The 54,701-nt window shown below is 68.6% G+C and carries 53 protein-coding genes (1 of these 53 only partly in view); 15 read left to right on the top strand and 38 right to left on the bottom strand.

Annotated elements, in window-relative coordinates; genetic code table 11:
* The first annotated feature begins 53 nt into the window (after positions 1 to 53).
* Genes LWW96_RS05510 through LWW96_RS05500 form a run of 3 tightly spaced genes read left to right on the top strand, consistent with a single transcriptional unit; the run spans position 54 to position 2,688 of the window.
* Complete coding sequence (locus LWW96_RS05510) at positions 54 to 779, top strand: response regulator transcription factor (RefSeq protein WP_291484822.1); 726 nt, start codon at positions 54 to 56, stop codon at positions 777 to 779.
* A complete protein-coding gene (locus LWW96_RS05505) occupies positions 776 to 2,242 on the top strand; it encodes a sensor histidine kinase (protein WP_291484821.1) in 1,467 nt (488 codons plus the stop codon). Before LWW96_RS05510 ends, LWW96_RS05505 begins: the two co-directional genes overlap by 4 nt.
* Positions 2,239 to 2,688, top strand: coding sequence for a S4 domain-containing protein (locus tag LWW96_RS05500; protein ID WP_291484820.1), 450 nt, complete (start codon positions 2,239 to 2,241; stop codon positions 2,686 to 2,688). The genes LWW96_RS05505 and LWW96_RS05500 overlap by 4 nt, the downstream gene beginning before the upstream one ends.
* A 31-nt stretch (positions 2,689 to 2,719) precedes the next feature.
* Here the strand turns inward: LWW96_RS05500 and LWW96_RS05495 are convergent, their stop codons facing one another.
* The 7 genes from LWW96_RS05495 to LWW96_RS05465 form a co-directional block, all read right to left on the bottom strand.
* A complete protein-coding gene (locus LWW96_RS05495) occupies positions 2,720 to 3,400 on the bottom strand; it encodes a hypothetical protein (RefSeq protein ID WP_291484818.1) in 681 nt (226 codons plus the stop codon).
* A 135-nt stretch (positions 3,401 to 3,535) separates the two neighbouring features.
* The gene (locus LWW96_RS05490) at positions 3,536 to 4,480 is read right to left on the bottom strand and encodes an IPTL-CTERM sorting domain-containing protein (RefSeq protein ID WP_291484816.1); all 945 of its coding nucleotides are present in this window, start codon (positions 4,478 to 4,480) and stop codon (positions 3,536 to 3,538) included.
* 83 nt (positions 4,481 to 4,563) lie between these two features.
* Entirely contained in the window at positions 4,564 to 5,538 is a 975-nt protein-coding gene (locus LWW96_RS05485) for an AraC family transcriptional regulator (RefSeq protein WP_291484814.1), read from the bottom strand.
* Between the two features lie 114 nt (positions 5,539 to 5,652).
* Positions 5,653 to 6,633 carry an FAD:protein FMN transferase gene (locus LWW96_RS05480; protein WP_291484811.1) on the bottom strand — a complete coding sequence of 327 codons (981 nt, stop codon included), beginning with the start codon at positions 6,631 to 6,633 and terminating at the stop codon, positions 5,653 to 5,655.
* A complete protein-coding gene (locus LWW96_RS05475) occupies positions 6,614 to 8,800 on the bottom strand; it encodes a PepSY domain-containing protein (RefSeq protein WP_291484809.1) in 2,187 nt (728 codons plus the stop codon). Before LWW96_RS05475 ends, LWW96_RS05480 begins: the two co-directional genes overlap by 20 nt.
* A 9-nt stretch (positions 8,801 to 8,809) precedes the next feature.
* A complete protein-coding gene (locus tag LWW96_RS05470; protein ID WP_291484807.1) occupies positions 8,810 to 9,292 on the bottom strand; it encodes a DUF2271 domain-containing protein in 483 nt (160 codons plus the stop codon).
* Positions 9,293 to 9,360: 68 nt separating this feature from the next.
* Positions 9,361 to 9,756: a PepSY domain-containing protein gene (locus tag LWW96_RS05465; protein ID WP_291484805.1), complete on the bottom strand. Its 396-nt coding sequence runs from the start codon at positions 9,754 to 9,756 to the stop codon at positions 9,361 to 9,363.
* A gap of 158 nt (positions 9,757 to 9,914) precedes the next feature.
* Between LWW96_RS05465 and LWW96_RS05460 the strand changes: the two genes are divergently transcribed.
* Together LWW96_RS05460 and LWW96_RS05455 are read left to right on the top strand one after the other, a co-directional pair.
* Positions 9,915 to 10,604 (top strand): VIT family protein, encoded by a 690-nt coding sequence (locus LWW96_RS05460; protein ID WP_291484803.1) that lies wholly within the window; start codon positions 9,915 to 9,917, stop codon positions 10,602 to 10,604.
* A gap of 212 nt (positions 10,605 to 10,816) precedes the next feature.
* Positions 10,817 to 11,107, top strand: a complete 291-nt coding sequence (locus LWW96_RS05455) for a DUF4148 domain-containing protein (protein ID WP_291484801.1) — start codon at positions 10,817 to 10,819, stop codon at positions 11,105 to 11,107.
* A gap of 196 nt (positions 11,108 to 11,303) precedes the next feature.
* Here LWW96_RS05455 and LWW96_RS05450 read toward each other — a convergent pair whose 3' ends face one another.
* Positions 11,304 to 12,203: a LysR substrate-binding domain-containing protein gene (locus LWW96_RS05450; RefSeq protein ID WP_291484799.1), complete on the bottom strand. Its 900-nt coding sequence runs from the start codon at positions 12,201 to 12,203 to the stop codon at positions 11,304 to 11,306.
* Between the two features lie 195 nt (positions 12,204 to 12,398).
* On the opposite strand from LWW96_RS05450, the gene LWW96_RS05445 reads away from it, so the two are divergent.
* Together LWW96_RS05445 and LWW96_RS05440 are read left to right on the top strand one after the other, a co-directional pair.
* The gene (locus tag LWW96_RS05445; protein WP_291484797.1) at positions 12,399 to 13,580 is read left to right on the top strand and encodes an MFS transporter; all 1,182 of its coding nucleotides are present in this window, start codon (positions 12,399 to 12,401) and stop codon (positions 13,578 to 13,580) included.
* 97 nt (positions 13,581 to 13,677) lie between these two features.
* The gene (locus LWW96_RS05440) at positions 13,678 to 13,869 is read left to right on the top strand and encodes a hypothetical protein (RefSeq protein ID WP_291484795.1); all 192 of its coding nucleotides are present in this window, start codon (positions 13,678 to 13,680) and stop codon (positions 13,867 to 13,869) included.
* 25 nt (positions 13,870 to 13,894) lie between these two features.
* Here LWW96_RS05440 and LWW96_RS05435 read toward each other — a convergent pair whose 3' ends face one another.
* Both LWW96_RS05435 and LWW96_RS05430 read right to left on the bottom strand, forming a co-directional pair.
* The gene (locus LWW96_RS05435; RefSeq protein WP_291484793.1) at positions 13,895 to 14,032 is read right to left on the bottom strand and encodes a hypothetical protein; all 138 of its coding nucleotides are present in this window, start codon (positions 14,030 to 14,032) and stop codon (positions 13,895 to 13,897) included.
* Positions 14,025 to 14,501, bottom strand: coding sequence for a hypothetical protein (locus tag LWW96_RS05430; protein ID WP_291484791.1), 477 nt, complete (start codon positions 14,499 to 14,501; stop codon positions 14,025 to 14,027). The genes LWW96_RS05435 and LWW96_RS05430 overlap by 8 nt, the downstream gene beginning before the upstream one ends.
* A gap of 173 nt (positions 14,502 to 14,674) precedes the next feature.
* On the opposite strand from LWW96_RS05430, the gene LWW96_RS05425 reads away from it, so the two are divergent.
* Positions 14,675 to 15,145 (top strand): DUF2269 domain-containing protein, encoded by a 471-nt coding sequence (locus LWW96_RS05425; RefSeq protein WP_291484986.1) that lies wholly within the window; start codon positions 14,675 to 14,677, stop codon positions 15,143 to 15,145.
* Between the two features lie 29 nt (positions 15,146 to 15,174).
* Here LWW96_RS05425 and LWW96_RS05420 read toward each other — a convergent pair whose 3' ends face one another.
* From LWW96_RS05420 to glgX, 5 genes are all read right to left on the bottom strand, one after another.
* Entirely contained in the window at positions 15,175 to 15,675 is a 501-nt protein-coding gene (locus LWW96_RS05420) for a DUF4142 domain-containing protein (protein ID WP_291484789.1), read from the bottom strand.
* 94 nt (positions 15,676 to 15,769) lie between these two features.
* Complete coding sequence (locus tag LWW96_RS05415) at positions 15,770 to 16,348, bottom strand: DUF1003 domain-containing protein (RefSeq protein WP_291484787.1); 579 nt, start codon at positions 16,346 to 16,348, stop codon at positions 15,770 to 15,772.
* Between the two features lie 125 nt (positions 16,349 to 16,473).
* Positions 16,474 to 21,495 carry a malto-oligosyltrehalose synthase gene (gene treY / locus LWW96_RS05410; RefSeq protein ID WP_291484785.1) on the bottom strand — a complete coding sequence of 1,674 codons (5,022 nt, stop codon included), beginning with the start codon at positions 21,493 to 21,495 and terminating at the stop codon, positions 16,474 to 16,476.
* Positions 21,492 to 23,336: a malto-oligosyltrehalose trehalohydrolase gene (gene treZ / locus LWW96_RS05405; protein WP_291484783.1), complete on the bottom strand. Its 1,845-nt coding sequence runs from the start codon at positions 23,334 to 23,336 to the stop codon at positions 21,492 to 21,494. Before treZ ends, treY begins: the two co-directional genes overlap by 4 nt.
* Positions 23,333 to 25,534, bottom strand: coding sequence for a glycogen debranching protein GlgX (gene glgX, locus LWW96_RS05400; RefSeq protein WP_291484781.1), 2,202 nt, complete (start codon positions 25,532 to 25,534; stop codon positions 23,333 to 23,335). The genes treZ and glgX overlap by 4 nt, the downstream gene beginning before the upstream one ends.
* 305 nt (positions 25,535 to 25,839) lie before the next feature.
* On the opposite strand from glgX, the gene LWW96_RS05395 reads away from it, so the two are divergent.
* On the top strand, positions 25,840 to 27,003 hold the full coding sequence (locus LWW96_RS05395; RefSeq protein ID WP_291484779.1) for a zinc-dependent alcohol dehydrogenase: 1,164 nt from the start codon (positions 25,840 to 25,842) through the stop codon (positions 27,001 to 27,003).
* Between the two features lie 37 nt (positions 27,004 to 27,040).
* Here LWW96_RS05395 and LWW96_RS05390 read toward each other — a convergent pair whose 3' ends face one another.
* The 8 genes from LWW96_RS05390 to LWW96_RS05355 form a co-directional block, all read right to left on the bottom strand.
* Entirely contained in the window at positions 27,041 to 27,625 is a 585-nt protein-coding gene (locus LWW96_RS05390) for an isochorismatase family cysteine hydrolase (protein ID WP_291484777.1), read from the bottom strand.
* Between the two features lie 31 nt (positions 27,626 to 27,656).
* Positions 27,657 to 30,068, bottom strand: coding sequence for a catalase (locus LWW96_RS05385; RefSeq protein ID WP_291484775.1), 2,412 nt, complete (start codon positions 30,066 to 30,068; stop codon positions 27,657 to 27,659).
* Positions 30,069 to 30,146: 78 nt separating this feature from the next.
* Positions 30,147 to 30,617 (bottom strand): YetF domain-containing protein, encoded by a 471-nt coding sequence (locus LWW96_RS05380; protein WP_291484773.1) that lies wholly within the window; start codon positions 30,615 to 30,617, stop codon positions 30,147 to 30,149.
* Positions 30,618 to 30,677: 60 nt separating this feature from the next.
* Positions 30,678 to 31,166, bottom strand: coding sequence for a hemerythrin domain-containing protein (locus LWW96_RS05375; protein ID WP_291484771.1), 489 nt, complete (start codon positions 31,164 to 31,166; stop codon positions 30,678 to 30,680).
* 225 nt (positions 31,167 to 31,391) lie between these two features.
* Positions 31,392 to 31,583, bottom strand: coding sequence for a DUF2892 domain-containing protein (locus LWW96_RS05370; RefSeq protein ID WP_291484769.1), 192 nt, complete (start codon positions 31,581 to 31,583; stop codon positions 31,392 to 31,394).
* Positions 31,584 to 31,662: 79 nt separating this feature from the next.
* A complete protein-coding gene (locus LWW96_RS05365; RefSeq protein WP_291484767.1) occupies positions 31,663 to 32,043 on the bottom strand; it encodes a rhodanese-like domain-containing protein in 381 nt (126 codons plus the stop codon).
* Between the two features lie 28 nt (positions 32,044 to 32,071).
* Positions 32,072 to 32,518 (bottom strand): OsmC family protein, encoded by a 447-nt coding sequence (locus LWW96_RS05360; RefSeq protein WP_291484765.1) that lies wholly within the window; start codon positions 32,516 to 32,518, stop codon positions 32,072 to 32,074.
* Positions 32,519 to 32,555: 37 nt separating this feature from the next.
* Positions 32,556 to 33,416, bottom strand: a complete 861-nt coding sequence (locus tag LWW96_RS05355; protein ID WP_291484763.1) for an MBL fold metallo-hydrolase — start codon at positions 33,414 to 33,416, stop codon at positions 32,556 to 32,558.
* A gap of 91 nt (positions 33,417 to 33,507) precedes the next feature.
* On the opposite strand from LWW96_RS05355, the gene LWW96_RS05350 reads away from it, so the two are divergent.
* Positions 33,508 to 33,855 carry a metalloregulator ArsR/SmtB family transcription factor gene (locus LWW96_RS05350; RefSeq protein ID WP_291484761.1) on the top strand — a complete coding sequence of 116 codons (348 nt, stop codon included), beginning with the start codon at positions 33,508 to 33,510 and terminating at the stop codon, positions 33,853 to 33,855.
* 29 nt (positions 33,856 to 33,884) lie between these two features.
* Here the strand turns inward: LWW96_RS05350 and LWW96_RS05345 are convergent, their stop codons facing one another.
* From LWW96_RS05345 to LWW96_RS05320, 6 genes are all read right to left on the bottom strand, one after another.
* Entirely contained in the window at positions 33,885 to 34,181 is a 297-nt protein-coding gene (locus LWW96_RS05345; protein WP_291484760.1) for a rhodanese-like domain-containing protein, read from the bottom strand.
* 3 nt (positions 34,182 to 34,184) lie between these two features.
* Positions 34,185 to 35,642, bottom strand: a complete 1,458-nt coding sequence (locus LWW96_RS05340) for a TolC family protein (protein WP_291484758.1) — start codon at positions 35,640 to 35,642, stop codon at positions 34,185 to 34,187.
* Between the two features lie 12 nt (positions 35,643 to 35,654).
* Positions 35,655 to 35,864, bottom strand: a complete 210-nt coding sequence (locus tag LWW96_RS05335; protein WP_291484755.1) for a DUF2892 domain-containing protein — start codon at positions 35,862 to 35,864, stop codon at positions 35,655 to 35,657.
* Between the two features lie 72 nt (positions 35,865 to 35,936).
* Positions 35,937 to 37,223 (bottom strand): FAD/NAD(P)-binding oxidoreductase, encoded by a 1,287-nt coding sequence (locus LWW96_RS05330; protein ID WP_291484753.1) that lies wholly within the window; start codon positions 37,221 to 37,223, stop codon positions 35,937 to 35,939.
* Between the two features lie 45 nt (positions 37,224 to 37,268).
* The gene (locus LWW96_RS05325) at positions 37,269 to 40,604 is read right to left on the bottom strand and encodes an efflux RND transporter permease subunit (RefSeq protein WP_291484751.1); all 3,336 of its coding nucleotides are present in this window, start codon (positions 40,602 to 40,604) and stop codon (positions 37,269 to 37,271) included.
* Between the two features lies 1 nt (position 40,605).
* The gene (locus tag LWW96_RS05320) at positions 40,606 to 41,670 is read right to left on the bottom strand and encodes an efflux RND transporter periplasmic adaptor subunit (RefSeq protein ID WP_291484749.1); all 1,065 of its coding nucleotides are present in this window, start codon (positions 41,668 to 41,670) and stop codon (positions 40,606 to 40,608) included.
* A 92-nt stretch (positions 41,671 to 41,762) separates the two neighbouring features.
* Between LWW96_RS05320 and LWW96_RS05315 the strand changes: the two genes are divergently transcribed.
* Positions 41,763 to 42,101 (top strand): metalloregulator ArsR/SmtB family transcription factor, encoded by a 339-nt coding sequence (locus LWW96_RS05315; RefSeq protein ID WP_291484747.1) that lies wholly within the window; start codon positions 41,763 to 41,765, stop codon positions 42,099 to 42,101.
* 39 nt (positions 42,102 to 42,140) lie between these two features.
* Here LWW96_RS05315 and LWW96_RS05310 read toward each other — a convergent pair whose 3' ends face one another.
* Both LWW96_RS05310 and LWW96_RS05305 read right to left on the bottom strand, forming a co-directional pair.
* Positions 42,141 to 42,611, bottom strand: coding sequence for a surface-adhesin E family protein (locus LWW96_RS05310; RefSeq protein ID WP_291484745.1), 471 nt, complete (start codon positions 42,609 to 42,611; stop codon positions 42,141 to 42,143).
* Between the two features lie 25 nt (positions 42,612 to 42,636).
* Positions 42,637 to 43,143 (bottom strand): NAD(P)H-dependent oxidoreductase, encoded by a 507-nt coding sequence (locus LWW96_RS05305; RefSeq protein ID WP_291484743.1) that lies wholly within the window; start codon positions 43,141 to 43,143, stop codon positions 42,637 to 42,639.
* A 145-nt stretch (positions 43,144 to 43,288) separates the two neighbouring features.
* Between LWW96_RS05305 and LWW96_RS05300 the strand changes: the two genes are divergently transcribed.
* Entirely contained in the window at positions 43,289 to 43,501 is a 213-nt protein-coding gene (locus LWW96_RS05300) for a hypothetical protein (protein WP_291484741.1), read from the top strand.
* 22 nt (positions 43,502 to 43,523) lie between these two features.
* On the opposite strand, the gene LWW96_RS05295 is transcribed toward LWW96_RS05300, so the two are convergent.
* Positions 43,524 to 45,455 (bottom strand): sigma-54-dependent Fis family transcriptional regulator, encoded by a 1,932-nt coding sequence (locus LWW96_RS05295; protein WP_291484739.1) that lies wholly within the window; start codon positions 45,453 to 45,455, stop codon positions 43,524 to 43,526.
* Positions 45,456 to 45,760: 305 nt separating this feature from the next.
* Between LWW96_RS05295 and adh the strand changes: the two genes are divergently transcribed.
* From adh to LWW96_RS05280, 3 genes are all read left to right on the top strand, one after another.
* Complete coding sequence (adh, locus tag LWW96_RS05290) at positions 45,761 to 47,284, top strand: aldehyde dehydrogenase (RefSeq protein WP_291484737.1); 1,524 nt, start codon at positions 45,761 to 45,763, stop codon at positions 47,282 to 47,284.
* Positions 47,285 to 47,445: 161 nt separating this feature from the next.
* A complete protein-coding gene (gene yiaY, locus LWW96_RS05285) occupies positions 47,446 to 48,603 on the top strand; it encodes an L-threonine dehydrogenase (RefSeq protein ID WP_291484735.1) in 1,158 nt (385 codons plus the stop codon).
* A 25-nt stretch (positions 48,604 to 48,628) separates the two neighbouring features.
* Positions 48,629 to 49,030, top strand: a complete 402-nt coding sequence (locus tag LWW96_RS05280; protein ID WP_291484734.1) for a DUF779 domain-containing protein — start codon at positions 48,629 to 48,631, stop codon at positions 49,028 to 49,030.
* Between the two features lie 45 nt (positions 49,031 to 49,075).
* Here LWW96_RS05280 and LWW96_RS05275 read toward each other — a convergent pair whose 3' ends face one another.
* The 6 genes from LWW96_RS05275 to boxB all read right to left on the bottom strand — a co-directional run.
* Positions 49,076 to 50,092, bottom strand: a complete 1,017-nt coding sequence (locus LWW96_RS05275) for an SDR family oxidoreductase (protein WP_291484732.1) — start codon at positions 50,090 to 50,092, stop codon at positions 49,076 to 49,078.
* Positions 50,093 to 50,097: 5 nt separating this feature from the next.
* A complete protein-coding gene (locus tag LWW96_RS05270; protein WP_291484730.1) occupies positions 50,098 to 50,250 on the bottom strand; it encodes a hypothetical protein in 153 nt (50 codons plus the stop codon).
* A gap of 126 nt (positions 50,251 to 50,376) precedes the next feature.
* Positions 50,377 to 51,135 carry an alpha/beta fold hydrolase gene (locus tag LWW96_RS05265; RefSeq protein WP_291484728.1) on the bottom strand — a complete coding sequence of 253 codons (759 nt, stop codon included), beginning with the start codon at positions 51,133 to 51,135 and terminating at the stop codon, positions 50,377 to 50,379.
* Positions 51,119 to 52,282 (bottom strand): DUF3182 family protein, encoded by a 1,164-nt coding sequence (locus tag LWW96_RS05260; RefSeq protein WP_291484726.1) that lies wholly within the window; start codon positions 52,280 to 52,282, stop codon positions 51,119 to 51,121. Before LWW96_RS05260 ends, LWW96_RS05265 begins: the two co-directional genes overlap by 17 nt.
* Positions 52,283 to 52,547: 265 nt before the next feature.
* Positions 52,548 to 53,825: a benzoyl-CoA 2,3-epoxidase subunit BoxA gene (gene boxA / locus LWW96_RS05255; RefSeq protein WP_291484724.1), complete on the bottom strand. Its 1,278-nt coding sequence runs from the start codon at positions 53,823 to 53,825 to the stop codon at positions 52,548 to 52,550.
* A 44-nt stretch (positions 53,826 to 53,869) separates the two neighbouring features.
* Positions 53,870 to 54,701: the 3' portion of a benzoyl-CoA 2,3-epoxidase subunit BoxB gene (gene boxB / locus LWW96_RS05250; RefSeq protein WP_291484722.1), read on the bottom strand. 596 nt of this gene lie beyond the right edge of the window; the window shows 832 of its 1,428 coding nt (coding positions 597–1,428); the start codon falls outside the window, past its right edge; it ends in the stop codon at positions 53,870 to 53,872.

Below are 54,701 nucleotides of genomic sequence, written 5' to 3'. Positions count from 1 at the left end.
TAATGCGCGCCCTGCCTGTCAATCGGCTGTCCTTGAACTCAGGGAAAACACCCATGCCAGCCGCCCGGAGAGACGGTGCTAAGGTCCCGCGCATGCAATTGCTCCTCGTAGAAGACGACCCCACCATGCAGGCCACGCTGCACCGCGCGCTGTCGCGCCGGGGCATGGAGGTGACGGCGGTCGGCGACGGCCGCGTGGCGCTCACGCAATGGACCGACCTGCAGCCGGATGCGGTGGTGCTGGACCTCACCCTGCCCAGCCTGGACGGGCTGCAGGTGCTGCAGCAGGCCCGCGCCCGGGGCCTGCGCACGCCCGTGCTCATCCTGACCGCGCGCGGCACCGTGGGCGACCGGGTCCTGGGGCTGAACGCGGGTGCGGACGACTACCTGCCCAAGCCGTTCGACCTGGACGAGCTGGAGGCCCGCCTGCGTGCGCTGGTGCGGCGCAGCGCGGACCCGGCCTCTGGTGTGCCCGCCGCGCCCAGCACCGTGCAGATCGGCGCCATCCGCTACGACAAGGACAGCGGCGCGCTCTACCTGCACGGGGAGGTCATGGAACTCACGCCGCGCGAGCTGGCGCTGATGCACGCCCTGCTCGCCCAGCCCGGCCACGCCGTCAGCAAGGAGCGGCTGTACGAACTGGTGTTTCCCGGCCAGCTGGATGTGCAGTACGAAGCCATCGAGGTGGTGGTCTACCGCCTGCGCAAGAAGCTGGCCGGCACCGGCCTCACGCTGATGACGCTGCGCGGGCTGGGCTACCTGCTGCGGACGGACGCATGACCGGCCAAGCGCCCTCCCCGCGCCACCCTTCGCTGCGCCGGCGGCTGCTGCTGGGCATTCTGCTGCCGGTAGCGCTGTTCATCGGGTTCAACACCTTCAGCCTGTACCGGCAGACCCTGGCATCCCTGAATACGGCGTACGACCGTACGCTGCTGGCGTCCGCCAAGAGCATCAGCGAGCAGCTGGACGTGCAAGGCTACGACGATGCAGCGCAGTTGCGCGCCATCGTGCCCTATTCCGCCCTGGAGGCCTTTGAGGCGGACAACCAGAGCCAGATGTACTACCGCGTGTCCAACCTGCAAGGCGAGCTGGTGTCCGGCTTCGAGGACCTGCCCTTCTGGCGCGGGCAGATTCCCATGCGGCCTCCCTACGCGGCGCTGGTGGACTTTTATGACGAGCGCTTTCGCGACCGGGACGTGCGGGTGGCCGTGCTGCTGCAGCCCGTGGCCAGCTCCACGGGGCGGGCCATGGCCGTGATCCAGGTGGCGGAAACCCTGGAGGTGCGCGAAACGCTGGCCCTGCAGATCCTGCGCAACACGCTGCTGCGCCAGGCCCTGCTGATTGCGGTGATTGCGCTCACCGTGGTCGTGGTCGTGCAGCGGGCCATCCATCCCGTGCGGCAGCTGAGCCTGCAACTGCAGGGGCGCAGGGAGGGCGACCTGAGCCCCATCGCCGCGCCGTCCACCCCGCGCGAGCTGCAGCCGCTGATCTACGCCACCAACGAAGTCATGCAGCGCCTGCGGCACCTGCTGCGGCACCAGAAGCGGTTCGTGCGCGACGCGTCGCACCAGCTGCGCACCCCGCTGGCTGTGCTCAAGACGCAGGTGCAGTCCGCCCTGCGGGGGGACGTGGAGCCCGCGCAGGCCCTGCACGAGATCAGCGACACGGTGGACCGCGCCACCCAGCTGGCCAACCAGATGCTGGCACTGGCCAAGGTGGAACAGCTGCGCCAGCAAAGCACCCCGCCGGCGGCCCGGCTGGACGAGATCCTGCGCGCCGTGGCGCTGGAGATCTCGCCCCTGGTCGCGCAGCGCGACCTGGACTTCGGTATCCACACCGAGCCCGCCCAGGTGGTGGCGCACGAATGGATGCTGCGGGAACTCAGCCGCAACCTGCTGCACAACGCAGTGCGCCACGCCCCGCAAGGCAGCGAGCTCACCGTGGACCTGCGCACCGACACGCACCACCTGGCGCTGACCATCAGCGACCACGGACCGGGCATTGACGACGAGCTGGCGTCGCGGCTGTTCCAGCCCTTCTCGGCCGGCGACGTGCGCACCGGCAGCGGCCTGGGGCTGGCCATCTGCCACGAGATCGTGCAGGCCCTGGGCGGCACCATTGCCCTGGCCAACCGCATGGCTGGCGGCCGGGTCACGGGGCTGGACGCGGTGGTGCGCCTGCCCCTGGCCGCGCCATCGGCTGACAGCACCGACAGCGCCCACGCGGCACAATCGGCGGCATGAACCACAACACGCTGGAGACCATGCGCCTGGACAAATGGCTGTGGTGCGCCCGCTTCTACAAGACACGCAGCCTGGCTGCCGAAGAGATCGCCCGCGGCCGGGTCACCGTCAACGGCCAATTGGCCAAGCCCGCGCGCGACCTGCGCTGCGGCGACACGGTGGCCCTGCGCCAGGGCACCGTGCCGCGCACGGTGGTGGTCCAGGGGCTGAGCGGCGCGCGCGGCCCCGCCCCCGTTGCCCAGCAGCTGTACCAGGAAACGCCCGAGAGCATCGCCGCCCGAGAACAGGCGGCAGAGCAGCGGCGCCTGGCCCCCGAGCCCGCAGCCACCTTGCACGAAGGCCGCCCCACCAAGCGCGACCGGCGCGCCATCGACAAGGTCAGCAACAAGGGCAGCGGCACGAGCAGCCACTGGGGCTCGCGCTGGAGCGCCTCCATCGACGAGTGAGTGCGCCGGCCCGCGGTACGGCGCAGGCGCCTCAAGCCCGGCGCCGCCGCACCGCGCCCAGGCCCGCGAGCGCCACCGACAGCAACACCCCCGACACCCCGCCCAGCGTGGGCACCGGCGTGGCGCCCGGGGCCAGCACGGCCGCGGTGCAAGGCCCCGCATAAGGCTGGGGCGGACTCCAGCGGGACAGCTGCAGCATCTGCACCCCGCCCGAGGCATCGTTGACGCTGCGGTTCTGCGAGGCGTCCGCAAACACGCCGTTGACACTGTTGGCAAACCAGTGGGCCGGCATGGTGTGCGTGACGCCGCTGCTGCTGAACGAGGCGCCCACCGGGTCGCCCGTGATCTCGGAGTACATGCCGGTCAGCACGCCGGCGCCGTCGGTGGTGGCGCTGCCCGCGACCGCCGAGGCCGGCGAGAGGACCAGATCCTGCACGAACCCCACGTTGCGTGCATCGTTCATCCGCCAGATGGTGCATGTGAGGTGCGCCGCAGTCCACACCTGGTCGGCGGCCGAAGTGCCGCCGTTGTCGAACACGAAGGTGACGGTATAGGTCTGGCCGCTCTGGATTTCCGGAAAGTCGGAGGTCGACATCGTCCCGGTGTACGTGGTGGCGAAGGGGGCGGCGACGGCACCGCCCCCCAAGCTGGCGGCGGCACCGGCCAGAAGGACAGCGGCCCAGGCGCCGCGGCGGTTGCGCAGGTGTGGCATGGAGGTTCCCAGGGTAAGAGGTGGAGGAGTGGCGGCGCTGCCCCACGGCACGCGCAGTCGCCGATGGCTCAGAAACGCTATCAAATCAATAGCTGCTTGCGCTTATCAGCAAACGGCTGGAGGCCAATTTGCCTCTTAAGCCGACCTGCGCCGGGATGCGCGCCACCCCAGCGCGCCCGCAGCCAGGGCCAGCAACGCCAGTGCCCCGGAGCCGAGCGTGGGCACCGGCGTGGCCGGCGCGGGCGGCGCACCGTTGCACTCGGCATGCCAGGGCGTCTGCCCGGTGGCAACATCCCAGTCGTTGCTGGGCAGCGGCGTCAGCGGGTTGGGGCAGACGATGGACTGCCCGGTCAGCAGCGAATTGGGCGCAGCGGGCAGCGCGCCCGTGAACTGGTTCAGGTTCACCACCAGGATCTGCAGCCCGGGCGGCAGAGCGGGAATGGTGCCGGTGAGCTGGTTGTCCTGCACCGAGAGGATCTGCAGCGCAGGCATGCCCGTGAGCGGCGGCAGGGTGCCCGTGAGCTGGTTGTCGCGCACCAGAAACCACTCGAGGGCCGGCAGGTTGGTCAAGGGCGGAAGCGGGCCGGAGAACTGATTGAGCACGGCGATGTAGCGCCGCAGATGCTGCAGCCCCGAGGGGTCGGGCAGCGGGCCGCTGAACTGGTTGACGCCCACGCCGAAGAACTCCAGCTGGGCCAGCCCGGCAATGGACGGCACAGGACCGGAGAGGCTGGCATTGGCGAGGCTGATGGTCTTGAGGTCCGGCAGGGCCGCCCAGTCCGGCAGCGGCGTGCCCGGCGGGGTGTTGACCAACCCATTGCCGAGAAACGAGAGGCCGGTGACGGTGGTCTCGCCCACATCGCACTCCACCCCGTACCAGGTGCACTCGGTGCCGGGCGCCCCGCCCCAGCCGGACTGGGTGGTCCAGCCCGGCCCGCCGGTGGCGGCATAAAAATCCAGCAGATACTGGCGCTGGGACGGTGGGATTGCGGCCTGGGCGCAGGCGGCCGCCAGCAGCGCTGGCACGACAAGGCAGGCCCGAAGGCGCCGCAGGAAAGAGGAGCGGAGGGGAATTGGCATGGTGCAGCGATTCTTGAAAAACCGCCGCGCCGCGTCATGGCCCGCAGCGACAATCGCTGTGCCGAATGCGACCTGCCCTGCGCTCAGCCGGAGGACGCGCGCGCCTCGCTGGGCGTCATGGCAAAGCGCCGCCGGAAAGCCCGGCTGAAGGCGGAGAAGTCGTCAAACCCGTTCTCCAGCGCAATGGCCAGCACGCGGCGGTGGCGCTGCGCCGGGTCGGCCAGCGTGGCACGGACCCGCTCCAGCCGCGCGTCCCGCACGTAGTCTGAAAAGCAGGTTCCTTCGCGGGCAAACAGGCGCTGCACCTGGCGCGGCGTGATGTGGTGGGCCCGCGCGATCGCGGCCAGGGTCAGTTCGGGCTGCGTGATGCGGGCCAGGATGTCGCGCTGGATGAGCGCCAGGCGCGGCAGGTCCGCGGCGTCGTGCCCTGAACCCCGAGCATCCGCCGGCGCGGGCCGCAGCAGGCTGGCCACCAGCTCCTGCAGGTGCGAGCGCGCGGCTTCCAGCAAAGGGGCGCCGAGCTGCGGGCCTTCGGCCACCAGCCGGGCGTAGCCCATGGCCAGTGCGGGCTCGGGCCGGCCCGGCGGCAGCGCCATCAGGGGCGCCTCCTCCAGCCGGGGCACCCGCTGCGCCAGGGCTTCGCGGGGTAGCTGCAGGCTGGCCGTCCGGCCACCCCACAGATGGACAAATTCGTGGGCGCGCGCCTTGGAGTGCAGGACAAAGCCGCCCGCCGGTATCTCCAGTTGGCCGTGCGGTGTGCGGATGGCACAGCCGTGCTGCGTGGTGGTCAGCAAAAGGTCGTCCACGCCATCGCCCACGCGCGCGGGCTGGTGGGCGAAATGCGCGGGCGTGTGCTCGCTGAAGGCATAGGCCGCGCCAGCGCCCAGCGGTGCCAGGGTCACCGCAAAGTCCAGCGGCACAGCCCCGTCGCAGGGCCACAGGTCCACGCGCATCAGCGCGCGGCCGAATAGCTCGCGCAGGGCATCGGCCTTGTCGCGCCCCACGTAGTCGCGCGAGGACATCTGGAAGCGCTGGGGCAGGCTGGGCGTTGGCTGCATGGCAGTGGACGGCAAAGGATGCGGGGCGGGCCGCCAGTGTAGGGCCCCGGCCGGCCGCACGCACCCCGGGGCGGCGGTATACCCCTGCCACCAGCACGGGCCGCAGGGCTGGGGTCAGCGGGCGAAACGGCCCAGCCCCACCTGCACCAGGCCATGCGGGCGGCGCACCAGGAACAGCACATCCAGCCCCATGCGCTGGGCCATGGCCAAGCCCTCGTCCGCGCCCCCGACCAGCAGCGCCGTGGCCCAGGCATCTGCCAGCATGCAGGTGCGCGCCAGCACGGTCACGGAAGCCACGGCATTGTTCACCGGAGCACCCCGGCGCACGTCCATGGTGTGGGCGACACGCACCCCGCCCACGTCCAGGTAGCGGCGGTAGTCGCCCGACGTGGCCACGGCCAGGTCTTCCAGCTCGACCACGCCTTGCACGGCGCGGCGCCCCGTCTCGGGCCGCTCCAGCGCCACCGCCCAAGGCGCGCCGCTGGCCTGCCCGCCCACCGCGCGCAACTCGCCGTCGAGCGCCGCCAGTGCGTGCTGCACGCCATGGCAGCGCAGCACCTCGGCCATGCAGTCCACGGCGTAGCCCTTGGCAATGCCGCACAGGTCCACCTGCAAAGCCCCCTGCTTGCGCGCCCGGCCGGCACTTCGGTCCACCTCCAGGCCTGCAGGCGCGCCCGGCACGGTGGACACCTCGCGTGCCGCGCGGATCGCCGCTGCATCGGGCGCATCGCGCTCTGCGCCGAAGCCCCAGGCATTCACCAGGCGCCCGGCGCAGGGGTCAAACGCGCCGCCGCTTTCGCGCTGGACGTTGAGCGCACAGTCCAGGACCTGCAGCATTTCGCCGGGCAGGTCCACCCACGCCCCCACCGGCGCGCGGTTCAGCCGCACCAGGTCGCTGTCCGGCTTCCAGGGCGACATCTGTGCGTCCACTCGCTCTACCGCCGCGGCAAGCTGCAGGCGCAGACCGGGCAGGTCGTGCGGGCCCACTCCGTCGATGGTGGCCGACCAGCGCGTGCCCATGGTCGGCCCGTGCAGGACGGCGCGCGGTGCGGGCGTGGGTGTGAGCGTCTGCGGGCTAGAAGATGTCTTCGGCATAGCGTTCTTGTGCCTTGAGTTCGGCCACGCTCAGCTGCAGCGGCGCCAGCACGGCGTCCAGCGCCTCGGCCACCCCGCGCGCCATGGCCCGGCTGCCGCACACGCGCACGACAGCGCCTTTCGCCACGATGCCGCGCACCCGTTCGGCATCCCGGCGCAGGGCGTCCTGCACATAGCCGCCGCCCTCAGGCACACGGGAGAAAACCGTCTGCAAGCTGGCCAAGCGGCCGTCGGCCAGCCAGCCCTGGATTTCGGGGCCAAAGTAGAAGTCCCGCGCCGGATCGCGCCCGCCAAAGAACAGGTGCATGGGCCGCCGGCGGTCGTTGCGGCGGATGAAGCCGGCCAGCGGTGCAACCCCCGTGCCCGCGCCCACCAGCAACACCGGCCGCCGCGAGCGCGGCAACGCAAAGCCCGGGTTGTGCCGGACAAAGGCCGTGATGCTGCCGCCCACCGGCAAGCCCAGCAGGTGGGTGGAACACCGGCCGCCAGGCATCTGGCGCACACAGAGTTCCAGGAACCCGTCTTCCGCACCCGAGGCCAGCGAGTAGTAGCGCGGCACGGCAGAGCCCGGCGGCACAATGCCCAGCAGATCGCCGGCCGCAAACCGGCCCAGGCCGCCCCCGGCCGGCGGCGCAAAGCGCAGGACGGCCGTGGCCTGGTCCGGCGCCGCCCCGGCGTAGTCCTGCCGCGCCACCAGCGCAAGCGCCACCGTGGGCGGCAGGCGCGGCACATGCTCCAGCGCCAGCGGCTCGCCCAGCGCCTGCCCCAGGGCCGCGCCCCAGCGGGCAAACTGCTGGCCCGATTGCTGGTGGATGCACTCCAGCGGCAGCAGCGACGGCCACCCGCGCGCGCGCAGGGCCTGGTCCAGCGCCTGGGCATAGGCGCAGAACGCCGGGAACTGCCGGTCGCCAAAGCCCAGCACGGTCACCGGCACTCTGGCGGACGGCAGCGTGGCGATGCGGTCCAGCGCATGGCTGGCATGCGCGGGCGCCTGGCCTTCGCCGTAGGTTGCGGCCAGCACAAACACCTGCCGCGTGGCGGTGGTGGTGCAGAAGTTCTCCAGCCCGCTGGCATGCACGCGATGGCCGCGCTGCCGCAACGCATCGTGCAGGGTCTGGGCGAAACCCCAGGTGCTGCCCCCTTCGCTCGCCACGAAAAGCAGCACGTCGGCCTGCGCCAGCGGCGCGTTGCCCGTGATGCGCGGCGCCTGCCAGCGCGCCTGCCACCAGATGACCACGCCCGACAGCCAGAACACCAGCACGCTGGCACCCGCCAGCCCAAGCACCGCCGCCCAGGGCCAGGCGGCTTCACCCGTGTGCAGCACCCGGGCCAAGTGGTCCACACGCTGGGCGACGGTAGTGTCCTGCCAGGCCAGCATCTGGCCCGAGTAGCGGTCCACCCATCCCCGGCCCTGGGCCGTGGTCACTTTCCAGGTGTCTTCCGGATCCGCGCTCGCAGGGAAACTCAGCGTGCGCAAGTCCTGCACCGCCAGACCTTCCAGCGCTGCCAGCCCGGTGGCAGGCGTGCCGGTGCCGGCGGGAACCTGCGACACCACCTCAGGCTCGGCCCTGCTGTCCAACGCCACCCAGCCCAAGGTGGAGGCGCTCATGGTCAGCGCCGTGAGCGAAGTCAGGCACAGCACCGCGATCACCACGCGGCCAGCCACCACGTGGATGCGCTGCGCCAGCGTGCCGCGGACGCGGGCGGCCAGCCGCTTCCAGCCGCCCATGCGCCGCACCAGCAGCACCAGGGCGGACGCGCACAGCAAGGCCATGGCCGCCGCGGTGCCGGCCGCGCCCCAGCGCCCGGCATCCCCCAGGAGCAGCGACCGGTGCAGCACCTTCACCCAGCGCGGCAGCACGGACGGCTGCCAGGCGCCCAGCACCCGGCCGTCCGCGGGGTCCACGGCGGACGCCTGCGGCTGGTCGCCAGCAAAGCTGAACACGACAATCGCCCCGGAAGGCTGCCGGCGGATTTCCTCCGCACCGGGCACGGTGCGCGTGACGCGCTCGACCAGCGCAGCCACGGAGAGGTCCGTCGCCGCAGGCGGTGCGGACCACGCCTGGGCCACCGGGTCGACCGCCAGGAGTGCGCCGGTGATGCCCAGCAGCACCGCCACGGCACCGACCGTGAGCCCCAGCCAGCGGTGGATTGCTTTCCAGCCCATGGGTGCCCGTTACTGCAGTTGCACCGTGGCCGACTGGATGTACTGCTTGCCGGCGTACGGCTTGCCCGCGCCGGCCTTGGACAGGGGAATGCGCACTTCGGAGGGGCTGTCCCGCATGTCTTCCACCGCGGCGTCCAGGCGGATCTCGTAGCCGGCGTCCAGCAGCGCATCTGCCAGTTCGGCCGTGACCTTGAGCGTGCGCCCCTCCCCCACGCTGGCGCCAGTGACGCCGCTCAGGCGCTTGGCGTCCCCCGCAGAGAGGCGGTTCCAGTCCGACAAATGCTTGTAGTACTTGGCCTTGCCACCGGCAACCCACAGCGTGCGCACATAGGTGCCCTTGGCGTCGGTAACGTAGGCCGCAAGGTAAGCGCCGTCGCCGCCGTAGTTCTTGAGCTGCGCTGTCAGCGTCACGGTGCGGCTCTGGGCCAGGGCGGGAAACGCCACGCCGCATGCAGCGGCCAGAAGGGTCAACAAGGGGGTCTTTTTGGACATCGCGGAGTTCCTTTGGGTGTTCGTTCGTTTGTTTGTTCGTTCGTTGGTCGATGGGCTTGTCTGCCCGTCTATGGGGCCGTGCGGGGCTGGACGTCCCCACCGCCCCGAGGCGACTCTGCGGGGAGCGGCCCACCCAGTGGCGCCTGGCCCTCGTCCGCGCGGCGGTGGGCCCGTTCGCGCAGGTGCTCGCCGCTCTTGATCTTCAGCACCTTCAGGGTTTCCGGCTCGATCTTGGCTTTGAACGGTCGGCCTGCGGCATCCGTGCCGCGGATCTCATAGCAACCGTCATCAATCTTCAACCGCTGGATCTGCCAGCCCTGCGCGGCCGCCCACTGCCGCAGCGCTTCGCGCGTTTGCCACCGGCTCACGGGAGCGTCGCAGTCCTCCTTGGCCGAGGCGGGCACGGCAGCCAGGCCCATTGACAGGACCACCAAGCCATCGCGCAGACAGGGGGGGCATTTCATGGCAGGCTCCTAAAGCAGGGTCGCAGCGCAAGTGCACTGGATCTTCCTGATGCGCTGCATTGTTCCCCTGGCACTCTGAACGTATGCTGAACAGCGCATTCAGGGCCTGTTCAGCCCGCCTGGGGCACCATGGCCCCTGTCATCAACCTGGGATCCCTATGAGGCATAGCGAAAGACACAAGACCCACCGCACGGGCTGGCTGCGGGCCGCCGTGCTGGGCGCCAACGACGGCATCGTTTCCACGGCCAGCTTGGTGCTGGGCGTGGCGGCCACCAAGGCCAGCACGCAGGCCATTCTGATCGCGGGCGTGGCCAGCCTGGTCGCGGGAGCGATGTCCATGGCCGCAGGTGAATACGTGTCCGTCAGTTCGCAGGCAGACACCGAAAACGCCGACCTGGCCCGCGAAAAGACCGAGCTGGCGGACAACCCGGGCCAGGAGCATGCGGAGCTTACGGGCATCTACATGCAGCGCGGCCTGGACGAAAACCTGGCCTCGCAGGTGGCCACCCAGCTGATGGCCCGCGACGCCCTGGGCGCCCATGCGCGGGATGAGCTGGGCATTTCGGAAACCCTGGCAGCCAAGCCCGTGCAAGCCGCCTTCGCCTCGGCCGGGATGTTTGCTGCCGGAGCGCTGCTGCCGCTGGCCGTCGTGCTCCTCGCGCCCGCCTCCGCGATCATGGAGGCCGTGGCCGGCAGCTCGCTGTTCTTCCTGGCACTGCTGGGGCTGGTGGCCGCACGCGCTGGCGGGTCCCCGCTGCTGGTGTCGGCCGCCCGCGTGACCTTCTGGGGTGCGCTGGCCATGGCGCTCACCGCCGGGGTGGGCGCGCTCTTCGGCGTGGCGGCATAAGCTGGGAGCCGCTGGGCCCCCGTCGGCAGTGCGGCCAATATTGTTTCCAATACTGGAACAGTTAGTTCGTGACCCAGTGGTTTTTCTCTGAACACCCGCGGCGTACAGTTCATCCCATCGATGAGCCGAACCCGCAAGGCGACTCACCGAACCCGGTTCAAGAATGGTTTTTGCACCGGCTTTTCTGAGACGCTTTTAACTAGGAATCCATCATGAACAAGACCGCTCGTATCCTCTCTGTTGCTGCCGTGGCTGCTTTCACCGCTTTCGGTGCCCAGGCCGATGAAGCCGACGCTTCGCAATTCGCCACGCAGTTCCAGACCAACCGCACCCGCGCTGAAGTGGCTTCCGAAGCCGCTACGGTGGCCGCTACCCGCAGCCAAGAGCCCGCAGGCTCCCGCGTGGTGACCTACAAGAGCACGGCCGACCGCGCTGCCGTGCGCGCCCAGGCTGCCGAAGCCCTGCGCACCGGCAAGATCCCTTCGGGCGAATTCAGCATGTAATTGCAACGGTTGCGGGCCTTGCCCATGGTGGCGACATCGGTGGCATGTCGCAGGTGCCGTTGCCAGGGGCAAGTGTTTTTTTGAATAGGCTCCGCACCGACTGAAGCAGACGGGCTCCCCTTGGGGAGCCCTTTTGTTTTGGTGCGCAGCCCGGGCGCAAGAAGCCCTTGCACCTGGCGGTGCGTGAAGCTGGGGGCTACTCCGGACTCCTTGCGTTCCCGGCCACGAGCGCCTTCTCGATTTCTTCCCGGATGATCTCCTGCAGCCGGGTTTGCACATCACTGAGCGGTGGCGCCCGGCGGTACAGGGCCAGAGAAAGCGTAGGGAGCGCGGGCAGCTTCCACGCTTTGCGGTCCATGCAGCGCACCGACGGCGGCAGGCCCAGCGGCGTGCGCACACTCAGCCCCAGCCCCGCAGAGACGCCGGCCCACAAGCCACTGAGGCTCGGGCTGGTCAGCGCTACGCGCCAGGGAATGTGCGCTCTGTCGAGCGCTGCGGTGGCTGCGGTACGGAACCTGCAGGCGTCTTCGTAGGCCACCAGCGGAATTTCGGTGCCGAGCTGCGGCAGGGCCTCCGGCAGGGCTGGGCCGATCCAGACCATGGGGACCTTGGCGATCACGTCCTTGCGCAGCCCGGGGGCGGCCTCTCCCCATGCAAGCGCGAAGTCCAGTGCGCCGTCGGCAAGCGCTTGCAGAAGTTCGGTGTTGCGGCCCACGCGTGTCTGCAGCCGCACGCGGGGGTGGGCCCTGGCAAAGCGGCCCAGGGCGCGCGGCAGAAGCTTGTCGCAGAAATCGTGCTGGATGCCGACCCGAACGGTGCCTTCCGTACACAGGCCTTGCATTGCTCCCAGGGCCTCGTCATGCAGGGCCAGCAGCCGCTTCGCGTAGTCGAAAAGCACCTGCCCCGCCGGCGTGAGTGCCAGGCCCCGTCCGTCCTTGCGCAGCAGCACCGTTCCGGCCGCAGCCTCCAGCCGGCGCAGTTGGGTGCTGAGGGCCGATGTGGACCGCCCGAGCTGCTCCGCGGCCCGGGCATAGCTGCCCAGTTCCATGCCCACCACAAATCCCCGCAGGACATCCAGGTCGAAAGAAGCCGCCACAACAGTTCCAAAAAGGCGAACGATATGCAGATTTTATTCAATTGTTCGAAGGGTCGCTGCTGCCTATAAACAGCTCCTTTTTAGGAGCACGCGATGCATACCGAAGTCCCTGTCCGCCGACCTTTGCAGAAAATGCGGCCGCTTGGTCCATCCCACCGGTGGCGGGTGCTGGGGGTGGGGTTTGCGGCAAATGCCGTGTTTTCCGCAGCGATCTCCGGCCTGCCAGCGGCTGCCGTGCTGGTGCGGCAGGGCTACCAGCTGAGCACCGCGCAACTGGGGGTGGTGCTCAGCGCCATTGGCCTGGGCATTGCGCTGAGCGAGCTGCCATGGGGACTCGTCACCGACCGCCTGGGCGACCGCCGCGTGCTGTTGTCGGGCCTTGCGCTGACCTGCCTGGTGCTGGCTGTGCTGGCTTGGCTGGTCTCGCCAGGCCCTGGCACCGTGCCCGGCTATCCCGCGTTGGTGGCGGGGATGGCACTGCTCGGCCTCGCAGGCGGCAGCCTCAACGGATCGAGCGGTCGTGCGGTGATGGGGTGGTTCACCGAGGCGGACCGCGGACTGGCTATGAGCATTCGGCAGACCGCGCTGCCGGTTGGCGGCGCCGTGGGGGCCCTGATGCTGCCTGCGGTGGTGGAGCGCCATGGATTTGCGCCGGCCTACGTGTTGCTGGCGCTGATGTGCCTGGCGGTCATCGCACTGGCCTGGGCTTGGCTGCACGAAGCGCCCGCCGCGGCCCAGGCGCTCACCCAGCCGGCTCCGGCCAGCGCGCGTGTGCCGCTGCTGCGCGATGGCATGGTCTGGCGATTCGTCCTGGGCATCGGCGTGCTGTGCGTGCCGCAGATCGCCATTCTCAGTTTCGTCGCGGTGTTCCTGCATGACGTTGCGGCGATGGACCTGGCCTGGACCTCGGCCGCCATGGTGGCCTACCAGTGCGGGGCAGCAGCCATGCGCGTGTGGTCGGGGCACTGGACCGACCGCCGCAGGAACCGCCGTGCGTTTCTGCGCGGTTGCGCTGTGCTGTCGGTGCTGAGCCTGGTCGCGCTGGCGGCCGTCACATGGGCGGCGGGTGGCCCCGGGTGGGCGCACGCGCCCGTGGCGCTCTGGGGCATTGCCGTGGCCGCGGGTGTCATCGCCTCCTGCTGGCATGGCGTGGCGTTCACCGAACTGGCGGTGCTGGCCGGGCCGGAGCGCGTGGGGACCGCACTGGGTTTGGGCAACACGTTTGCCTTCGGCGCCTACTTTCTGACGCCCTTGCTGGTAGCCGCAGTGCTGCGGCAGGGCAGCTGGGTAGTGGCGTGGTGCGGCGTTGCGGCGGTCACGCTGAGCGCGCTGCTGTGGCTGCCTCACCCGAAGGTGCCCCCTGGCCGTGCTTTCTGAGCTGGGGTGCGACGGCGCATTTGTCCGACAACGGACCCGACCGAGAGGTGCCAAGCTGACCCACGCGCCGTTTGTTTTCTCCCTGTCAGGAGCCCCCATGCACCAGGAACCCCAGCGACCCGACGTCCCGTCCAGCGAACCGCCTTCGGGCCGTGCCCCATGGCCGGGGCCTGGCGCGCCTTCCCATCTTCGTGGGCTGGCGGAGGCGCCGCCCGCCAAGCGCCCGCATTCGCTGTGGCAGAAGCTCAAGCACGTCTTTGACTATGGCAGCGGTGGCCGCAAGGGCTGAAGCTTTGCAGTACCCCAGCGCTCATCTACCAAGGCACCCAGATCACGACCAGCAGGATGCTGATGAGGAGGATCATCACGGCGAGAGAGCGCTGTGTGGCGAAGCGATTGCGGCCCGAGGAGTGGGGGACGCCGCCATGGGGTTTCTTGGAGGGTTCATTCATCGGGGGATGCCTGTCGTAGAGGTGTCGGAGGGCGGCCATTGCGGGCCGCGGGGTGATGGGGCCTGTGCGGGGAGGTGGCCAGCGCACCCAGGGCCAAGCCTGCGGCGAAAGCCAGGTAGGTTGCGGCGAGGGCTGGGCGAGAGAGGCGGTGCTCAAAGCCGGGCGTGAGCCGCTTGGGTGTCAGCTGGAAGTCCACAAAGCACGCCACAGCCGCCGTGGCCGCACTGGCATACACCAAGGGCTGCGGGGTGTTCAGAGCAGGGCGACGCTCCAGAAGCGCCGCGAACAAGGCGGCCCAGAACACCGAGGCGCCGTGGTGGGTGGCGTACCCCGCCAGCGTGTGTTTTCCGTCTACCCCCTGCCGCCACAGCGCCCGGGGGCCCCAGTACCAATGGCTCACGGCGTTCAGGGGCGCTGCGGCGCTGCGGGCTTCGCGTCGGCCGGCCAGAGCCAGGGCAACGGCGGACAAGAGGCTTGCCACGGAGCCAGAAACCCAGGCGCGGTAGGCGGTGGAGCGCGAGCAGAAGAAGGCCATGCACCCTACTGTGAACCGCTGCGCTGTGCTGTCTGTAGGACCATGACGTTGCGGCAACCCTGCGTTGTCTGTCAAGGATGCCGACAAGTCGCCGTATGCTGAGCGCCATGGAATACCTGGTCATCAAATGGCTGCACGTGCTGTCGTCCACAGTGCTTTTTGGGACGGGCATTGGATCGGCCTTCTACCTGCTTACGGCCGTGCTGGGTCGCAACCCCGCGGTGGTTGCGCACGTATGCCGATGGGTGGTGCGTGCCGACTGGCTCTTCACCGCGACGACGGCCGTGGTGCAGCCCGCGACAGGCTGGTGGCTCGTCCAGCGGGCAGGGTGGCCATGGGCCTCCGGTTGGGTGGCTGCGTCGATCGGGCTCTACGTGCTGGCCGTGGGCTGCTGGCTTCCGGTGCTATGGCTGCAGCTGCACCTGCGCTACCTTGCAGCGCAGGCCGCCAACGAGGGCACGGCGCTGCCCCCGCGGTTTTGGCAGCTTTTCCGGTGGTGGTTTGCGCTGGGTGTCCCCGCGTTCGCGGCGTTCCTGGCGATCTTCTGGTGGATGGTGTCAAAACCTGCCAGCCTGTAGGGCGGCGCGGCAGGTTTGACACGTCCGCATCAATGGGACTTCTTCAAGCCGTCGGCGTGCTCCTTGTGGGCCTGGAGCGTAGGCAAGGTCTTGGCGGCGAACGCCTTGACCTCCGCATCGTCGGCGCCGCGGCTGGCCTTTTCAAACAGTGCGATGTCGGTCTTGTGGTCGCGCTGCCCCACCTGCTTGACGAACTCTTGGTCGAAGTTCTTCGCGCTGGACAGGTTCTGGAGCTTCTTCTGCTGGGCCTCGGGCAGCGAACTCGGCAGCGCCGCGCCCTTGCGCTCCGCCAGCGCCTTCAGTTCGTCGTTGGCGGCGCTGTGGTCCTTCACAAGCATTGCACCGAAGGCCTTCACCTCTTCGGTGCGACCTTGTTGTTGTGCGAGCTGTCCCGCCTGCACTTCGTACAAGCCACCGACGGCGGCCTTGTTGAAAAATTCCTGGTCCTTTTTGCTGACATCGGCCTGCGCCGCGGCGGCCCATGCGAGGCTCAGTGCGGCTGCAACCAAGGTGAATGCTGGCTTCTTCATGGTGGTTCCCCGTGAGAATGGAAAGAGCCCTCACTCTAGGCGTCGTGCGCGGGCCGGTTGGCGGCCGACCGCCCGTCTGCCCACCGGAGGTGTCCTACAGCCGGGGCCCGGTTGCGGCCGTGGCATCGTCCCCACCGCTGGCCGGGTGAACTTCCTTGATCTGGTTGGGAACGCGGTGGCGGTGTTCTGCGCGAACGATCTGGGCCAGCACGCCTGAAGGGTCGGTCTCGTGCGCAAACGACCGCACTTCGGCGGTCTTTTCCGCAGGCAGGCCCGCGCGATCCGCCATGTCCACGACGAGCCGCATCAGGGCTGTGAGCTCGCGCTCGGCCAGCAGGTTCATCTGCAGATCCAGGTGGTGGCGGCGCTCGCTCTCCGCCGCCGCCATGTTCTGGCTGATGAGGATGAGGATGGACAGAAAGATCGCTTCGAGGGATACCGCGAACAGCAGCAGCGTGAACGGGTAGGGATCGAAGGCGTAGACCCACTGGTTGAAGGCCACCCAGGCGGCAAAGACGGCGGCGTTGGCCGCAAGGAAGGCCGGCGTGCCGCACGCTGCGGTGACGGCGGAGATCCCCCGGTAGATGGCGGGTACGCGCGTGCGCCGCTCGTCTTCGGCACACAGGATGCTCTCGATGTTTTGAGCCGTGACACGCTCAACGGTTTCATTCACCTTCGACACGGGAATCTCCTTGGGGCAGGCCACGAGGCCGGCCGCCAGTGTCGGGCTTGGCCCAAGACCGCGCAGTAGGCGTGCCACCCATGCCACGGTGAGCGTTTCACGCACATCAGTGCCGCTCACTGCATAAGACTCGGATCACCGAGTACGGCGAAAGGCAAGCGGGCGTCGCCGGCTCCGATCGCGCCCAGAACGGCGGCCAGCGAAAGCTGCGGACCGTTCGCCAGATGCTCGCCGGTGAACAGGTTGACCCAATGCGGCGGCTTGGCCAAGGCGGGGTGCGCTTCTGCCAAGGCGACCTGGGTGGCCGTCCAGCCCGCTGCGTCGTTGGTGAAGCGAGCGTCCCATCCCGCAAGAAGCCGCCCGCAGACCAGGACCACCGCACGCCCTTCATGGATGCGCGCAAAAGCAACGGCATGGGATGCCGCCGGCCCTTCCACGGCCAGCGGCAGGTAGAGGGCGTCGCGAAAGAACTGGGTCCATCGGGCCCGCAGCTGCAGTAGCCGCCAGGTCACCAGCTGCTTGGCCGTGGCGGGCATGGCGTTGCTGCCGCAGCCCAGCAAGCTGTCCCATGCACTGGCAGATGGGTAGTTGCCGCCCGCGTACAAGGCACTCACGGTGGCGAGTGACGCGGCCAACGCAGCAAAATCCACGGGCCGCCGATTGTCGGGGTCCACCAGCGAGAAGTTCCAGTGCTCGCAGCCCTGGTAGATGTCCGGTACCCCGGGTGCCAGCAGCTTGATGGCGAGCTGGCACAGGCTGTTGCGAAAGCCGTAGGGGGCGATGCGTTCGACGAAGGCCTGCAGCGGCTTGCGGAACTGCTCGCTGTGAAGGGCCTTGTCGATGTAGCGTGCCACGGCCTCTTCGTAAGGCTGGTGGGGAAACAACCAGTTGGTTTGCTGCTTGGCCTCGCGCATGGCCTTGACCATGTAGCTCTGGATGCGTTCGCGCAGCGCTGCGCGGCTGGCGGCGTCAGCGCCTTCCGCCGGCCAGATGCCGACCAGCGCCTGGAACAGTGCCCAGCGGTCATGGGCGCTGGGCACGGCGGCTTCGTCCACCGAGCCCTGGTGGGCCTCCCCGGCACTCTGCAAGGCCTGCACCGTAGCGTGCCATTCGTCCGCCAGTTCCGAGAGCACGTTCAGGCGGGCCCGGACATCCTCGGACCGTTTGCTATCGTGAGTGGAGGTGGCGAGAAGCCCGTGGGGCACGTGGCGTGCGCGTTGCAAGGTGCCCTGGTGGAACGCGGCGACGGGCAGACCAAAGCGGTGCGGCTCGGCACCCACGTCGTTGAGCGAAACCAGCCGCACGTAGCGGTAGAACAGCGTGTCTTCCACCGCCTTCGCCATGACCGGCGCGGTGAACTGTTGCCAGCGCTGCACAAAGCGCGCCCGCAATGCAGGCTCCGGGCCGTCCTCACCCAGCAGCACGTCGCGCAGAAAGGCCAGCACCCCGCCTTCGGCCGTGCCCAGACTCCGTCCTGCTGCAGCGAGCGCGCGGTCCAGGTGCTGTACGTCGAACACGCTGGGCGGGGCGCCGCCCGGCACGACATAGGTGCGGTAGACGGGGAACTGGGCCGCGACCTCGGTCAAAGCCACACGCAGCTGGTTGCGCGTGAAGTCGCAAAAGCGCCGGTCCGCACGCGTGATGCGGCTCAGCGTGGCCACAAGCCAGGCCAGGTCGCTGAACAGCGCTGTCTCGATGATGAGGCGCTTGCAGGCCCGCGCGGCTTCGTCCAGGGGCAGGATGTCGCCCGTGAATGCGGTGTACACCGCGTCGAAACGGTCCTGCGCTTCGCTGTCGATGAACAGGCCGTTGACGAGGGTGGCGAATCGGTAGCCCGTGCCGCCATGCACAGGCCAATCTGCGGGCAACGGCTCGTGGTCGGCCATGATCTTTTCGACCACCACGTACAGCGCCCGCGGCGGCAGCCCCAGCGCGTTGCGCACCTGCTGGTAGCGCTGCTGCAGCCGCACGAAGTACTGCGCGGGGTCGGCCAGCCCGTCCGGGTGGTCGATCCGCAGGCCGCTGACCTTGCCCTCGGCGAGCCAGCGGAAGGTGAGGGCATGCACGGCGTCAAACACCGCGGGCTCTTCCATCCGAATGGCGGCCAGGGCGTTGATGTTGAAGAACCTGCGGTAGTTGATGTCGTCCCCGGCCACGCGCCAGTCCGCCAGACGGTAGGCCTGGCGCTGGAGTAATTGGTCCAACGCGTCGAAGCTGCTGGGGACGCCCGGCGAGCCATTCACCTGCCGAAGGTTGGCATCCATCCATTCGCGAACCCAGGCGTGGCGTGCCGCCAGATCGGCGAGGCGCTGCTGGTGCAGGGCGGTGTCGCGCAGCCGGGCCGCCCTGGCGGCGGGATCCCGCGTGTCCTGCGGGGGCAACTGTGCCCAGGCGTCGACCAGGGACTGCATGGCGGCGAGGTCCTCCAGGCCAGCCCCTTGCGCTACCGCCACCGGCAAGGGCGCGTGGGACAGCAGCGTGGCGTAGCTGCGCGGGTCTAACGGGAAGGAGCGTTCCCAATAGGCCACCCTGAATTGCCCGGTACCGCGGTCAAAGCGTACCTGCAGCTCGCCCGCGTCCAGCACCTTGCCATAGTGGTCGCCCAGAACGGGCAGCAGTACCCGCTGCCCGGTGTGCGGATCCTCCGGGTTCCATTCGATGTCGAACGTGGCGGCGTGGGGCGAGGCCTGCCCGTGCTCCAGCACGTCGTGCCACCAGCGGTTGCCCTCGTCTTCCACGCCCATGTGGTTGGGCACGGTGTCCAGCAAGTGCCCCATGTCGTGGTCCGCAAGCGCTGTGCACAAGGCGTCGTGCTGCGCGGGAGTGCCGATTTCCGGGTTGATCTGCGTGGGGTCCACCATGTCATACCCGTGGGTGCTGCCCGCGCCGGCCTTGAGGTAGGGCGACGTGTAGAGGTGGCTGATGCCCAGCGCGTGCAGGTAGGGAACGGCAGCCAGCGCCTGGTCGAAGTTGAACTGCGCATTCAGCTGCACCCGGTAGGTGGCCCGCGGAATGTCTGCCGTGTGCAGCGGCGGGATGGGGCCCGCCAGCGGCCAGCTGCTGTCGCGCTCAGCGTGCACTGCTGCCGTGATGGCGGCGAAGAAAGGCGTGGCGGCCAGTTGTTCCAGCGGCACTGCCATGCGGCGCCGCCAGTTCGGATGCACATTGTCCGTGGTGCCAGGCACGTTGGGTTGCTCGCGCTGCCCCAGCAGGTCTTCTAGCTGAACGCCCACCAGATGGCACGGCGTGCGTGCGAGATAGCGGTGCACGGCGGCGGCGAGCGCCGGGGTCATCTCGGGGACGGACTGCGCATCGAGCGTGGCGCCCTCAGGCAGCAGCCCTTCGGCGTCCAGCGCAGCGAGCAGATGTGTGCGGTCCCGCGCCCGGTCGAGCTGGGCCCGCAACCGCGCGTCGCCGTCCAGCCAACCCAGCGCGTCGTGCAACGCCACATCATCCGCGGCCCAGAAGCCCGCCAGCGTCGGGAGGTCGTGCGTGGTCACCACGGCCAGGGCCTGCACCGGCCATTGCGCCGGCGGTCGGAACGCGCCACCGTTCAGACGCTCGAATATGAGGGGGCGATAGGACAGCAGGGCGTGTTCGGCCATCGCCTCGCGCATGCGCGGCGCGACGTTGCCCAGGTCTTCGCCGATCACCATGCAGCGGTGGCGGTGGCTTTCTATGGCGAGCACCGCGAGCATGGCCTCCAGCGGGTACGCCACGTAGGTGCCGCCCGCTTCGCTGGTCCAGAACAGTCGCATGAGCGCCATCACATGGTCCATGCGCACGGCGCCCGCGGGTTCCATGACCGCCGCGAGCATGCGTTGCAACGGCAGGTAGTGCGCGGCGGCCAGTGCCACGGGGTTCATCGGGGGTAGTCCCCAGTCCTGCCCATGGGGGCTGAGGGGGTCGGGCGGCGCGCCCGCATTCATCCCGCGTGCGTACAGCGCCTGATCAGCCCAGGTGTCTGTGCCGCCGTCGGCCGCGCCCACGGCGAGGTCGCAGTACAGGCCGATGGGCATCAGGGCGCGCGCTGTGGCGCTGGCCTGTGCCAGCTGGTCGTGGGCAAGCCACTGCAGCCAGAAGCGATAGGCCACCGCATCGGCGTGCTCGTCGAGGAAAGCCTGCACGGCGGGGCTCTGGGGATCGCGGAGCGCCTGCGGCCATGCGGGCCAGCCCCAGATGCCGGGGTCGCCGGCCTGCAGCGTGCACTGGATGGCCTCGAAGCGCGCGTGCGGCCCCAGCGTGGGCGCATGGCGGGTACGAAATGCGTCGAACGCTGCGCCGCGAGCGCCTTCGTCCCGCCAAGCGGTCTGCCGGAAGGTCTGCCAGAGGCAGGCGAGGGCGGCATCCTTCAGCGCCGCAATGGCCAGGTAGTCCACGGTGGCGCTTTCCTGCGCGGCCTGCAGCCGTGCGCGAAAGCCGGGCTCTGCGCACAGCGCCTGCACGGCTTCGCAGTGCAGGAACTCAGGCACGGCGGTGACGTCGATGTGCAGCACATTCAGGGCCAGCCGGCTGCTCGGGCTGTAGGGGCTGGCGGCCTCAGGCTGGCCTGGACGCAGGGCGTGCAGCGGGCTGACGCCCACAAACGCGGCGCCTTGCGCGGTGGCCAAGCGGATGCACTGGGCCAGATCGGTGAAGTCGCCAATGCCCCAACTGCGCTCGGACCGCAGGGCATACATCTGGGCCGTGATGCCCCACCAGCGCTCTCCGTGGCGCAAGCCCTCCGGCAGCCAGCACTGCGCAGGCGCCACCAGGATGGTCTGTACGCTGCTGCCCGCCTCCAGGCGGTAGATGCCCATCGCCAGGGTCGGCGGCAGCGCAGCGCTGGTGCCGTGGCCGCTGGCAAGGGGCAGGGCGTCGGCGCTCTCCACGCCGCGCAGCGTCCAGCTCAAGGCTTCAGCGAACTCGACGCAGCCCGGCTGGCCCAGGGGAACCACCAGGGTGGTCGGCGCGGCAGCGGCATCGTGCAAGGGGCCCATCGAGGCCAACGCGCGGGCCAGCACCTCGTCGCCAACCTCCACGGTCGCTCCCCAAAAGCCCGAGTAGGTTGTAGCGATTCCGGCCTGCTGTGCGCGCCGCAGCAGTTCGTCGTGTCCGTCGCTTTGCGACGGCGGTCCGGGGGGGGCAGGTACGTTCATGCGGATGGGCCTGTGCAGAGCCAGCGGGCGGACCATGGCGCCCAGGCACCGCCGGGCGCGTCGCCGGTCCAGCGGTGCTCCCATGCGACAGTGCCGTGGGGGCTTGGGGAGGGCGAGGGAATTTCCAGGGGGCCCAGGTTGGCCTCCATCCACCAGCGCTGGTCATCAAGTCCCCAGCACCAGCCGACGCGCAGACCCTGCGAACCCACCCGTTCGGCGACGTGGCGACCCGTGCGCCACTGGGCGGCGCGGGGCGTGATCCACTCCCGCCGCACCGTCAGCGCTTGCTGCAGCAGCATGCTGCGCTCGCGGCCGGGGGGGAGTTCTGACTCGGCCCAATCCAGACGGCTGGCGGCGCGTGTCGCCGGATCGCAGGGGTCGGGCAGCGTGCGGCCCTCCGGCACGTCGTGGCTGAATTCCTTCTGCCGGCCTGCGCGCACCGCCGTGCGCAGATCGCCTTCCCACCCTGCAAAGTAGAGGAACGGCGTGGTGGCGCCGAACTCGTCGCCCATGAACACCAGGGGCACCGCGGGGGTGAGGAGCGTCAGCAGCAGGGCCAGTTCGGCAGCGGGTGCTGGCACCAGCGCTGCGAGCCGTTCGCCAAACGCCCGGTTGCCGATCTGGTCGTGGTTGCCCAGAAAGTGGATCAGGCGGGAGAGGGCCACGGGTGCGTCATCGTGGGTGGCAGCAACGCCGTCCGGGAACGCGAATCCTTGGGTCAGCACCCGCGCCAGCAGCGCCACCGGGTCGCGCGCGAACTTCGCATAGTAGGTGTGGGCCTCCCCGGTCAGGGCCACGTGCAGCGCGTGGTGAAAGTCGTCATTCCACTGCGCGTCGTAGGCAGCGCGTTCGCCGTCCGGTGCCGCCAGCCACTGGGGCTGGTTCTTTTCGTTTTCCAGCACCAGATGGACGTGCCGACCGCTGGCATGGGCCAGTGCGCGCACGGATGTGCTGATCGCATCCAGAATATGCGGGCGGCGGGTGTCCACGATGGCGTGGACGGCGTCCAGCCGCAGTCCGTCCATCCGAAACTCTTCAATCCAGTACAGCGCGTTGTGGACGAAGAACGATCGCACCACGTCGCTGCCCTCGGCGTCGAAGTTGATGGCTGCGCCCCACGGACTCTGGTGGGTCTGGGAAAAGAAGGCGGGCGCATAGGTGTGCAGGTAGTTTCCGTCCGGGCCGAAGTGGTTGTAGACCACGTCCAGAAATACGCACAGGCCGAGCGCATGCGCCGCATCCACAAAGTGCTTGAGGTCGTCGGGCGTGCCATACGCAGGGTGGGGGGCGAACGGCAGCACGCCGTCGTAGCCCCAGCCCCACGACCCTCCAAACGTGGCCAGCGGCATCAGTTCGATGGCGGTGAACCCCAGGTCGGCCAGGCGGGGCAGTTCCGCGGCTGCGGCCGCGTAGCTGCCCTGGGGGGTGAAGGTGCCCACGTGCAGCTCGTAAAACACCAGTTCGTGCCAGGGCCGGCCGCTCCAGCGGCGGACATGCCAGGGATAGGCGGATGGATCCCCCACCTGACACAGCCCGTGGGGTCCCCCTGGGGCATACCGGGCAGCGGGGTCGGGCACCTTCAACTCCCCGTTGATTTGCCATTGGTACCGGCTCGACGCAGTGGCCTGGGCTGCGTGTGCGTGCCACCAGCCGCCGGGCGCCGCGGTGGCGGGTTGCGTCCGTTCCTTGCCCCCGCGACCGTCGGCCAGCAACAGTTCCGCGTGTTGCGCTGCGGGGGCCCAGAGGCTGAAGTCGGCGCCCCCCGCAGGGCACAGGCGGGCTCCGAAGGGCATGGCGTGCCCCGAGGCCTCCGCGCTAGAGGGACGATTGGACGGGCTCATGGCGAGGGCGCGGTGAATGCGGCCATAGAGTGGGGCAGCAGGGTGTAGGGCGCTCCCGAGGTGACGGACGCCTCCGCAGGATGTCCCAACGGCGGTCCTGAGGTGACCACCTGCGCTGCCCGGGTGTCCAGCCGCAGGGTCCATTCCCGTGCGGGCGTCGCTGCGGGCAGGGTGAACACCGCCTCTTCGCCGGAGGCGTTGAACAGCATGAGCAGCGCGTCTTCACCCGCCTGGGTGCTCTCCATCAGTGCAGCAATGCAGCGCACGGCCGGGTCGTCCCATTCTTCGGCTGTCATGGCCAGCCCCCACACGCTGTGCCACTGGACCGTGACGCACGCCGTAGTGCCAGCGCTGTGGTGGGGCCACCGGGCGAGCCGCACGACGGAGAGCTCACGGCGCAGCGCGATCAGATCCCGCGTGAAGGCCTGCAGCTCGGTGTACGCCCCGGCACGCTCCCAGTCGAACCATGAGAGGGCGTTGTCCTGGCAATACGCGTTGTTGTTGCCCTGCTGGGTGCGCCCCAGCTCATCGCCCCCTAGCAGCAGGGGGGTGCCGTGCGACAGGAACAGCGTGGCCAGAAAATTGCGCGCCTGGCGCGCGCGCAGCGCCTGGACTGCGGCGTCGGTGGTTTCGCCCTCGGCGCCGCAGTTCCAACTGCGGTTGTGGTTCTCGCCGTCGCGGTTGTCTTCGCCATTGGCTTCGTTGTGCTTGCCGTTGTAGCTCACGAGGTCCGCCAGCGTGAATCCGTCATGGACCGTGACCAGGTTGACGCTGGCGGTAGGACGGCGGCGGCGGGGTTCCAGCAGGTCGGCGGAACCGCAGAGGCTGGCGGCGAACGCGGGCAGGCTGCCGTCCGCGTTGGCCCAGTAGTCCCGCACGGCATCGCGGTACCGGCCGTTCCATTCCATCCACCCGGTCGGGAACCCGCCCAACTGGTAGCCGTTGGGGCCCAGGTCCCAGGGTTCGGCCACCAGCTTCACCTGGCTCAGCACGGGGTCTTGCGCCAGGGCGGCGAAGAACGGTGCGCGCCAGGTGAAGTCGCCGGCTGCATCGCGTCCCAGGGCGCTCGCCAGATCGAAGCGAAAGCCATCGACATGCATCTCCTGCACCCAGTAGCGCAGGCTGTCGAGCACCAGCCGCAATGCGGGGGGGCTGCTGGTGTCCAGGGTGTTGCCCGTGCCGCTGAAGTCCAGGCAAAAGCGCGGATCCTCCGTGAGCCGGTAGTACGCGGCGTGGTCCAGGCCCTTGAGGCTGAGCGTGGGGCCGAGGTGGCTGCCTTCGCCCGTGTGGTTGTAGACAACGTCCAGAATCACTTCAAGCCCTGCGGCGTGCAGGGCCTTGACCATCGCCTTGAATTCGTCCACGCCGCCGTCCCGGGCGCGCTCGGCGGAGGTCGCGTAACGGGGCTCGGGTGCGAGGAACGCGACGGTGTTGTAGCCCCAGTAGTTGGCGAGACCTTGCTCCACGAGCCGCAGGTCGTCGATGAAGGCCTGCACCGGCAGCAGTTCTACGCTGGTCACTCCCAGGCTGCGCAAATGCTGGAGGGCGGCGTCGCTGGCCAGGCCGGCATAGGTGCCGCGCAGAGCCTCGGGCACTCCCGGCATGGTCTGCGTGAAGCCCTTGACGTGGACCTCATAGAAAACGGTGTTCTCGGCTGGAATGCGCGGAGGTTTATCGTCGCCCCAGTCAAAGCGGGAGCGCACGACGAGCGCCTTGGGGGCCGTGGTGCCGTTGTCTCCCTGCCATGGGGCAAAATCCTCGTCGGCGTGCCCGAGCACATAGGCGAACTGGTCCGGGGCGCCGTGCACCGGCGCCGCCAGGGCACGGGCATACGGGTCCATCAGCAGCACCGACGGGTTGCAGCGCTGGCCTTGCTCCGGCTCGTAAGGGCCATGCACCCGGAACCCGTAGTGCTGGCCGGGACGCAGGCCGGGAACGAAGCCGTGCCACACGTCGTCGGTGAGTGCGGGCAAGGCCATGCGTTGGGTTTCCTGGCCGTCCGCGGTGAAGAGGCACAACTCCACCCGGTCTGCCACGCGCGAGTACACCGCAAAGTTCACGCCATGGCGTTCTGCCGTGGCGCCCAGCGGCCAAGGGCGGCCGGGCTCGATCCGGTGTCGCGTGGCGCGGTGGCGCCTTGTCGGTGCGCCAGACACCGGCAAGGCGGTGCGTTGGGGGTCGGAGGGCGGCGTGTTCATAGGGGGCACAGGCGGCAGCCCGGCGGGTGGCGCTGCAAAGCGAGGCAAAGGGTGGGCGCGGGCATGGCGTGGGCTCAAAAACATCCATCGTCTGCGGGCGGGAAGGCCGGGACTGCGGGACTCGGCAGGAAGGTGGTGTAGGCAGCGGACTACCTGCGCCGGCAGTGGCCTCAAAAGGGTCTGCACGCGGCGCTCGTTCGCCAGCGCAGGCGCGGCACTGTCCTACGGGGCAGGTTGCAGGGGGTGGCCACAGTGGGCGACACATCTCCCATGTTTTGAACCCCGCTGAGACCGAAGGAACCGCTATGAGAGCCCTGACCTACCAAGGCGCCAAGGACGTGCGCGTAGAAACCGTGCCCGATCCGGTGATTACCGCCAATGACGACATCGTGCTGCGCGTGACGGCCACCGCCATCTGCGGGTCCGACCTTCACATTTACCGCGGAAAGATTCCCGGCATGAAGGACGGGGACATTCTGGGCCATGAGTTCATGGGCGTTGTGGAGGACGCCGGCCCGGGCGTGAACGGATTGCAGCGGGGCGACCGGGTCGTGGTTCCCTTTGTGATCGCCTGCGGATCCTGCTTCTATTGCGACAAGACCCTGTTCGCGGCGTGCGAAAACACGAACACCGGCCGGGGCGCGATCCTCAACAAGAAGAATGCCACGCCGGGGGCCGGCCTGTTTGGCTACAGCCACCTGTACGGGGGGTATGCGGGAGGGCAGGCGGAGTACGTGCGGGTGCCCCGTGCGAACGTGGGCCCGCTGAAGATTCCCGAGGGATTGAACGACGAGCAGGTGCTGTTCCTGTCGGATATCCTGCCCACGGGCTACCAGGCGGCGGTGAATGCGCAGGTAGGGCCGGGCGCGTGCGTGGCCATCTTCGGCGCAGGGCCGGTGGGGCTCATGAGTGCGTTGTGCGCCCGTTTCCTGGGCGCGCAGCAGATCTTCATGGTGGACCACAACGAGTACCGCCTGCGCTTTGCCGCGGAAACCTACGGCGTCATTCCCATCAATTTCGACAAGGATGAAGACCCGGCGGAAATCATTCTGGGCGCGACCAACGGTCATGGCGTGGATGCCACCATCGACGCCGTGGGCTTCGAGGCCAAGGGCAGTGCGCTGGAAACCGCGCTGACAGCCATCAAGCTGGAGGGGTCAAGTGGCAAGGCCTTGCGGCAGTGCATCGCAGCGACCCGGCGCGGGGGCGTGGTGAGCGTGCCGGGCGTGTATGCGGGCTTCATCCACGGGTTCCTGTTTGGGGACGCGTTTGACAAGGGCCTTACGTTCAAGATGGGCCAGACACACGCCCAGAAGTTCATGCCGGAGTTGCTGCAGCACATCGCGGAAGGGCGGATGAAGCCCGAGGTGATCATTTCCCACCGCATGAAGCTCGAGGACGCTGCGCGGGGGTACGAGATCTTCGAGCAGCGCCAGGAAGAGTGCCGCAAGGTCGTGTTGACGCCCTGAGGACCTCCAGTCGGGCGCGCCGCGCGTTCTACACGCGTTACGCCGACTTGCGCACCGAGCACTTGAACACCCGGGCCATCTGCCCGAGCGCGGTCGCCTTGGACGCTTCGCTTTCGGCGGCCGTGCAGTCGCCGGGAACCCACACCCGGTAGCCGTGCATGTAGGCATCCATGGCGGTCAGGTGCACACACATGTCGGCCGCCAGGCCCACGATGACCAGCTCCCGGGCCTTGAGCTGCTGTAGCAGATGGTCCAGCGGCGTGGAATGGAACGCAGAGTGGCGCGGCTTGAGCACAGTCAGGTCATTTTCCCCGGGGGCCAGCAGGGTCGCAATCTCGCCGCGGGCGCCGGGGAGTTGCTGGCACGCCGCAACCAGCTCCTTGAAGTCCGAATGCCACACGCCGTAATTGTCGTTCGCATAGATCGCCACCACGCCTCGGCGCGCGAGCCGGTGCTTGAGTTGCGCGGTCGCCTGGGCAGCGGCCCGCGCGCTCTTGAGCAGCTTCTCCGCGCCGGGAAAGTCCATAGGGTTGATGAAGTCCACGAGCACCAGGACGGTGGGACTGGGCTGGAGTGGGCGCCGGCGGGCCCGCTCCAGCAGCCAGGGGTGGGTGCTTCTCATGGCGGCGCGCCGCAGAAGGCGGGGCGGTTCTTCACACCGCGGGCGGATCGGTTTCCCGCTCGGGGTGCCGATGCCGCGCAATGCCCTGCAGGAAGCGTTCAAAGTCTGCGGCAGATGCCCCGAAGACCATGCCCGGGTCCATGTCGCCGGAGGGCAGGGCCGAGGGGATTTGGGCTTTCAGCAGCAGGGCCGACGAGGAAGGCATGGTCAGGATGGTTTTGCCGTGCCGGTACTGGTCCTTCAGGAACTCCACCGTATGGCCGATGGCTGCCAGCGCCTGTACCCCGGCGTCGCCGTCGGGGAGCGCTAGCGCGTCGAACAGGAAACCGGGTTCGTTTTCCAGCGAGGCGTCGGCCTGCAGGGGCACCTGGTCGACCGTTTTCACCGCGCCGATGCGGGGGCCGACCAACCGCGGAACCGCGCCGCGCTCCACCAGCGCTGCGTGCAACGCCAGGGCGCTTTGCCCCACGATACCGTCCGCCACCAGAATGGCGACCTTGCGGCCCCGCAGGCGCCCATCTCCCGACCCCGGCCGTGCGAACAGCGACAGCGCGGCCGAGGTGGTGACCTCCGGGGCTGCGGGCTTTTCCAGTGCACGGGGCATGGCGGGCGGCAGCACCTCCATGCCCAGGCCTGCGGCCACCTGCTGGGCCAGCGCGTCCGAGACATTGCGCAAGGACGCCACCATGCGCTCGCGGACCGCGGGGACCGTGACCTTGCTCAGCTCGAAGCGGAATGCCGCCGCGATGTGGGCTTGTTCCACGGGGCTTTGGCTCGCGTAGAAGAGCTGGGCTTGCGTGTAGTGGTCGGCGAACTTCTCCGGTTTGGCGCGCACCTTGCCTTGGGCTTCCTGCGCCTGGATGCGGGCCGGCACCGACACAAAGCCTTGCGCCGCACCGGCCTGGAAGGGGCACCCACCGGCGAGCGAGTTGGGCTCGTAAGCCACCCGTCCGCGAGGAATGGCCTGGCGGTGCATGCCATCGCGCTGATTGTTGTGGACTTGGGCGAGCGGGGCGTTGATGGGCAGCTCATGAAAATTGGGCCCACCCAGGCGTGATATCTGCGTATCCACATAAGAGTGGATGCGCCCGGCCAGCAGCGGGTCGTTGGAGAAATCGATACCCGGGATGACATGCGCGGCGCAGAAAGCGACCTGTTCGGTTTCGGCAAAGAAATTGTCCGGGTTGCGGTTGAGCACCATCCGCCCCACGGGGCGTACGGGCACCAGCTCTTCCGGCACGATCTTGGTGGCGTCCAGGATGTCGAAGCTGAAGGCTTCGGCCTGCTCTTCGGTAAACACCTGCACGCCCAGCTCGTACTCCGGGTAGGCCCCTGCCTCGATGCGCTCCCACAGGTCGCGGCGGTGGTAGTCGGGGTCGGCGCCAGAGATCTTCACTGCCTCGTCCCATACCAGCGAATGGGTGCCCGCCAGCGGGCTCCAGTGGAACTTCACAAACACGGTTTCGTCGGCGGCGTTGACGAAACGGAAGGTATGCACACCGAAGCCCTGCATGGTGGCGTAGCTGCGCGGCAGTGCGCGGTCGGACATGACCCACAGGAGCATGTGGGTGGACTCCGGCATCAGCGAGACGAAGTCCCAGAAGGTGTCGTGGGCGCTGGCGGCCTGGGGCATCTGGTGGTGGGGCTCGGGCTTGACCGCATGCACCAGGTCTGGAAACTTCATGGCGTCCTGGATAAAGAACACCGGCATGTTGTTGCCCACCAGGTCCCAGTTGCCTTCATCGGTATAGAACTTGACGGCAAAGCCGCGCACATCGCGCGCCGTGTCCTTGGAACCCCGCTCTCCTTGCACCGTGGAAAACCGCACGAACACGGGCGTGCGCTTGCCTGCGGCCTGGAACGGTGCGGCGCGTGTGAGATCGGTCAAGGGCTCGTAGCATTCAAAGAAACCATGCGCGCCAGAGCCCCTGGCATGCACGATGCGTTCGGGAATCCGCTCGTGGTCGAAGTGGGTGATTTTTTCGCGCAGGATGAAGTCTTCCAGCAGCACCGGGCCCCGCTCCCCGTACTTCAGGGAGTTCTGGTTGTCACCAATGCGGACTCCCTGGTTCGTGGTGAGGCTCTGGCCGGAGGAGTCCACGCGCACCCGGTCCAGGGGCTGGAGGGTGGCATTCAGGCCCTGCGGGGCGATGCCTCCCGTTTTCCCGGTGTTCTGGTTCTCGGACAGCGTGCTGGCCGTGGCCAGCCGCGAACTGGGCTGGACCGTGGCGCCCGCCACCGGGCGCGTGCCGTTCTGGAACCCGTGTTCTGCGGTTTTGGAGGTGTTGAAGGGCATCGCGGCGGCCAGCGCATCGCTCTCGGCCGCCTTCGCGGACGCGGCATCCACGGCGGGCCCCGTCTGGGCCGGGGCGCTGTCGGTGTTTTTGGCGGCAGCGGCGGACGTTGTTTTGGCCGCTGGTGCGGGATTCTTGGACTTGGGCATGGAAGGTCCTGTCTCGGAGGGTTGGGCTTCAGGGGGGCGGTGCCAGGCCATTCCTGTGCGGAAGCACCGTGGTGTTTTTCATCCGGCTTCGGGCTTCTTGAGGATGCTGATGCGCCCGTCGGCTTCCAGGAAGGCACATTGCATGGCTTCCAACGCGCAGTCCGCCTCCCGCAGGGCCTGGCGAAGATCGGATTCGGGAACATGCTGCCGTCGCAGGGCATCGCGGAAGATCTGGCCGTCCTTGCCCACGAGCACCGGTTCGCCTTGCAAAGCGGTTTGCACGGTCGCGCTGCGCGCGGTGACAACGGCCACGATCAAATTGAGCGCGATGAGGGTGCTGGCACCGATGAGACCGGCCACGACCGACTCATCCCCGCCCGACAGGGCGTTGGAGACCGACTCGCTGAGCAGCATGACCACCAGCAGATCGAACGGGGTGAACTGGCCCACGGTGCGCCGGCCCGAAATCCGGATCAGCAACAGAAGGGCGGCGTACACCAGGGTGGCGCGCAGCACCAGCTCCCACCAGGGCAGCGTCAATTGCCACATGCCTTCACCCCGCAACAGGCAATACAGGCCGACGCACCGCCGGCCGGACGGCGCAGAGCATCAGGCCACGGCCAGTTGTTCGTCCATCAGTTCTTGCTTGCGCTCGGCCACTTCGTCGCGCAGGGCGACAAGGTCGAGTTTTCGGGCAGCGCGGGCCTTGGGGAAGATCTCGTTGCGCTCTTCCTTGACGTGGTGGTCGATGTATTCGCCCAGGACCTTCACTTTCGCGTCAAAGGCCTCATCGGCGGTTTCTGCGGCCTGGATTTGCGCGATCAGGTCTTTGGCGGTCTGGTGCTCTACCTCGGCCTCGGCGATCAGGTCGGTTTCCTTGATGGCGTCGCGCAGCGCGGGGTAGAAGAGCTCTTCCTCCACTTGGGCATGCACGGTCAACTCGATGCAGATCTCGCGGGCCAGGTCCAGCCGCATCTGGGGGGCATTGCGTGCCCGGGACTCGCACAGGGCGTCAAAGTCCTTGAACATTTTCTTGACGGCCTTGTGGTCGGCGTCAAGCAGGTCGCACACATCTTTCTGGCGTTGGCTGGAGGGCATGGGAACTCCTGAAGAGGGTTATGAAAGCGACCTCATCTTCAGGAAACCCACTGCCGGGCCATGTAGGCGGACGCCCATGGCGGGCGTCAGCGCATTGAGGGAAGGAAGCGCACAGCGCGGTGATCGCGCGGCGGCAGGGAGAATGGAGCCGGCAGGGCCCTGCGCGCGAGCGCATGGCCATTGCGCGCCCCGCCTACGCCCCTTCCCGGGCTGTCATGTTGAAGCCTATTGCTTCATGGGGCAGGTGTTGATCCCCAGCAGTGTGTAGGCCGGGCAAAAACGGAAGAGGCCCGTGGCCAACGGGACGACGCCCAGCCAGCCCCACCACCCGACGATGCCGGTAGCTGCCAGGGCGATGAGCACCAGGCCAGCGACGATGCGCAGCACGCGGTCAATGGTTCCAACGTTGGTTTTCATGGTGATTTCCTTTACGGGTTGAAGGCCCCTGCGGGGCTGGGCGGGTACAAAAAAGGGGGGAGATGCCGGGGCGCCACCGTCAGTCGAACGTTGGTGCCTGGGGAGAGGCGACGGGCTTGCCGGCAGCCGACCAGGCGTCGAAACCCCCGGCGAGAGACTGCACATCCAGATAGCCCATGGCTTGCAGCGACCGGGCTGCCAGCGCGGCGCGTCCGCTGGTCTTGCAATACAGCACGATCTTGAGATCGCGCGAGGCCAGCGCCGGGGCGCCGCTCAGCTTGAATTCGAGCACGCCCCGCGACATGTGGATGGCGCCGGGAATATGGCCTGCCAGGTATTCATCGGCTTCGCGGACATCGATGAGGACGTCTGCCTTGCGCAGGGCTTCTTCGGCCTGCTCCAGCGGAATCTCGGGCACCTGGGCTTTGGCTTCGGCCACCAGATCGTGGGCGGTTTTCATGGCGTTTCCTGAAGAATGGGGGATGGAGTTACTGCAGCACCAGGCCGTCGGCATCGACGACCTTTACTGTGATGGGAATGCCTTGGCCCACGCTCTGCGTTACCGTGCAGAAGGCTTCGAACTGGCCGAGCACGCGGTCCAGATGCTCCAGGCGGGCAGCGGGGACACCCAGGCGCAGCGTGGCCTCCATGCCCAGCACGCGCAGCCGGCCTTCGGTGTTGCGGCCGACCTCTGCAACCACCGTGGCCTGCAGCGGCTCCGGTGCTTGCTTGAACTTGCGCAGCGCAAACAGGAGCGAGTCGCTCAGGCAGTTGCCCACGGCAGCGCACAGCAGTTGCACCGGTGAAGGGCCGCTGCCCGCGCCCAGCGGTGCGGGTTCGTCGGCGACCAGGTCGGGCACGCTGGCGCCGAAGCGCACGCCGAAGCGGTAGTTTTCCTGCTGGAAAAGTTCGACGGTGATTTGTTCATGGCTCATGAGGACCTCGGGAAAAACAGGATGGGGAAGCGCGCCCTCACAGCCCGTTGACCGGGATCTTGAGGTAGGACACGCCGTTGTCTTCGGCGGGAGGCATGGCGCCCGCACGGATGTTGACCTGGACCGCTGGCAGGATGAGCACCGGCATCTCCAGGGTCGCGTCGCGCGCGGTGCGCAGTTGCACGAAAGCCGCCTCCGTGGTGCCGTCGCGCACGTGGATGTTGTGCTCCCGCTGCGATGCCACGGTGGTCTGCCACGCAGGGGGCCGGCCCTGCGGAGGGTAGTCGTGGCACATGAACAGCCGGGTTTGCGGGGGAAGGCTCAGCAGCCGTTGGATGGACTGGTACAGCGTGTGCGCGTTGCCGCCAGGGAAATCACAGCGAGCGGTGCCGACATCGGGCATGAAAAGCGTGTCGCCCACCCACACCGCGTCGCCCACCTGGTAGGCCACGCAGGCCGGCGTGTGGCCGGGCACGGCAAGGGCCTTGGCCTGCAGCCGCCCGATCGGGAAGACTTCGCCGTCCTGCAGCAAATGGTCAAACTGGCGGCCTTGCGTGGAGAAGCCGGGCTCCAGATGAAAGACCGCCTTGAAAACCTCCTGCACCTGGGCAATGGCTGCGCCAATCGCGATGCGGCCGCCCAGCCGGCTGCGCAGGTAGTGCGCGGCCGAGAGGTGGTCGGCATGGGCGTGGGTCTCCAGAATCCACTGCAGCGTCAGACGCTGGCTCTCGATGAACGAGGCCAGGCGGTCGGCCGATTGCGTGCGGGTGCGGCCGGACTTGGGGTCGTAGTCCAGCACGGAATCAATCACGGCACAGTGGCCGCCGGGCTCGTCGAAGACCACGTAGCTGACCGTCCACGTGGCGTCGTCGAAGAAGGCTTGGATCTGGGGCGTCATCTGTGGCCGGGAGTGCGTTGATACAAATAATCTATGTTTTTATATTTTGTTTGTCAATAGAATATGAGAAGCGAAATTGAGGAGCGTCACCATGCTCACCGACACCCCTGTTGATCTCGAGAGTTTGCGCCAGCTGGCCGAAAACGCCTGCCGCCTACTAAAGGTTCTGTCCAATCCCGACCGCTTGCTGCTGCTGTGCCAACTCACCCAGGGGGAGAAAAGGGTGGGCGAGCTGGAGGCGCTTGCAGGCATTGCACAGCCCACGTTGTCGCAGCAACTGGCCGTGCTGCGCGAAGAAGGCCTGGTCAATACCCGCCGCGAAGGCAAAAGCATCTACTACGACATCGCGAGCCCCGAGGCGCTGGCTGTGATGAAGGTGTTGTTCGAGCAGTTCTGCGAGCCAGGGCTAGCCCAGCGCACGGCACGGCGCACCTGCTGACCGCTTGGGCCTGCAGGCTGCCTGCCGCCTCAGCCGGCCTCGATGCGGCGGCCGAGTTGCAGCGCCATGGTGCCCACGCTGCCCCCATTGACCACCTGGCTGTAGCCCTGGGCCTTGAGCCATTGCGCCGCCATTCCGGAGCGTGCGCCGGACAGGCAGCACAGGACCAGCGGCTGGTGTTGCTCGGGCAGCACGGTGCTGGCGCGTTGCGCCAGTTGGTCCAGCGGCAGGTTGATGGAGCCTGCAACGTGGCCCGCGGCGAATTCGCCGGGGGAGCGCACGTCAACGATGAGGGGCGGCTTTGCGGAAGGCTGTTCGAGCGGCATGGTTCAGGAAGACGGTTGAAGAGACAGTGGTGCCGATGGGGCCGATGGGGCCGATGGGGCCGACGGGGCCGGCGTGCCGGCATCGGTGGCGGCTTGCAGGGCGGCGTCGTCCAGCCGGCCGGCCAGCGCCAGCAGCTGCAGTCGCGCCTGTGCCATGCGGGCGCGGTGGGCCAGCAGCTGGGACTCCGCCTGCAGGGCATCGTTGGTGGCGCGCAGCAGTTCGAGCGTGGTCCGGTCTCCCACCTGGCGGCCCAGCTGGGTGGCGTCCAGCCGCGCTTGCGCGGCTGTCAGTGCGGCCTCCAGCGCGCGAGCGCGTGCGACCCCGGCCTGCAACTGCAGCCAGGTCGCGTGGACCTGCTGCGTGACCTCCAGCCGCGCACTGTCCAGGTTTGCCTGGGCTTTGTCCTGCAGGCGCAGCAGTTCCTGGGCGCGGGCGTCCTGCTGTCCGCCGGTGTAAAGGGGGACCTGGATCTGCACCCCCACCATGAACTGGCGGGCCGCATTGCTCGCCGATCCCCAGCGGCCTGCGCCGGACAGGTGCTCGCCCCCCGCCTGGCCGACCAGGTCCACCTTGGTGCTGGCGCCTTGGGTGGCCTTGGCGGCCTCCTGCGCGGCCACGGCAACCAACTGGGCTTGGGTCCTCAGTTGGAGGTTTTCCTGTGCAGCGCCCTCCAGCCAGGAGGTGACGGGCCCGAGGGCAGCGGCCGCGCCCAGGGCTTCGGTGTTGCCACCGACGGGGGCAGGCGGGCGAAGGACTTGCGGGGCCGCCGGGTCCCAGCCCGTGGTCTGTGCCAGCGCGCGGCGTGCAATCTGCAGGTCGACACTGGCGGCCTCGGCCTGCGCGGCCGTTGCCAGCGCATGGGCTTGCGCTTCGCGCACATCGGTGATCGGTGTGTCGCCCGCAGTGAACCGGTCGCGCGCCTCTTGCAAGGCCCGGTCCGTGGCCTGCTGCTGGCGCACCAGCAGGGCATGCTGCTGCTCGGCCAGGACGGCCGCGAAATACCGCTCGGCAGTTTGCAGCATCAACTGCTGCTGCAGGGATGCCGCCTGCAACTCCGAGAGGTCGGCCGAGAGCCGCAGCTGCCGCTCCTGGGCAGATCGCTCGGGGCTGTACAAAGGCATCCGGGCATCGACACCCCAGCGCGTGCCGGGTCCGCTGTGCATGGACGTTTCAAAGCCCACACCCGCCACCGGCGCGGACCCCGGCAGCGAAAACGCAGCGCCCTGGGCGGATGTGCGCGACCCCATGGCCCCGGCGCTCGCCTGGGCGGCGACGGTCGGGTTCCAGACCCGGTCGGCCTGCAGGCGGCGGGCGTTGCCTGCCGCACGTTCGGCGGCGGCCGCCGCCATGCCAGGATGCTGTTGCCTGGCCGCCAGCCAGGCGTCGCGCAAATCCGCCGCCTGGGCCGGGCCCACGCCGCAGGCCAGCAAAGCGGCCGCGCACAGGAGAAGTTTGCGCATAGCGGCTCCTTGTCAGCAGCCGGGGCGCGCGCCCAGCTTGCGCAGGATGGATTCCATCAGGCACCATTTCGTGATGCCGCTTTGCAGCAGGTTGATCCCCACGAAGGCTGTGAACGCGAGCCACCAGGAACTCATGAACACCGGGCTGCCCGGGATGCCCAGCGCCAGGGACAGCAGAATGAATGCGCCTGCGACCACGCGCACGATTTGCCAGCTTGTCATACGAAAACTCCTTGTAAAAAAAGCGCGGAAAGATGAGAGAAAGGAACGGGCGTGCGTATGGCGGAGCCGGCCTCACTGGGGCTTGCTGTCGTGCAGCCGGGCGATGCCCAGCAGCTTGAGCACGTACTTCTCGTAGATCGGCTCCGAGTTGCCGGACTTCATCTTGTTGAGGAAGTACTTCTCGAACGCGATCTTGCCCAGGTGGACCCACTTGCCCTTCTTGAACCAGTTCACGTTGCGGGGCGGGATTTGCGGCAGGGCCACGAAGGCGGCACCGGTATCGCCCATGTCGGCCAGGCAGATGGCGTTCCAGGTGGCTGTCGCATCGGCCGGCTGGCCGGCAATGTCGGCCGCGATGTTGTAGACGATCGCCGACACCATGGTCTCGATCATGTAGCCCGTCTTGGGGGCGCCGGTGGGCACGGGGGTGGCTTCCACGGGGGGAATGGCCACGCACACCCCGGCGGCGAAGATGTTGGGGTAGGCCTTGCTGCGCTGGTGCTCGTCGATGAGCACGAACCCGCGCGGGTTGCACAGTCCGGCAACGGACGCCACCGCATCCACGCCCTTGAAGGCGGGAAGCATCATCGACAGCCTGAAGCCCAGCTCATGCACGGTGTCCACCTGGCCCTTGCCGTCCAGTTGCTCGACCACCATCTTGCCCTCGTCGACCCGTGTCGTGCGCGCGTTGGTGATCCACTTGATGTCCTGGCTGCGCAGTTCGCTTTCCAGCATGCTCTTGCTGTCGCCCACGCCGCCCAGTCCCAGGTGCCCGATGTAGGGCTCGCTGGTCACGAACGTGATGGGCACCTTGTGGCGCAGCTTGCGCTTGCGCAGGTCCGCTGCAACGATGAAAGCGAATTCGTACGCAGGCCCGAAGCAGCTGGCGCCGGGCATGGCGCCGATGACGATGGGGCCGGGCGCTTCGAGGAACTTCTGGTAGTCCTTCCAGAAATGCTCCGCATGGTCCACCGAGCACACCGAATGGGTGTGGCCGTTCACCGGCCCCGAACCCGGCACTTCCTCGAAAGCCAGCCGAGGTCCGGTGGTGATGACCAGGTAGTCATAGGCCACGGTGCTTCCGTCCTGCAGCGCCAGCGTGTTGGCCTGGGCGTTGATCGCCTGGACGGGCTGGGCAATGAAGTCAATGCCCTTGCGCTCCAGCAAGGGGCGGATCTGCAGGACCACGTCGTCGCGCTGGCGCCAGCCCACGGCGATCCAGGGGTTGGACGGAACGAACTGGAAATAGTCGACCGCACTGATGACGGTCACCCGGTGCTCGCGGGGCAGCCGGGCGCGCATCTCGTATGCGGCCGGCATGCCGCCGATGCCCGCTCCAATAATCACTACGTGTGCCATGTTTGTCTCCTGTGGTGGACGGATGGGTGCCTGCGCCCGGCCCTTTCAGGGGTGGGCCACAGTCTCTGGCGGACTGTTGTCGGCAGGCGGGGTTGCGGGGCCGGAACCTTCCGGCCCCGGGGCCGTACCGCGCGGGCGGTACGCCGCGTAGTACAGGGTGGGGATCACCACCAGCGTCAGCACGGTGGAGACAAAAATGCCGAAGATGAGCGAGATGGCCAGGCCGTTGAAGATCGGGTCGTCCAGGATGAAGAACGCGCCGATCATGGCGGCCAGCCCGGTGAGCACGATGGGCTGCGCGCGGGTGATGGCCGAGTGCACGATGGCGGTCTTCAGCGGCACGCCTTCGCCCACCTGCAGGCGGATGAAGTCCACCAGCAGGATGGAGTTGCGCACGATGATGCCCGCCAGCGCGATCATCCCGATCATGCTGGTCGCGGTGTATTGCGCCCCCAGCAAGGCGTGGCCGGGCATCACGCCGATGATGGTCAGCGGAATGGGCGCCATGATGATCAGCGGCGTGAGGTAGGAGCCGAACTGCGCCACGACCAGCAGATAGATCAGCACCAGGCCCACGGCGTAGGCTGCGCCCATGTCGCGGAAGGTCTCGTAGGTGATCTGCCATTCGCCGTCCCACTTCACGGCGTAGCCGCGCAGCGGGTCCGAGGGCTGGCGCACGAAATACTCCTGGACTGCGCCACCGTCGGGGGCGACGATGCGGCCAATCCCGGCGCGGCTCTGAAACATGCCGTACAGCGGGCTGTCCACCCGCCCCGCCATGTCGGCCACGACAAAGTTCACCGGCAGCAGGTCCTTGTGGTAGATCGGCTGCTCGCGCAGCGTGTCGCTCAGGGTGACCAGTTCGCGGATGGGAACCAGCTGCCCTTGCGAGCCTCGCACGGTAAGGCGCAGCAGCCCCTGCAGGTCGCCCTGGCTTTCGGCGGGCAGCTGCAGCAGCACGGGGGCGGGGTACTTGCTGGCGTCGCGCAGCCAGGTGGCGGCTTCGCCGCTGAGGCCCGCATGGAGCGTGCTCACGATGGCCTGCTGCGGAATGCCCAGCAGCGCGGCCTTGCGCCGGTCGACGATCAGCAGCGTGCGCGGTGCGTCCGCAATGCTGCTGTCGTCCGCGTCCACGATGCCTTCGGTGGCCGACAGCGCACCACGCACCGCATGCGCCACCTCGCGCCGGCCTTCGGCACTGGGGCCGTACACCTCGGCAACGATGGGCGAGAGCACGGGCGGCCCCGGGGGCACCTCGACGACTTTCACATTGGCCCCGTGGCGCTTGCCAATCTCCTGCAGGGCCGGACGCACCCGCGTGGCAATGGCATGGCTTTGGTCCTTGCGGTGGTGCTTGTCGGCCAGGTTGACCTGGATATCGCCCACTTCGCCGCCGGCCCGCAGGTAGTACTGGCGCACCAACCCGTTGAAGTTGATGGGGCCGGACAAACCTGCATAGGCCTGGTAGTGGACGACCTCCGGCACGGTGGCGAGGTGCGCGCCCAGTTCGTGCAGCACTGCTGCCGTCCGCTCCACCGGGGTGCCTGCGGGCATGTCGACCACCACCTGGAACTCGGACTTGTTGTCGAAGGGCAGCATCTTCAACTGCACCCAGCCCACCACGGGCAGTGCGACCGACACGGCGATCAGCGCAGCCACCCCGGCGGCCAGCCAGCGGCGGTTGCGCCGGCCCCGCTGTTCGTCCAGCAACGGTGTGAACACGCGCTCGAACCAGGGGGCGATGCGGGCGCTCAGGCCGCTGTGCTGCGCCGCAGCCGCGCCGGGCGCGTGGTGGGCCGGCTGCTCCTTCATCCACAGCCGTGCCAGCCAGGGCGTGATGACAAAGGCCACGGCCAGCGACAGCAGCATGCCCATGCTCGCGTTGATGGGGATAGGGCCCATGTAGGGACCCATGAGTCCGCTGACGAAGGCCATCGGCAGCAGCGCGGCGATCACGGTCAAGGTGGCCAGGATGGTGGGGCCGCCGACCTCGTCCACCGCGTGGGGAATGATCTCCCGCAGGCTGCGGCCCGGGTGCAGCTGCTGGTGGCGGTGGATGTTCTCCACCACCACGATGGCGTCGTCCACCAGGATGCCGATGGAAAAGATCAGCGCGAACAGCGACACGCGGTTGAGCGTGAAGCCCCAAGCCCAGGAGGCAAACAGCGTCACGGTGAGCGTGAGCACGACCGCCACGCCCACGATGGCTGCCTCGCGCCGGCCCAGCGCCAGAAACACCAGGGCCACTACCGAAGCGGTGGCAAACAGCAGCTTCTGGATGAGCTTCTGGGCCTTGTCGTTGGCGGTGACGCCGTAGTTGCGCGTTTCGGTCACTTCCACGCCCGCCGGAATCACGGTGTTGCGCAGCTGGTCCACGCGCTGCACCACGGCGTTGGCCACGTCGATAGCGTTCTCGCCGGCCTTCTTGGTCACGGTGAGGGTGACTGCGGGAAATTCGTCCACCCCGCCGGAGGGGGCCGCGTCCCCGCCCGCTTCAGCGCGCCGCGGAACTCCGTGCCACACGTACTGGGTGGCCGGGGGCGCGGTGTCCTGCACCTGCGCCACGTCCTTGAGGAAAACGGGTTTGCCCGACCGTACGCCGACCATCAGGTCCGCCACTTCGTCCGCGCCCGCCAGCAGCGGGCCGCTGTCCACCTGCACGGTGCGGTCCCCGCCCAGCAGCTCCCCTACCGGCAGGCCCATGTTGGCCGACTGCAGGGCCCGGCGCAGGTCGTCCACCGTGGTGCCGGTGGCGGTCATACGGTCCGTATCCATGCGCACCAGCACGGCGCGCCCCGGGCCGCCCAGCGTCTGCACTTCACGGGTGCCGGGAACGCGCTTGATCTCGGCTTCGACGCTGTGCGCCACGCGCTCCAGGGCGAACGCGCCCGAAGCCTCGTCGTGGCTGTGCAGGGTGAGTGTCACCACCGGCACATCGTCAATGCCCTTGGGCTTGATCACGGGGTCCAGAGCGCCCAGCCCCTTGGGCAGCCAGTCCGCATTGCTGCGCAAGGTGTCGTGCAGGCGCACCAGGGCTTCCGTGCGGGGGACGCCCACCTTGAACTGCACGGTCATCACGGCCACGCCGGGACGCGACACTGAGGTCACGTGCTCGGTACCCTGCATCTGCGACAGGACCTGCTCCGCCGGGATGGCGATCATCTGTTCCACATCGGCCACTGCGGCGCCCGGGAACGGCACGATGACGTTGGCCATGGTCACGTCGATCTGGGGCTCTTCCTCCCGGGGCGTGACCAGCACGGCGAACACGCCCAGCAGGAACGCGACAAGCGCCAGCAGCGGGGTGATCTGCGCGCCCTGGAACAGGGCGGCAATGCGCCCCGAGATGCCCAGCGGCGAGGGATGGTTTGGATGGGCCATGTCAGCGCACCTTCGCAGCCGCTTGGGGCTGGAGCGCGACCCGCTCTCCGGCGCGGATGCCGCTGAGCACTTCCACCTGGTCGCCGGCCGCCCGGCCCAGCCGGATCTGGCGCAGCAGGGGCCGGTCTTGCGCGTCCAGCACATACAGGCCGGTCAATTCGGCGCGGCGCACCACGGCGCTGGCGGGCACCAGCAAGGGGCCTGCTTGCGCCGCGGCTGTGGCCGCGCCTTGCTGCGGTGCTGCCGGCAGCCATAGCCGCGCAAACATGCCCGGCGCCGCGCCGGCCGTGCCGGGCGGCAGGTCCACCCGCACCTGCACGGTGTGGCTCTGGCTGTCCACGGTGGGCAGCACCTGCACCTTGCCGGCGGGCACGGCCACACGCTCGGGGACCAGGCCAGGGATTTCGATCTGCAGCGGCCCACTGGCATTGCGCAGCGCTGCCGCCTGTTGCTGCCCCACGGCCGCAGTGACGCGCAGGGCCGAGGGGTCATAGACCGTCAGCAGTGGCTTGCCCGGCAGGGCCATGTCGCCCACTGTGGCGGGGACGGTGCCGACCACGCCTGCGAACGGCGCTTTCAGGGCGTAGAAATCGGACTGCGTGGAGGCGGCCCCGGCCTGGGCCTGCAGGGCCTGGACCTGCGCCTGGCTGGCGCGCCACTGCGCCTCGGCCCGGTCCAGGGCGGACTGGCTGATGTACTGCTTCTGGAACAGCTGCTTCTGGCGTTCGTACTCCTGCGCCGCCACGCGCAGGGTGGCCCGCGCAGCGTCCACCTGGGCCGTGCTGGCCGCTGCGTTGAGCTGCGCGGCCCGTGCGTCGATGCGCACCAGTTCCTGGCCGGCCGTTACCGGGTCCCCCGCACGCACCGCCAGCCGCACGATGGCGCCCGGCACCTGGGCTGCCACCGTGGCGTCGCGCACGGCTTCGACCTGGGCATCCACGCTGCTGGACAGCTGCGTCGCGGCCGGCTGCACGGTAAAGCTGGCCAAGGGGGCTTCACCAGCGGACGCGGCCAAGGGCGCCCAGGCCAGCGAGAGCGCGGCGGTCCAGATGCTCAGGGATCTCATGAAGGCTCCAGGAATTGTTGTTTAGTTGATTATTTAACTAATGAGCTAATTAGTCAATAATGTATCCTACGCCTGAATGCTGGAGATCAACCATGATGGACATGCCCCCCGAAGCCCTTGCACAGGTGGCCGCTTACTTCCAGGTGCTGGCCGAACCCACGCGGCTGCGCATCCTCAACCTGCTGCGGGGCGGGGAAAAGAACGTGGGGGAGCTGGCGCAGGAATGCGGCTACACGGCGGCCAACATTTCCAGGCACCTGTCCCTGATGACCAAGAACGGCCTGGTGAGCCGGGAAGGGCGCGGGACGAGCGTGTACTACCGGTTAACGGACGAGTCGGTGGACGCGCTGTGCGATCTGGTGTGCGGCAACATCGCGCGGCGGCTGGAGCGCGATGCCGCTGCCCGGGCGGCGTTCCAGTTGGGCCGCTGAGGGGGCCGCTGAGGGGGCCGCGGGGCCGCGAGGCGGGTGTTAGCCGCCCCGCAGGGCGATGGAGCAGGCGGCCTTGATCAGCCGGTCCCTGGGGTTGGCTTCCATGTCGGCAAAGGCCACCTCCCGCCCGTCGCGCTCGGTGTACTCCACGATGCGGAGCTTGCCGCGCCACAGCGGTTGCTCAAACAGCGACAAGGTGCGGTGCCAGGACTTGAGCTCGGTGCAGTCCACCACCGCGGTGGAGTAGTAAGACCGGTAGGGCTGCCCGTCAAACCCCGTCCGCGGCTTCGCCCGGTTGACCCGCAGCTTGACCAGACGCATCGACTCGAAGGCGACGGCGCTGGTGGCGTCCACCTCCACCGTGTCCACAGCAGCGTCTCCGGAATCGCCCACCACCGTGAGCCACATGGACTCCCCCGCCAGGGCGTTGCAGGCCGCCGCAGCGCACACCAGCGCCGCCGCGCCGGCGCGCAGACGGATGATCCAGGCAGGGCGGCGGTCGCTGGTCATGGGGCTGGCGCTGGTCGGAGCGGGCTCAGAAAACGCCCAGCGCCAAGCCTTGCGCAAAGGCTTCGCCCAGCGTCCTGCAGCGCAGAAGGGCGTCGTCGGGAATGCGCTTGGGCGCCAGGATGGCTTGCGGAGTCTGGGCATGGGTGCACACGATCAGGGGTTCGGCAACGGGTTTCAGGCGCCAGCCGGTGGCGATCCGCTCGATCTGTCTGGCGGCACCCTGTCCATCGGTGCCGGCGCAGACCAGGCTGGCGTACGGGCGGCCGTTCACTTGATCAAGCACTGCATAGTAACTGCGATCAAAGAAGTCCTTGAGCTGCCCGCTGATGGCCGCGAGATTCTCGGGCGTGGCGAACACGTAGCCGTCAGCGCCCAGGATGTCCGAAGCGCCGGCCTGCGCCGCGTGCAGCAGCCGCACCTGCACAGGGGCTTGCGGATCGGCCGCGGCTCCGTCGCACGCCGCCTGGGCCATCTGGCGGGTTCCGTCCGTCATCGAGTGGTAGACGATCAGCAGGGTCTTGCGCGGTGCCATGCGCTGCATCATCCCACGCGCAGGGGCCGCGCGGCAGCTGTTGCGCCCCCGCACCGATCCTGAACAGGCCCGAAGGGCGCTTGGCCTACACCGACGGCCCGGGGGCGCGCCCACAATCGGCAGCCACCGAACAATGGGAGCTGACATGCCGGATCCATGGGAGCAGGAAGAGAACGTCTTTGGCGAATCCGACGGCACGTCGTATTCCGCCGTGCTGGGGCGGACCCGCCAGGGCGAGTTCACCGTGCGCAGCCTGCTGGTGGACGGCCACAACGTCCCGGTCAGCGATGCCGTATGGCCGTCGCGCGAGCAGGCCGTGGACGCGGTCCGGGCCTATGCCCGGGGCGACCGCCGGTAAGCCCGGCAGCGGCCCACCGCCCTCAGCGTGCCGCGCGCTGCTTGCGCTGCGCCAGCTTGCGGTAGAGCGTCTGGCGGCTGATGCCCAGAGTGCGGGCCGCATGGCTCATGTTGCCGCGGCAGCTCTCCAGGGCTTGCTGGATGGCAGACTGCGACAGCTCGTCCAGATTCTGCGGGGCGCGTGCCGGCTGCGGCTCGGCGGCAAACCGTTCCGCGCGCTGAAGCTCATGCTGGAAGTCGTCGGGCAGGTGGTGCCATTCCACCCGGTCTTCGTGCGCGTCCAGCATGGCGACGGCGGTGCGCAGCACGCTGGCGCACTGGCGCAGGTTGCCGGGCCAGCGGTAGTTCTGCAGGGCCGCCATGACGGAGGGCGCCAGGCGCAGCGTGCGGCCCGGCTCGATGCTCTGCAACAGTTGCTGGCTCAGCGCCTCGAAATCGGTGCGCTCGCGCAACGGCGGCAACTCCACGGCAAGCCCGTTGATCCGGTAGTACAGGTCGGAGCGGAACCGGCCTTGCTCTGCCTCCTCGCGCAGATGGCGGTGGGACGCGCATACCAGGGCGAAATCCACGGCCACCGGCTGCGCGCTGCCCAGCGGCACCACCTGGCGCTCTTGCAGCACGCGCAGCAGCCGGGTTTGCAGCGCCAGCGGCATGTCGCCAATTTCGTCCAGAAACAGCGTGCCGCCATGGGCTTCGCGCAGCAAGCCTGCACGCCCCTCGCGCCGCCCGCCGGTGAACGCACCCGCGGCGTAGCCAAACAGCTCCGATTCGATCAGCGATTCCGGCAGCGCGGCACAGTTGACGGCCACAAACGGGCCGTTGCGGCGCGGGCCGCTCTGGTGGGCACTGCGTGCAAACCACTCCTTGCCCACGCCCGATTCGCCCTGGATCAGCAGGGGAATCGGCTTGTCCAGCACCCGCCGCGTTTTGGCGGCCGCGGCGCGCCAGCGCGCGTCCCCGGTGTCCAGCCGCGCCAGGGCGTCGTCCGGCGCCTGCGGGGTGGGGGGCTGCGCGGGCGTGGCACGCACAGTTCGCCGGTCGGGCACCAACTGGCCGAACAGGGCCGCGCCATCGTGGCGCCGCAGGGACAGCGGGGCCTCCGGGCGGCGCTGGTGCCGCTGCATCAGATCGTCCAGGCGGGCGTCCAGCACCTGGTCCAGGGAGACGCTGCCGAGCTGTCCCGCTGACAGGCGCAACATCGCGAGGGCGCTGCGGTTGGCGCCGACCACCCACCCGTCCTCCGAGACCAGCACGATGCCCTCCGCCACCGTGCCGATCCCTTCGGGATGGGGGTGCAGGTGCAGGCGGATGTGCCGCTGGCTGCCGGACACCAGCAGGCGGTTCTCGATCATGTGGGCGGCCGTGCTCACCAGCCCGAGCGTGTGCGGATTGCCCCGGCTGTGCTCGCTGGAGATGTCCAGAATGCCCAGCAACTGCCCGGTGCCCGAAAGGATAGGCGCTGCGGCGCAGGTCAGAAAGCCGTTGCGTTCCAGAAAATGCTCCGCGCCGTGGACTTCCACGGGGGCCATCTCGGCCAGTGCGGTGCCGATGGCATTGGTGCCCCGCTGCGCTTCGTGCCAGGAGGCGCCGCTGGTCAGCGCCACCCGCTCGGCCTTGCCGAGAAAGTAGGGGTCGCCGCAGGTGTCCACCAGCGTCCCGCACGGGCTGGCCAGCACCACCACGCTCTGGCTGTCACGCACCTGCTCGAACAGGTATTCCATGACCGGGCGCGAGTGGGCCAGCAGTTCCTGGTGCAGGCTGCGCAGCTGCCGCAGGGCCGGGTGCTCCAGGTTGTCGTGGCAGCCCAGGCGCCCGGTGGGAGCCAGGCCGTTGTCCAGGCTGCGCCGCCAGGACCGCGCCAAGCGGTCGTCCACCAGGCCGCTGGGGCACTGGCCGGTTTCCAGCAGATGCTGCCGCGCTTGCCGCAGCGCCACGGATGTGGATGTTGAACGCATCGGGTTTGTCTCCGTCCCCGGGCGTCGTCGCGCCTTTTCAGTGGGGTCGGCCCAGTATGGCGGCGCCCCGGTCCCCCGGCAAGCGCCACGACCCCCTGGCCCGGTCAACTGTTCCATTTCGAGACAGCTGTCGCGTTCTGGAGCGGACGCCCTGTCACACGCACCGTGCCGTGATTTGCAGGAAGCTCGTTGAAAATCAACGGGTTAGAAGCTTGTGGTGGGCTGGCACGGGATTTGATGCGTGGCTCGCATCTGGCAGGCGCTTGTGCTGCCAGATGTCCATAACACCACCGGAGACAACCACCATGACCGTGTATGCAGCCCCCGGCGCCGCTGGCGCCAAGATCGTCTACAAGCCCCGCTACGACAACTTCATCGGCGGCAAATTCGTGGCCCCGGTCAAGGGCCAGTACTTCGACGTGATCTCGCCGGTCAACGGCAAGGTCTACACGCAGGCCGCCCGCTCCACCGCCGAAGACATCGAACTCGCGCTGGACGCCGCCCACGCCGCGGCCGACAAGTGGGGCAAGACCGACGCCGCCACCCGCGCCAACGTCCTGCTCAAGATTGCCGACCGCATCGAGCAGAACCTGGAACTGCTGGCCTATGCCGAAACCGTGGACAACGGCAAGGCCATCCGCGAGACGCTCAACGCCGACATCCCCCTGACCGCGGACCACTTCCGCTACTTTGCGGGCTGCGTGCGCGCGCAGGAAGGCGGCATCAGCGAGATCGACGAGAACACCATGGCGTACCACATCCACGAACCGCTGGGCGTGGTGGGCCAGATCATTCCGTGGAACTTCCCCATCCTGATGGCTGCGTGGAAGCTGGCCCCCGCCCTGGGCGCAGGCAACTGCGTGGTGCTCAAGCCTGCCGAGTCCACGCCCATTTCCATCCTGGTGCTGGTCGAGCTGATTGCCGACCTGCTGCCCCCGGGCGTGCTCAACATCGTCAACGGCTTCGGCCGCGAGGCGGGCATGCCGCTGGCCACCAGCAAGCGCATCGCCAAGATTGCGTTCACCGGCTCCACCAGCACCGGCCGCGTCATCGCCCAGGCCGCCGCCAACAACCTGATCCCCGCCACGCTGGAGCTGGGTGGCAAGAGTCCCAACATCTTCTTTGCCGACATCATGGACAAGGACGATGCCTTCCTGGACAAGGCCATTGAAGGCCTGGTGCTGTTTGCGTTCAATCAGGGCGAGGTCTGCACCTGCCCCAGCCGTGCGCTGATCCAGGAAAGCATTTACGACAAGTTCATGGAACGTGTCCTGAAGCGCGTGGCCGCCATCAAGCACCAGAACCCGCTGGACACCGACAGCATGATGGGTGCGCAGGCGTCCAAGGAGCAGCTCACCAAAATCCTCTCGTACCTCGACCTGGGCAAGCAGGAGGGCGCCGAGGTGCTCGCCGGCGGCGGCCAGGCCCATCTGGGCGGCGACCTGGAGGGCGGCTATTACGTGCAGCCCACGCTGTTCAAGGGCCACAACAAGATGCGCATCTTCCAGGAAGAGATCTTCGGCCCCGTGCTGGCCGTGACCACCTTCAAGGACGAGGCCGAGGCGCTGGCCATTGCCAACGACACGCTGTACGGCCTGGGCGCCGGCGTGTGGAGCCGCAACGGCAACGTGGCCTACCGCATGGGCCGCGCCATCAAGGCCGGTCGCGTGTGGACCAACTGCTACCACGCCTACCCGGCGCACGCGGCCTTCGGTGGCTACAAGGAATCGGGCATCGGCCGCGAGACCCACAAGATGATGCTGGACCACTACCAGCAGACCAAGAACTTGCTCGTGAGCTACAGCGAAAACAAGCTGGGCTTCTTTTGACAGGCCGCAAGGGCTGAGGCGGCTTGCCCGCCTCGGTGCGCCCGTGCGGGCGTACGATTTTTGGCGAAGCGGCCTGCCCCGGGGAGTCCATTGCCCGGGGCCGTGCCAGCCAGCGCGGCTGGCGCGCGGGCCGTCGGTTCAATCCATCCAGGAGGTTCGCGATGAGCAGCAGTACGTTTTTCATGCCCAGTGTCAACATCATGGGCGCAGGGTGCCTGCAGGAGGCCATCACGGCCCTGAAGGGCCACGGCTTTCGCAAGGCACTGATCGTGACCGATGCCGTGCTCAGCAAGCTGGGCGTGGCGGCACGCATCCAGGCGCAGCTGGCCGCGGAGCAGATTGCGTCGGTGGTGTTTGACGGCACCCAGCCCAACCCCACGGTGGGCAATGTGCGCGCCGGGCTGGCGCAGCTGCGGGCCGAGCAGTGCGACTTCGTGATCTCGCTAGGCGGCGGCTCGCCCCACGACTGCGCCAAGGGCATCGCCCTGTGCGCCACCAATGGCGGCGAGATTGCCGACTATGAAGGCGTGGACCGCTCCGCCAAGCCCCAACTGCCGCTGGTGGCCATCAACACCACCGCCGGCACCGCCAGCGAGATGACGCGCTTTTGCATCATCACCGACGAGACGCGGCACATCAAGATGGCCATCGTGGACCGCAACGTCACGCCCCTCCTGTCCGTCAACGACCCCGAGCTGATGCTGGCCAAGCCCAAGGGGCTGACCGCTGCCACCGGCATGGATGCCCTGACCCATGCGGTGGAGGCCTATGTGTCCACCGCCGCCACGCCCATCACCGACGCCTGCGCGCTGAAGGCGGTGGAGCTGATTGCCCGCCACCTGCGCACCGCCGTGAACCATGGCGATGACTTGAATGCCCGCGAGCAGATGGCGTATGCGCAGTTCCTGGCGGGCATGGCGTTCAACAACGCATCGCTGGGTTATGTGCATGCCATGGCACACCAGCTGGGCGGCTTTTACGACCTGCCCCACGGCGTGTGCAACGCGCTGCTGCTGCCGCATGTGGAGGCGTTCAACGTTTCCACGTCGGCCGCGCGCCTGCGCGACGTGGCCCAGGCGATGGGTGTGGACGTGGCGGGGCTGGACGCCGAAGCGGGCGCCCAGGCCTGCCTGGCCGCCATCCGCCAGCTGGCGCTGGACATCGGCATCCCCAAGTGCCTGGCCGACCTCGGCGTGAAGGACGGCGACATCCCGTTGCTGGCCGCCAACGCGCTCAAGGACGCCTGCGGACTTACCAACCCGCGCCCTGCCACGCAGGCCGACATCGAAGGCATCTTCCGCGGTGCCATGACGGCCTGATCGCCGCAGCAGCGCAGCCCCTGCCATGTCCACCGCACCGCCCCCGCCGCCGCCCCGCGTGGTGGCCACGCCGGCCGCACTGGAACTGCTGGCCCTGCTGCAGGCCCAGCACGGGCGGGACCTGCTGTTTCACCAGAGTGGCGGGTGCTGCGACAACAGCGCCGCCAACTGCTACCTGCCCACCGACCTCACCATCGGCGCGCAGGACGTGCTGCTGGGGGAGGTGGGTGGCGTGCCGTTCTACATCGGAAAGTCGCAGTACGCGTACTGGCAGCACACCCAGCTCATCCTGGACGTGGTGGAAGGGCAGGGCGGCACGTTCTCGCTGGAAGGCAACACGGGCAAGGCCTTCCACACGCGGTCGCGGCTGTTTACCGATGCGGAATGGGCGGCCCTTGAGGCCACGGTGGCCTGGGACCTGGCCTGACGCGGCGGGCGGTGCGGGCCGCCCTGGCGCGCTCCGCACCCGCCGCTAGGCGCCGTCGCCCGCCGTGCCGGTGATCGGCAGCACCGTGCCCGTGATATAGCTGGAGCAGCACGGCGCCGCCAAAAACACATAGGCGGGCGAGATCTCCTCCGGCTGGGCCGGGCGGCCCAGGTGCGTCTGCTGCCCGAACTTTGCAATGTCCTCGGGCGACTTGTCTGCCGGGTTCAGTGGCGTCCAGACCGGGCCGGGCGCCACCGCGTTCACGCGGATGCCCTGGTCGGCCAGGTTGTGCGCCAGCGCCTTGGTGAAGGCGTGGATGGCCCCCTTGGTGGCCGAATAGTCCAGCAGCTCCTTGCTGCCCTTGAGCCCGGTGACCGAGCCCGTGTTGATGATGGCGTCGCCCCGCTGCAGGTGGGGCAGGGCGGCCTTGGCCATGTGGAAATAGCCGTAGATGTTGGTGCGGAAGGTTTCGTCAAAACGCTCTTCGGTCAGGTCTTCCAGCGACGCCGCATGTTCCTGGAACGCCGCGTTGTTCACCAGCACATTGAGTTTGCCAAACGCCTTCACCACCTGGCGCACGGCGTCGGCGCAGAACGACGCATTCTTCACATCGCCCGCGAGGGTGATGCATCGGCGGCCCTCGGCCTCCACCAGCTCGCGTGTTTGCTCCGCGTCGTCGTGTTCGGAGAGGTAGGCGATGGCCACGTCCGCGCCTTCGCGCGCAAACAGCACCGCCACGGCCCGGCCAATGCCCGAGTCGCCGCCGGTGATGAGGGCCGAAAACCCTTCCAGCTTGCCGCTGCCGCGGTAGTGGGGCGCCTGGTACTGGGGGGCCAGCTGCATGTCGGCCTCGTGGCCGGGTTTGGTCAGGTGCTGCTGCGGCAGCGGTGGCGCAGGCTCGCCGCGGCCGGGGCCGGGGCCGGGCGCGGGCTGCGCTTCGGGCGCGGCCTGCGACGCCTGTGCGGCGCGCTGGTCCTGCTGGTCTTGCGCGGACTGGATGCGCTGTTGCTTCTGGGTGGTCGCGTCGCTCGGCGGTGCAGCGGTGGATGGGGAGGGTGGCAACGCGGTCAGCCCAGGGGTTTCCACACCGGGGGCTCAGGCTCGGGGAACCGCAGCGGAACCGGGCGCGTGCGTGCCATGGCTTCCCACTGGCGCAAGCGCTTGAGCGCACGGGGCTTGAGGTGGTAGGAGTCCAAACCGGAGCGGTGGGTCTTTGACATGGGGCCTCCAGAACGTTGTCGGGGTGATCCCATTGGCCCACCTGGCAGGCAGCCCGGCTGTCGGACAAGGTTGATGAAGACCATCAGCGGCCGCGCCTCCACGGGGCGGCCAGGGCCGTGGCGCGCTCAGGAGGGCGCGGGGGCCGCAGAGTCCTTGGTGATCCCCATCATTTCCTTCATCCACTTCACCAGCATGGCGGTGTAGGCCTCGCTCCATTCGGGCTTCGCCAGGCTGTGGTCCGCGTCCTTGATGACCCGGTAGGTCATGGACCGGGTGCGCAGAAAGGCCGCACGGTAGTTCTCGATGACGGGGTGGGGCACGATGGTGTCGTGCTCGGACTCGACCAGGAGCACGTCGCCTTCGAAGATCGCGCTGGCGGCCAGGGCGCGGTTGCTGCTGGGCGGCAGCTTCATGGCGCGGTAGCGTGCAATCTCCTGCCGGTCCAGGTGCTGCTTGGACACCAGCCAGTCCTCGTCCTTGTACAGCGCCGGGGCGCGCAGGGCCATCCAGCGGATGGGCCGCAGCGCGCTGAGCACGGCGGCCAGGTACCCGCCATAGCTGCTGCCCACCACCGCCACGGCGTTGGCATCCACGGCCGGGTGGCCGGTGAGCAGGTCGTACGCGGCCAGCATGTCGTTGAGGTTGTCCTCGCGCGTGACGGTGTCGCGGTGGGCCTTGTCGCGCGCATGGCCCCGCAAGTCGAAGGTCAGGCAGATGCAGCCCAGGGCCGCGATGGCGTGCGCCCGGGCCAGGTATTGCTGCTGGCTGCCGTCCCAGCCGTGCACGAGCATCACGCCGGGCACCACGGTGTCCGGCGCCACCAGCGTGCCGGCAATGGTGCGGTCCCCCGAGGGGATCTGAACCGTTCTATGCCGTGTGGCCATCGCGCAGCACCTCGGCGTATTTGGTGAGAGGGCCGGCCTCGGGGTCCTCGCCCTGGAAATACAGCGTGGCCCGCTCGGGCACGCGGGCCGCCGGCCCGTAGCGTTCCACGCAACGCGCTTGGACGGTGTGCAGCGCCCCGTCGGCTTGGAACGCCTCCAGTGCCGCCACCTCGGCGCCCGTGGCGCCCCCGATGCGCCAGGACTGTTCCAGCACGCCTGAGCGCCATTGGCCGTCCGCGTCCAGGCCTTGCGCCACGTCGTAGTTGATGCGCGACGCGTAAAAGCCGGGATAGCAGTCGCGCACGGCCGCGTCGTACGCCAGGGCCTGGTCCACGGCCGTGCGCACCGGGCCGGCACCCAGGGCGGCCCGCAGCGCGTGGAAGTCGCCCCGCACCACTGTCAGGTCCGAGCCGCCGTAGGCCTGCGCGCCGGTGTTGTCCGTGGTGAGGTACTGCACGCCATGGTAGGAAGCCAGCACGCCGGCCACGCGCACCTGGCCTACGCTGTAGGTCCGCACTTCGGTCAGGTTGCGCTCCAGCACTACGCCCTGCTCCAGCACGGCGGCATGGTCCAGCGCCGCCAGGCAGGCGGCCAGCGCGGGCGCATCGCGCACCACCGTCTGGCCGCGGCCACCGGTGGCGCCCACGGGCTTCACGCGCACGGCGCCCGCGGCCAGCAGCGCTTCCCCCGCGCGTTGGGCGTCCGGGCGGGAGAACGCGGCAAAGCCGGGCAGCACGGCGTGGTGGATGAGGCCCGCCAGCGCGGTGTTCCAGCCGGCAGGGGCGGCGGCATCGGCGGCCACCAGCGGGTGGCTGATGGCCTTGGTGGCCACGAACGCGTGCGGCACCACGCCGCCCAGCAGATCGTCCGGCCCGACGATCCCGAGTGGCTGCGCCACGGCCGCAAGCAAGGTGTCGCTGGGCACCAGGTAGGTGCGCCGGGGCCACAGCGGCTGGGGAATTTCTTCAATGCAGGCGCAGCCCTTGAGGGCCGCCACGCGCCGGGCAATCTCCTGGCGGGTGGCCTGCTCGTGCACGCTGGCATGGCCGCGCAGGCCCTGGGTGAACGGCATGACCACCTCGGCGGCCAGCGCTGCGGCGGAAGGCGGGGGGACGGGCGAGTCGACGGACACGGGCAGGACGGTCATGCGCAGGCTCCTGGCGGCACCGGCACCACGGCAAAGAGCGTGGCGCCGCAGTGGGGGCTGTGCAATCGTAGGGCGGTGTTGCCGGTGCGCCCTGTAGGACGAGCGAGCAACCCGGCCGCAGCGCCCGCTGGCGCACAAGGCGGCAGGGCGCGGGGCGCAGGTGGCTGCGTTGCAGAAAATTGCGCTACAAATTTGATAGCTGCTTGCGCTTGTGCAGCAAGCGCTACGGCCCCATTTGGCCAAGAACTGGCGTGTTTGCGCCCGTTCAATAGGTTTCCAGGTGCAGGCGCCCTTCGCGCTGCAGGGTGGCCCCCAGCGTTTCCCAAGCGAGTCCGCTGTCCTCGGCAATGTCGCGCAGGGCCAGCACCACGCCTTCTTCCATGCTCTTGAGCCCGCACACGTAAAAGTGCGTGTTGCCGTCGCGCAGCAGCGCGGCCAGGTCCGCGGCGCGCTCGCGCATCAGGTCCTGCACGTAGCGCCGCGGCTGGCCCGGCGTGCGCGAGAACGCCAGGTGGATATCGATGAAATCCTTGGGCAGGCTCTGCAGCGGGCCGAAGTAGGGCAGTTCCTGCTGCGTGCGGGCGCCGAAGAACAAGAGCAGCTTGCCGCCCTCGAACTTGCCGCTGCTGCGCAGGCGGCGGCGCCATTCGGTCATGGCCCGCATGGGAGCGCTGCCGGTGCCGGTGCATACCATCACGATGTGCGAGCGCGGATGGTTGGGCATCAGGAACGAGCTGCCGAACGGCCCCACCACCTGCACCGTGTCGCCCACTCGCAGGTCGCATACGTAGTTGGAAGCCACGCCCCGCAGGGCGTTGCCCTGGTGGTCCACGGTCACCCGCTTCACCGTGAGCGCCAGGTTGTTGTAGCCCGGCCGCTCGCCGTTGCGCGGGCTGGCCACGGAGTACTGCCGCGCACGGTGCGGCCGGCCCTGCGCGTCCGTGCCGGGCGGGACGATGCCGATGGACTGCCCTTCCAGCACCGGAAACGGCAGGCTGCCGAAGTCCAGCACCACATGGTGCGTCTCGCTGGCAAAGCCGGCTTCGGTGCAGTTGTAGTTGCCCACCACGGTGGCGGTGGTGGGGCTCTTGGGCGGAAACAGGTTGGTGTAGGGGTGGGCGGCGGACCAGGGCGGCACGCTTGCGCCGTAGCGGGCCGCGTGGAACGGCTGCGCGCCGGGCTCGGCGCTCGGCGCCGCGGGTGCGGTGGCCGGCGCTGGCGTGGCGTGCTGCGACGCGTCCTCGGCGGCCCAGGCGCTGGGCGGTTGTTCGGCCGGCAGCGCGTCCCAGCCCAGCTGCTCCTCGATGCTGTAGGCGCGCGCCACCGGCACCGCGCGCCAGTTGTCGATGGAGCCCGTGGGGCAGGGCGCGATGCAGGCCATGCAGCCGTTGCACACCTCGGCCCGCACCACGTAGTTGCGGTCGTCGTGCGTGATGGCATTCACCGGGCAGGTGGCCTCGCAGGTGTTGCAGCGGATGCAGATCTCGGGGTCGATCAGGTGCTGCCGCAGGATGCCGTTGCCAATCAGCGGGGTCGTGTCCATGGTCTCAGGGGCGGCGCAAATTTCGACCGATGCCATGGCGGCCCCTAGTTGAAGCGCACGTATTCGAAATCGACGGGTTGCCGGTTGATGCCCATCACCGGCGGCGCGATCCAGCCCGCGAACTTGCCGGGCTCCGCCACGCGGCCCATGAGCGAGGCCACGAAGGCAAAGTCCTCGTCGGTGGGCAGCCATTCGCCCTTGCGTGCGGCCCACTCGGCCTCGCTCACCACGCGGCCGTCGGGCGACATGCGAATGCCCGCCAGTGCGCCGATCTGGCGGTTGAAGGCCTTGTGCGGCACGGCCAGCCGGCTGGCGATGCCCGCCTTTTCCAGCACCTTGTTCCAGCGCGCCACGCCGGCCATCGAGTCCTTGATGAAGTCGTCGCGCAGCACCTCGTTCAGGGCATTGAGCAGGGGCACTTCCTTTTCCACCAGCTGGCCGTTGTGCACCTCCAGCACGCGGTAGGTGTGGCCCTTGAGGATGTGGTCGTCCTCGCGCTTGCCCTCCTCGTACCGGCCCTTCAGGCCCGCGCTGTAGAACGTGGCGGCGTTGCTCGACTGGTCTGCGCCGAAGAGGTCGATGGTCACGCTGTAGTGGAAGTTCAGGTAGCGCTGGATGGTGGGCAGGTCGATGGCGCCGGCCGCGCGCACCCGGGCCGGGTCGTCGGTCTTGAGCTCGTTCATCACCTGCGCGGTGCGCGCCAGCACGCGCGAGATGCCGCTCTCGCCCACGAACATGTGGTGCGCTTCCTCGGTCAGCATGAACTTGGTGGTGCGCGCCAGCGGATCGAACGCGCTTTCGGCCAGCGCCGAGAGCTGGAACTTGCCGTCGCGGTCGGTGAAGTAGGTGAACATGAAGAAGGCCAGCCAGTCGGGC

It is taken from the genome of Acidovorax sp. (assembly GCF_021287135.1).
Classification (GTDB): domain Bacteria; phylum Pseudomonadota; class Gammaproteobacteria; order Burkholderiales; family Burkholderiaceae_C; genus Acidovorax.
The sequence above is the reverse complement of the archived record's forward strand: the minus strand, read 5'-3'. Positions and strand labels throughout refer to the sequence as shown.

Excerpts from the sequence above, each read along its gene's own strand:
- LWW96_RS05390 (WP_291484777.1), bottom strand. The coding sequence starts at position 27,625 with ATGAGAAGCACCCACCCCTGGCTGCTGGAGCGGGCCCGCCGGCGCCCA.
- LWW96_RS05370 (WP_291484769.1), bottom strand. The coding sequence starts at position 31,583 with ATGAAAACCAACGTTGGAACCATTGACCGCGTGCTGCGCATCGTCGCT.
- LWW96_RS05330 (WP_291484753.1), bottom strand. The coding sequence starts at position 37,223 with ATGGCACACGTAGTGATTATTGGAGCGGGCATCGGCGGCATGCCGGCC.
- LWW96_RS05350 (WP_291484761.1), top strand. The coding sequence starts at position 33,508 with ATGCTCACCGACACCCCTGTTGATCTCGAGAGTTTGCGCCAGCTGGCC.
- LWW96_RS05455 (WP_291484801.1), top strand. The coding sequence starts at position 10,817 with ATGAACAAGACCGCTCGTATCCTCTCTGTTGCTGCCGTGGCTGCTTTC.
- treY (WP_291484785.1), bottom strand. The coding sequence starts at position 21,495 with ATGAACGTACCTGCCCCCCCCGGACCGCCGTCGCAAAGCGACGGACAC.
- LWW96_RS05315 (WP_291484747.1), top strand. The coding sequence starts at position 41,763 with ATGATGGACATGCCCCCCGAAGCCCTTGCACAGGTGGCCGCTTACTTC.
- treZ (WP_291484783.1), bottom strand. The coding sequence starts at position 23,336 with ATGAGCCCGTCCAATCGTCCCTCTAGCGCGGAGGCCTCGGGGCACGCC.
- LWW96_RS05460 (WP_291484803.1), top strand. The coding sequence starts at position 9,915 with ATGAGGCATAGCGAAAGACACAAGACCCACCGCACGGGCTGGCTGCGG.
- LWW96_RS05320 (WP_291484749.1), bottom strand. The coding sequence starts at position 41,670 with ATGAGATCCCTGAGCATCTGGACCGCCGCGCTCTCGCTGGCCTGGGCG.
- LWW96_RS05475 (WP_291484809.1), bottom strand. The coding sequence starts at position 8,800 with ATGGGCTGGAAAGCAATCCACCGCTGGCTGGGGCTCACGGTCGGTGCC.
- LWW96_RS05380 (WP_291484773.1), bottom strand. The coding sequence starts at position 30,617 with ATGTGGCAATTGACGCTGCCCTGGTGGGAGCTGGTGCTGCGCGCCACC.
- LWW96_RS05385 (WP_291484775.1), bottom strand. The coding sequence starts at position 30,068 with ATGCCCAAGTCCAAGAATCCCGCACCAGCGGCCAAAACAACGTCCGCC.
- LWW96_RS05435 (WP_291484793.1), bottom strand. The coding sequence starts at position 14,032 with ATGAATGAACCCTCCAAGAAACCCCATGGCGGCGTCCCCCACTCCTCG.
- LWW96_RS05280 (WP_291484734.1), top strand. The coding sequence starts at position 48,629 with ATGTCCACCGCACCGCCCCCGCCGCCGCCCCGCGTGGTGGCCACGCCG.
- LWW96_RS05510 (WP_291484822.1), top strand. The coding sequence starts at position 54 with ATGCCAGCCGCCCGGAGAGACGGTGCTAAGGTCCCGCGCATGCAATTG.
- LWW96_RS05490 (WP_291484816.1), bottom strand. The coding sequence starts at position 4,480 with ATGCCAATTCCCCTCCGCTCCTCTTTCCTGCGGCGCCTTCGGGCCTGC.
- LWW96_RS05300 (WP_291484741.1), top strand. The coding sequence starts at position 43,289 with ATGCCGGATCCATGGGAGCAGGAAGAGAACGTCTTTGGCGAATCCGAC.
- LWW96_RS05365 (WP_291484767.1), bottom strand. The coding sequence starts at position 32,043 with ATGAAAACCGCCCACGATCTGGTGGCCGAAGCCAAAGCCCAGGTGCCC.
- LWW96_RS05500 (WP_291484820.1), top strand. The coding sequence starts at position 2,239 with ATGAACCACAACACGCTGGAGACCATGCGCCTGGACAAATGGCTGTGG.
- adh (WP_291484737.1), top strand. The coding sequence starts at position 45,761 with ATGACCGTGTATGCAGCCCCCGGCGCCGCTGGCGCCAAGATCGTCTAC.
- LWW96_RS05305 (WP_291484743.1), bottom strand. The coding sequence starts at position 43,143 with ATGGCACCGCGCAAGACCCTGCTGATCGTCTACCACTCGATGACGGAC.
- LWW96_RS05465 (WP_291484805.1), bottom strand. The coding sequence starts at position 9,756 with ATGAAATGCCCCCCCTGTCTGCGCGATGGCTTGGTGGTCCTGTCAATG.
- LWW96_RS05505 (WP_291484821.1), top strand. The coding sequence starts at position 776 with ATGACCGGCCAAGCGCCCTCCCCGCGCCACCCTTCGCTGCGCCGGCGG.
- LWW96_RS05375 (WP_291484771.1), bottom strand. The coding sequence starts at position 31,166 with ATGCCCTCCAGCCAACGCCAGAAAGATGTGTGCGACCTGCTTGACGCC.
- LWW96_RS05265 (WP_291484728.1), bottom strand. The coding sequence starts at position 51,135 with ATGGCCACACGGCATAGAACGGTTCAGATCCCCTCGGGGGACCGCACC.
- yiaY (WP_291484735.1), top strand. The coding sequence starts at position 47,446 with ATGAGCAGCAGTACGTTTTTCATGCCCAGTGTCAACATCATGGGCGCA.
- LWW96_RS05440 (WP_291484795.1), top strand. The coding sequence starts at position 13,678 with ATGCACCAGGAACCCCAGCGACCCGACGTCCCGTCCAGCGAACCGCCT.
- LWW96_RS05325 (WP_291484751.1), bottom strand. The coding sequence starts at position 40,604 with ATGGCCCATCCAAACCATCCCTCGCCGCTGGGCATCTCGGGGCGCATT.
- LWW96_RS05485 (WP_291484814.1), bottom strand. The coding sequence starts at position 5,538 with ATGCAGCCAACGCCCAGCCTGCCCCAGCGCTTCCAGATGTCCTCGCGC.
- LWW96_RS05340 (WP_291484758.1), bottom strand. The coding sequence starts at position 35,642 with ATGCGCAAACTTCTCCTGTGCGCGGCCGCTTTGCTGGCCTGCGGCGTG.
- boxA (WP_291484724.1), bottom strand. The coding sequence starts at position 53,825 with ATGGACACGACCCCGCTGATTGGCAACGGCATCCTGCGGCAGCACCTG.
- LWW96_RS05480 (WP_291484811.1), bottom strand. The coding sequence starts at position 6,633 with ATGCCGAAGACATCTTCTAGCCCGCAGACGCTCACACCCACGCCCGCA.
- LWW96_RS05425 (WP_291484986.1), top strand. The coding sequence starts at position 14,675 with ATGGAATACCTGGTCATCAAATGGCTGCACGTGCTGTCGTCCACAGTG.
- LWW96_RS05360 (WP_291484765.1), bottom strand. The coding sequence starts at position 32,518 with ATGAGCCATGAACAAATCACCGTCGAACTTTTCCAGCAGGAAAACTAC.
- LWW96_RS05495 (WP_291484818.1), bottom strand. The coding sequence starts at position 3,400 with ATGCCACACCTGCGCAACCGCCGCGGCGCCTGGGCCGCTGTCCTTCTG.
- LWW96_RS05345 (WP_291484760.1), bottom strand. The coding sequence starts at position 34,181 with ATGCCGCTCGAACAGCCTTCCGCAAAGCCGCCCCTCATCGTTGACGTG.
- LWW96_RS05335 (WP_291484755.1), bottom strand. The coding sequence starts at position 35,864 with ATGACAAGCTGGCAAATCGTGCGCGTGGTCGCAGGCGCATTCATTCTG.
- LWW96_RS05355 (WP_291484763.1), bottom strand. The coding sequence starts at position 33,416 with ATGACGCCCCAGATCCAAGCCTTCTTCGACGACGCCACGTGGACGGTC.
- LWW96_RS05260 (WP_291484726.1), bottom strand. The coding sequence starts at position 52,282 with ATGACCGTCCTGCCCGTGTCCGTCGACTCGCCCGTCCCCCCGCCTTCC.
- LWW96_RS05270 (WP_291484730.1), bottom strand. The coding sequence starts at position 50,250 with ATGTCAAAGACCCACCGCTCCGGTTTGGACTCCTACCACCTCAAGCCC.
- LWW96_RS05295 (WP_291484739.1), bottom strand. The coding sequence starts at position 45,455 with ATGCGTTCAACATCCACATCCGTGGCGCTGCGGCAAGCGCGGCAGCAT.
- glgX (WP_291484781.1), bottom strand. The coding sequence starts at position 25,534 with ATGAACACGCCGCCCTCCGACCCCCAACGCACCGCCTTGCCGGTGTCT.
- LWW96_RS05395 (WP_291484779.1), top strand. The coding sequence starts at position 25,840 with ATGAGAGCCCTGACCTACCAAGGCGCCAAGGACGTGCGCGTAGAAACC.
- LWW96_RS05310 (WP_291484745.1), bottom strand. The coding sequence starts at position 42,611 with ATGACCAGCGACCGCCGCCCTGCCTGGATCATCCGTCTGCGCGCCGGC.
- LWW96_RS05470 (WP_291484807.1), bottom strand. The coding sequence starts at position 9,292 with ATGTCCAAAAAGACCCCCTTGTTGACCCTTCTGGCCGCTGCATGCGGC.
- LWW96_RS05420 (WP_291484789.1), bottom strand. The coding sequence starts at position 15,675 with ATGAAGAAGCCAGCATTCACCTTGGTTGCAGCCGCACTGAGCCTCGCA.